Consider the following 56,847-nt stretch of genomic DNA (forward strand, 5'->3'; position numbering starts at 1 on the left):
CGAGAAACTGCTGCCGTTCTGTAGACACCTGCTGATCACCGGCGGTCACGGTGACGAGAGCGAAATCCACAACCGCCTGTACAGCCGCGACGGCCAGTCGCACACCTGGACCTGCCAGCGCCTGCCGGGCAGCTACCACGGCTCGGGTTGCACCCTGGCCAGCGCCCTGGCCGGTCGCCTGGCCCTCGGCGAGCAGCTGCAAAGCGCCGTGCGCAGTGCCCTGGACTACACCTGGCGCACCCTGCGTGACGCCGAGCAACTGGGCAAGGGCCAGTACGTGCCGCGCCGCCTGCCCCTGGATTTCTGCTCCTGACACGAGGCCACCCGATGACGCTCCGCGGTCTGTATGCCATCACCGACAGCCAGCTGCTCGCCGGCCGTTTCCTCAGCCATGTCGAGGCGGCGCTCGAAGGCGGCGTCTGCCTGCTGCAGTACCGCGACAAGAGCGACGACGCCGGTCGCCGCCTGCGTGAAGCCGAAGGCCTGAAGAAGCTCTGCGAGCGCTATGGCACGCAGCTGATCATCAACGATGACGCCGAACTGGCCGCACGCCTGGGCGTTGGCGTGCACCTGGGCCAGACCGACGGCCCACTGACGCCGGCCCGCGCCCTGCTCGGCCGCCAGGCGATCATCGGTTCCACCTGCCACGCCAGCCTCGAGCTCGCCGAGCAGGCCGCCAGCGAAGGCGCCAGCTATGTCGCCTTCGGCCGCTTCTTCAATTCCGTCACCAAGCCGGGCGCCCCGGCCGCCAGCCTCGAACTGCTGGAGCAGGCCCGTGCCCGCGTGAAACTGCCGATCGCGGTGATCGGCGGCATCACCCTCGACAACGCCGCCCCGCTGGTCGCCCATGGCGCCGACCTGCTGGCGGTGATCCACGGCTTGTTCGGTGCCGACAGCGCGCAGGAAGTCACCCGCCGCGCCCGCGCCTTCAACGCCCTGTTCGCCTCCTGATTTCGAGAGAAGATCCCATGTCCCGTTCCGAAGCACTGTTCGCCCAAGCCCAGAAGCACATCCCCGGTGGCGTCAACTCGCCCGTGCGCGCCTTCAAGAGCGTTGGCGGCACCCCATTGTTCTTCAAGCACGCCGAAGGCGCCTACGTCATCGACGAGGATGACAAGCGCTACGTCGACTACGTCGGTTCCTGGGGCCCGATGATCCTCGGCCACGGCCACCCGGAGGTGCTCGACGCGGTACGCAACCAGTTGCAACACGGCCTGTCGTACGGCGCGCCGACCGCCATGGAAACCGAGATGGCCGACCTGGTCTGCTCGATCGTGCCGTCGATGGAAATGGTGCGCATGGTCAGCTCCGGTACCGAAGCGACCATGAGCGCCATCCGCCTGGCCCGTGGCTACACCGGCCGCGACGCGATCATCAAGTTCGAGGGCTGCTACCACGGCCACTCCGACAGCCTGCTGGTCAAGGCCGGTTCCGGCCTGCTGACACAAGGCGTACCAAGCTCGGCCGGCGTGCCAGCGGACTTCGCCAAGCACACCCTGACGCTGCCGTTCAACGACATCGCCGCGGTCGAGAAAACCCTCGCCGAAGTCGGCCAGACCGTGGCCTGCATCATCGTCGAGCCGGTGGCCGGCAACATGAACTGCGTGCCTCCGGCGCCGGGCTTCCTCGAAGGCCTGCGCGAGCAGTGCGACAAGCATGGCGTGGTACTGATCTTCGATGAAGTGATGACCGGTTTCCGCGTGTCGCTGGGCGGTGCCCAGGGCTACTACGGCATCACCCCGGACCTGTCGACCTTCGGCAAGATCGTCGGTGGCGGCATGCCCGTTGGCTGCTTCGGTGGCAAGCGCGAGATCATGGGCTGCATTGCCCCGCTCGGCCCGGTCTACCAGGCCGGCACCCTGTCGGGCAACCCGCTGGCGATGGCCGCCGGCCTGACCACCCTGAAGCTGATCAGCCGCCCCGGCTTCCATGACGAACTGACAGCCTTCACCAGCCGCATGCTCGACGGCCTGCAGCAACGCGCTGATGCCGCAGGCGTACCGTTCGTCACCACACAGGCAGGCGCCATGTTCGGCCTGTACTTCAGCGGCGCCGACGACATCGTCACCTTCGACGATGTGATGGCCAGCGACGCGGAACGCTTCAAGCGCTTCTTCCACCTGATGCTCGAAGGTGGCGTGTACCTGGCCCCGAGCGCCTTCGAGGCCGGCTTCACCTCCATCGCCCATGGCGACAAGGAGCTGCAGATCACCCTGGATGCGGCCGAGCGCGCCTTCGCCAAGCTCAAATGATCCGAGCCAGTTCGCCGGCAAGCCGGCTCCTACAGCGACCGTAGGAGCCGGCTTGCCGGCGAACAACTCTCTACGCGTAACCCCGTTCACAAACCCACGCTGAAGCCTCTTCTTCTTTCAAGAGGCAGAAATTCGAGTAAATCTTTGTAAGGTTGGCGCTGCTTATCCCATAATGTGCCACCAGAGACATTGGCCGCAGCTTTGCAGAGGTAAGTCGATCCCCATGAACCGCACCGGCCGCGCCCTGACCCTGGGCTGCCTGTTGCTACTTCAGCCCCTGCTGGCCCTGGCGGAGGGCGGTAACTCGTTGCTGATTCCGGCAACGGGCCGCTGCACCCTCAATACCGCGCCCGAGGAGCTTGAGAGCGCCCTGAAGGCCTGCGAGCGGACGGCGGAATCCGGGGATGCCGAAGCGCAGTACGAACTGGGCGAGTTCTACTACAGCGGCACGCCACGCCACCTCGACTTCGCCCTCAAATGGTTCGAAAAAGCCTCGCTGCAAGGCCAGGCCCAGGCGCAGTACCGTCTCGGTTCGATGTTCTTCCATGGCGAAGGCGTCAAGGCCAACAACGTGCAGGCCTACATCCTGCTGAAAATGGCCGCGGTCAACGGGGCGGAGGACGCCCTGGACATGGCCGACGAAGTCACCGAGCAAATGCCCCGCGACGAACTCGAGCACGCCACCCAGGTGCTCGGCCAGATCTTCCGCAAGTACCTGCTCGAATTGCAGAACGCCGAAGGGCGCACGCCCTTTTCGCCGTTGCCCTGAGCCCTCGCCTTCACCCTATCGTCAACTTCCACTGCCACGATACATTGCAGGCGGGCAAACGCCGTTGGTGTCATCGGCCGCCTTGCGACGCAAGGCCCCCTTGACGTGGCACGACCTCTGTAGGAGCGGCTTCAGCCGCGATCACCCGCGAAGCGGGTGCCAGCCCCCGCGGCGCCTGCATCGCGGCTAAAGCCGCTCCTACAAAGGGCGGCGCAAGCAGGCCTGAATGCGAAGGCGCCCGCGCAGGACCACACCCCTTGATCGTTTCAGTGCTTTCGCCACTGCCATTCAAGGGTTATTCTTGAGTTCACATCCATCGCCGTCGAGCGGCTAAAAACGACCTTGAACGCACCCATACAACCCCATCGTTTCATCCTCGAACCCTTCGAGGCCCACCGTTTCGCCAACCTGTGCGGCCAGTTCGACGAGCACCTGCGCCTGATCGAACAACGCCTGGCCATCGAGATCCGCAACCGCGGCAATCAATTCGAGCTGATCGGCGAACCCAAGACCACTTCCGCAGCTGAACAGCTGTTGCGCCGTCTCTACCGCGAGACCAAGGCCAACGATCTGTCGCCGGAAACCGTCCACCTCTATCTCCAGGAGTCGGCCGTCGAACACATCGACAACCCGGCCGTCAACGAGGTCGGCGTCACGCTGCGCACGCGCAAGGGCAACATTCGCCCGCGCGGGCTCAACCAGCAGCGCTACGTCAAGGAAATCCTGGCCAACGACATCAACTTCGGCATCGGCCCGGCCGGTACCGGCAAGACGTACCTGGCGGTCGCCTGCGCCGTCGACGCCCTGGAGCGCGAACAGGTGCGCCGCATCCTGCTGGTGCGTCCGGCGGTCGAGGCCGGCGAGAAGCTCGGTTTCCTGCCCGGCGACCTGGCACAGAAAATCGACCCGTATCTGCGCCCGCTCTACGACGCACTCTACGAAATGCTCGGCTTCGAACACGTGGCCAAGCTGATCGAGCGCCAGGTGATCGAGATCGCGCCGCTGGCGTACATGCGCGGCCGCACGCTCAACAACAGCTTCATCATTCTCGACGAAAGCCAGAACACCACCCTCGAGCAGATGAAGATGTTCCTCACCCGCATCGGCTTCGGCTCGACCGCGGTGATCACTGGCGACATCACCCAGGTCGACCTGCCACGCGGCACCAAATCGGGCCTGGCCCACGTGATCGAGGTGCTCAAGGACGTGCCGGGCATCAGCTTCACCCATTTCCAACCCAAGGACGTGGTGCGCCACCCATTGGTGCAGCGTATCGTCGAAGCCTACGACCGCTTCGAAGCCCGTCAGTCGAAGCCCGAGGCCACCGGCAAAGATGCTTGAACTCGACCTGCAACGGGCCACGGACGCCGCTGCCCCCGATGACGCCGCCTTCCGCCGCTGGTGCGAGCTGGCCCTGCGCCAGCGCACAGCCGACTCGGAGATGACCATCCGCCTGGTCGACGAAGCCGAAGGCCGCGAGCTGAACCACACTTACCGGCACAAGGACTACGCGACGAACGTGCTGTCCTTCCCCGCCGACGTCCCCGACGACCTGCTCGACATCCCGCTGCTGGGTGACCTGGTGATCTGCGTGCCGGTGGTCGAGCGCGAAGCCCGGGAACAGGGCAAGGCGCTCGAGGCGCACTGGGCGCACCTGGTCATCCACGGTTGCCTGCACCTGCTCGGCTACGACCACATCGAAGACGATGAGGCCGAGGAGATGGAAGCGCTGGAACGAGAATTGCTGGCGGAACTGGGTCACCCGGACCCCTACGCCGACGACGAAACCGATTCAATCACACACTGAACACTGCAAGGATCACGAGTAACCGCCATGAGCGAAGATCGATCGAGCAACGGGCAAAAGTCCTGGCTGGGTAAGCTGACCCAGGCTTTTGCCCATGAGCCGAAAAACCGCCAGGAGCTCCTCGAGCTGCTGCGCGAAGCCCATCAGAACAAGCTGCTCGACAGCGAAGCGCTGACCATCGTCGAAGGCGCCATCCAGGTCGCCGACCTGCAGGTACGCGACATCATGGTGCCGCGCTCGCAGATGATCAGCATCAAGGCCAGCCAGTCGCCACGCGAATTCCTGCCGGCGGTGATCGACGCCGCGCACTCGCGCTACCCGGTGATCGGCGAGAGCCACGACGATGTGCTCGGCATCCTGCTCGCCAAGGACCTGCTGCCACTCATCCTCAAAGAGAACGGTGACAGCTTCAACATCAAGGACCTGCTGCGCCCAGCCACCTTCGTGCCCGAGTCGAAGCGCCTGAACGTGCTGCTGCGCGAGTTCCGCGCCAACCACAACCACATGGCCATCGTCATCGACGAATACGGCGGCGTGGCGGGCCTGGTCACCATCGAAGACGTGCTCGAGCAGATCGTCGGCGACATCGAGGACGAACACGATGTCGAGGAAGACAGCTACATCAAGCCACTGCCCAGCGGCGACTTCCTGATCAAGGCGCTCACGCCCATCGAGAATTTCAACGCGTTCTTCGACAGCACCTTCTCCGATGACGAGTTCGACACCGTCGGCGGCTTGGTCATGAGTGCCTTTGGCCACCTGCCCAAGCGTAACGAAACCACCGAGATCGGCAGCTACCGTTTCCGTGTTCTCAACGCCGACAGTCGCCGGATACACTTGCTGCGCCTGACACCGATCACCCGCTAAGGAACGACATGCGCTGGATCACCCGCCCCGGCTGGCCCGGTAACCTGCTGGCCCTGGCGGCCGGCGCCTCCACCCTCCTGGCCCTGGCGCCTTTCGACATCTGGCCGCTGGCCCTGCTGTCCCTGGCCCTGTTCTACGCAGGCCTGCGCGAGCTGAGCCCGCGTCAGGCCCTGGGCCGTGGCTGGTGCTTCGGCTTCGGCCTGTACGGCGCCGGCACCTGGTGGATCTACGTCAGCATGAACACTTACGGCGGCGCCTCGCCGCTGTTGGCGATCGCCTTGCTGGTAGCGTTCTTCGCCTGCCTGGCGTTCTTCTTCGCCCTGCCCGCCTGGCTCTGGGCGCGCTGGCTGCGCCGCGACGAAGCACCATTGGCCGACGCCTTGTGCTTCGCCGCCCTGTGGCTGTTGCAAGAGGCCTTCCGCGGCTGGTTCCTCACCGGCTTTCCCTGGCTCTACGCCGGCTACAGCCAGCTCGACGGCCCACTTGCCGGCCTCGCCCCGCTGGGCGGTGTATGGCTGATTTCCTTCGCCCTGGCGCTGACCGCCGCCCTGCTGTGCAACCTCCATCGCCTGCGCGAACGCCGTTCGTTCCTGGCTGTGGGTGTGCTGTTGCTGGCGACGCCCTGGATTATCGGCCTGGCCCTCAAGGACCACGCCTGGACCAAGCCAGCGGGCGACCCGCTGAAGGTCGCCGCCCTGCAAGGCAATGTGGAACAGGACCTGAAATGGGACCCCGCCCACGTCAACGCGCAACTGGCGCTGTACCGCGACATGAGCTTCAGCTCGAAACCCGTCGATTTGCTGGTCTGGCCGGAAACCGCGGTGCCCGTGCTCAAGGACCAGGCCCAGGGCTACATCGACATGATGGGTGGCTTTGCCGCCGACCGGCATTCGGCGCTGATCACCGGTGTGCCGGTGCGCCAGGAAGTGCGCCACCAGCGCCGCTACTTCAACGGCGTCACCGTAACCGGTGAAGGCGACGGCACCTACCTCAAGCAGAAGCTGGTGCCGTTTGGTGAGTACGTGCCATTGCAAGACATGCTGCGCGGGCTGATCGAGTTCTTCAACCTGCCGATGTCGGACTTCGCTCGCGGCCCTGAGGACCAGCCACTGCTGCAGGCCAAGGGCTACCAGATCGCCCCGTACATCTGCTACGAAGTGGTCTACCCGGAATTCGCCGCCAGCCTGGCGGCGCGCAGCGACCTGCTGCTGACCATCAGCAACGACACTTGGTTCGGCACGTCGATCGGCCCGCTGCAGCACTTGCAGATGGCCCAGATGCGCGCGCTTGAGGCCGGTCGCTGGATGATCCGCGCCACCAACAACGGCGTGACCGCGCTGATCGACCCATTCGGCCGGATCACCGCGCAAGTGCCGCAGTTTCAGCGGGCGGTGCTGTATGGCGAGGTGGTGCCGATGCAGCAACTGACGCCCTACCTGCAATGGCGTTCGTGGCCGCTGGCGATCGTCTGCACCTTGTTGCTGGGTTGGGCCTTGCTGGCCGGGCGAATCGCTAAAACAGTCTGAACGGCGAAGCCCTTGTAGGAGCGGCTTTAGCCGCGATGCAGGCACCACGGTGCCTGGCACCCGCTTAGCGGGTGATCGCGGCTGAAGCCGCTCCTACAGGGATCGCGTACGCCAGGCATCAGTAGAACACCCGATACCCCAGCAACCCCACCGCCTCGTTCAACAACTGCCCGCTCTGCCACATCGCCCGCCCTTCCGGCAGCAGCCCGCCAAACGGCCGCGCATGCTCCCGGCCGAGGAAGCCCACCGGCGCCGGCACCACTTCAAACCCGGCCCGCTCGAAGCTCCAGCGCGAACGCTGCATATGCCAGGCCTGGGTCACCACCACCACACGACGAATACCCAGCGGTTGCAACAGCTTCGCCGTGAAGTCGGCATTCTCCCAGGTGGTACGGCTGGCCTCTTCCTTCCAGGTGACCCTCACCCCGAAATCGGCCTCCAGCCGATCCGCCATCAATTGCGCCTCACTGGGCGGCGTGCCGTAGTGCAGACCGCCACTGGTCAACACCGGCAGTCCGGAAGCCTTGGCCAACTGGGCGGCGAAACGCATGCGCTCCAGCGCGACGTAGGTCGGCTGGTCCGAGCCGCCCCAGGCCGGATCACCCCGCTCACGCCCGGCACCAAGGACCACAATGGCATCGGCCTTGGTCGCCAGGTCCTTCCAACTGGCCAGTTCAAGGGGCGGTTCGGTCTCCAGCGCCCGCGCAGCCTGCTCCACCACCAGCGGCAGGCTCATCAGCCACACCCCCCCCAATCCAACGGTGAAACAGAAAGCCGCCAGGCGCGGCCGCCGTCGTCGCCACCACCAAGCGGCCAGCAGCAGGAGCAGGAGCAGGCCCGGGGGCATCAACCATTGTTTGATGAAAAAGCGAATCGGCATGACATACCTCCATGGAAGGCATGCAGCCTAAGAGGATCGGCGCCGGGCCTCAAGGGCGACCGGCACCGATCGGAGCGTGTGTAACGAAGAACCGGCGCGTTGCCCTGCGCCTGCAACCCTGAACGGCTATCGGGACGGCAGCGTCCTGGATCTGGCTGGAGCGGTTGAACGCTTTCTATCCTTGAGCCAGATGATCCTGGCCGTGGACTGTTCCGGCTGCGTATACGCACCGGCGCTGGCATGACGGCTTTCCGGGAGGGATTCCAGGTAGGCCTTGATCACCTCGAACTCGGCGTGGCTCAGGCCGCGCAATTCCAGTTCGGTGGGCATCTCATCGCGCAATCGTACCGAAGTCCTGGCGATTTCCAGTGCCAGGCCCAGCCGGTCGATCAGGCGCTCGTACAGCTCCGGTTTGTTTGCAGGTAGTTGCGACTCTCCCATCCGTTCACCTCATTGAAGGTAAGAATATCTCCCCCCACAAAAGAGCTTAGCGTCGCTGGCAAAAGCGGCCGTCCGTCACGACCAACGGCCCGCGCGGCGCGCGATGCAAACTGGGTTTCCCACGACGCGCGGCGCTCATGTATGCTACGGCGTTCACTCTATTACGACACCGGAGTGCCGGACGCAGCGAGGTCGCGCTGCCTGGAACATGTCTCTTATCTCTCAATACAAAGTAGCCATGCACGAACAATACACACCCCGTGATGTAGAAGCCGCCGCCCAGAATGCCTGGGACGAGCAACAATCGTTCGCTGTTACCGAACAGCCAGGCAAAGAGACTTACTACTGCCTATCGATGTTCCCGTACCCGAGCGGCAAGCTACACATGGGCCACGTGCGCAACTACACCATCGGCGACGTGATTGCCCGCTACCAGCGCATGCTCGGCAAGAACGTCCTGCAACCGATGGGTTGGGACGCCTTCGGCATGCCGGCGGAAAACGCCGCGATGAAGAACAACGTCGCCCCGGCCAAGTGGACCTACGAAAACATCGACTACATGAAGACCCAGCTCAAGAGCCTGGGCCTGGCCATCGATTGGTCCCGTGAGGTCACCACCTGCAAGCCGGACTACTACCGCTGGGAACAGTGGCTGTTCACCCGCCTGTTCGAAAAAGGCGTCATCTACCGCAAGAACGGCACCGTCAACTGGGACCCTGCCGACCAGACCGTGCTGGCCAACGAGCAAGTCATCGACGGCCGTGGCTGGCGCTCGGGCGCGCTGATCGAGAAGCGCGAGATCCCGATGTACTACTTCCGCATCACCGACTACGCCGACGAGCTGCTGGAAAGCCTCGACGAGCTGCCGGGCTGGCCCGAGCAGGTCAAGACGATGCAGCGCAACTGGATCGGCAAGTCGCGCGGCATGGAAGTGCAGTTCCCGTACGACCAGGCCAGCATTGGCCATGAAGGCACCCTGAAGGTCTTCACCACCCGTCCAGACACGCTGATGGGCGCTACCTACGTGGCCGTCGCCGCCGAGCACCCGCTGGCCACCCAGGCCGCCCAGGGCAACGCGGCGCTGCAGGCGTTCATCGACGAGTGCAAGAGCGGCAGCGTCGCCGAGGCCGACATGGCCACGCAGGAGAAGAAGGGCATGGCCACTTCCCTGTTCGTCGAGCACCCGCTGACCGGTGAGAAGCTGCCGGTGTGGGTCGCCAACTACGTGCTGATGCACTACGGCGATGGCGCCGTAATGGCCGTACCGGCCCACGACGAGCGCGACTTCGAGTTCGCCCACAAGTACAACCTGCCGGTCAAGGCCGTGGTGCGCACCAGCGCCGGTGACGACGTTGGCAGCGAATGGCTGGCCGCCTACGGCGAGCATGGCCAACTGATCAACTCCGGCGAGTTCGACGGCCTGGACTTCCAGGGCGCCTTCGACGCCATCGAAGCCGCGCTGATCCGCAAGGACCTCGGCAAGTCGCGCACTCAGTTCCGCCTGCGCGACTGGGGCATCAGCCGCCAGCGCTACTGGGGCTGCCCGATCCCGATTATCCACTGCCCGTCCTGCGGCGACGTGCCGGTGCCGGAAGACCAACTGCCGGTGACGCTGCCAGAGAACGTGGTGCCGGACGGCGCCGGTTCGCCACTGGCGCGCATGCCTGAGTTCTACGAATGCACCTGCCCGAAATGCGGCACGGCGGCCAAGCGCGAAACCGACACCATGGACACCTTCGTCGAGTCGTCCTGGTACTTCGCCCGCTACGCCTCCCCTAACTATGACAAGGGCCTGGTCGACCCGAAAGCCGCCAACCACTGGCTGCCCGTAGACCAGTACATCGGCGGTATCGAGCACGCCATCCTGCACCTGCTGTACGCGCGCTTCTTCCACAAGCTGATGCGTGACGAAGGCCTGGTCACCTCGAACGAGCCGTTCAAGAACCTGCTCACCCAAGGCATGGTCGTCGCCGAAACGTACTACCGTGTCGCCAGCAACGGCGGCAAGGACTGGTTCAACCCGGCCGACGTCGAGATCGAGCGCGACGCGAAAGCCAAGATCATTGGCGCGCGCCTGAAGACCGACGGCCTGCCGGTGGAAATCGGCGGCACCGAAAAGATGTCGAAGTCGAAGAACAACGGCGTCGATCCGCAATCGATGATCGAGCAATACGGCGCTGATACCTGCCGCCTGTTCATGATGTTCGCCTCGCCGCCCGACATGAGCCTGGAGTGGTCCGACTCTGGCGTCGAGGGTGCCAGCCGCTTCCTGCGTCGCGTCTGGCGCCTGGCCCAGGCCCACGTGGCACAGGGCCTGCCGGGCCAGCTGGACATCGCCGCCCTGAGCGACGAGCAGAAAGTCATCCGCCGCGCCATCCACGCCGCGATCAAGCAAGCCAGCACCGACGTGGGCCAGTTCCATAAGTTCAACACCGCCATCGCCCAGGTGATGACCGTGATGAACGTGCTGGAGAAGGCCCCGCAGGTCACCGCCCAGGATCGCGCCCTGCTGCAGGAAGGCCTTGAGGCCGTCACCCTGCTGCTGGCGCCGATCACCCCGCACATTTCGCACGAACTGTGGAAGCAGTTGGGCCATGAGCAGGCAGTGATCGACGCGACCTGGCCGAGCGTCGACGAAAGCGCCCTGGTGCAGGACACCGTGACGCTGGTGGTGCAGGTCAACGGCAAGCTGCGTGGCCAGGTGGAAATGCCTGCCGCCGCCAGCCGTGAAGAGATTGAAGCCGCCGCCCGCAACAACGAGAACGTCCTGCGATTCACCGATGGCCTGACCATCCGCAAGGTCATCGTGGTACCGGGCAAGCTGGTCAACATCGTCGCCAATTGATGGCAACGCCCACCCGCACGGGTGGGCGTATTCGGCCCACGAGGGAGCTACAACATGATCAAACGCAATCTGCTGGTAATGGGCCTGGCCGTACTGCTCAGCGCCTGCGGTTTCCAGCTGCGCGGCACTGGCACCACCGAACTGACCATCAAGGAACTGGACCTCGGCGCCCGTAACGCTTACGGCGACACGGTCAAGCAACTGCGCACCACGCTGCAGAACAGCGGCGTGAAGGTCTACAGCGGCGCGCCTTACAAGCTCGTGCTCACCAACGAGCAGGAAACCCAGCGCGCGGCAACCTACACCGGCGGCTCCCGCTCGGCGGAATACGAGCTGACCACCGTGCTCAACTACACGATCCAAGGTCAGAACGACAGCGTTCTGCTGGAAGACAAGCTGCAAGTGCAGAAGTACTACGTGTACGACGGCAACAACATCACCGGCTCCGGCCAGGAAGCCACCCAAGTTCGCAGCGAAATCCGCCGCGACCTGGTCCAGGGCATGATGGTACGCCTGCAGCAACTGACCCCGGCCCGCCTCGACGACCTGCAACGCAAGGCCGACGAGCGCGCCCAGGCCGAAGCACGCGCCCTGCAGGAAGCGCAACGCATCCAGGACGAGACACCCCAGCAATCGCCGCTGGAAATCCCGGCCAACTGAGCCTGAACGGGGCACCTGAGGTGCCCCGCCTCTTTCTATGAAACTGTCCCCCGCCCAACTCAACAAGCACCTGCAAGGCCAGCTTGCGCCTGTATACATCGTCAGCGGTGACGACCCGCTGCTGTGCCAGGAAGCCGCCGACGCCATTCGTGGCGCAGCACGCCAGCAGGGCTTCGATGAACGCCAGGTGTTCAGCGCCGACGCCAACTTCGACTGGGGCAACCTGCTTCAGGCCGGTGCCAGCCTGTCGTTGTTCGCCCAGCGTCGCCTGCTGGAGCTGCGCCTGCCCTCCGGCAAACCCGGTGACAAAGGCGCCGCCGCGCTGATGGAATATTGCGCCAGGCCTGCCGAGGACACGCTATTACTGATCAGCCTGCCCAAGCTCGATGGCAGCGCGCAGAAAACCAAGTGGGGCAAGGCGCTGATAGAAGGCGAGCACTGCCAGTTCGTGCAGATCTGGCCGGTGGATGCGCAACAACTGCCGCAGTGGATCAACCAGCGCCTGTCGCAGGCCGGCCTGTCGGCCCAACGTGATGCGGTCGACCTGATCGCCGCACGGGTGGAGGGCAACCTGCTGGCTGCCGCCCAGGAAATCGAGAAGCTCAAGCTGCTCGCCGAAGGCAACCAGATCACCGTCGAGACCGTCCAGGCCGCCGTCGCCGACAGCGCCCGCTTCGATGTCTTCGGCTTGGTCGATGCCATTCTCAACGGTGAAGCGGCCCACGCCCTGCGCATGCTCGAAGGCCTGCGTGGCGAGGGGGTCGAGCCGCCGGTCATACTCTGGGCGTTGGCCCGTGAGTTGCGCCTGCTGGCTGGGCTGGCCCTGCAATTCAGCCAAGGTGTACCGCTGGACAAAGCCTTCAGCCAGGCCCGGCCACCCGTGTGGGACAAACGTCGCCCACTGGTGAGCAAAGCCCTGCAACGCCTTTCGGCACAGCGCTGGGCCATGCTGCTGCAGGATGCCCAGCGCATCGATGCGCAGATCAAGGGGCAAGCCGAAGGGTCACCCTGGACCGGCCTGACCCGGCTGTCGCTGCTGATGGCAGGGCAACGCCTGACCCTCCCGTCCGAGTAGGAGCGGCTTCAGCCGCGATCACCCGCAAAGCGGGTGCCAGATGCCGCGTCGCCTGCATCGCGGCTGAAGCCGCTCCTACAGAGACCGCGCCGCCCTCAAGATCATCGCCGCCGGCTTTGCCGGCGAACAGCTTTCAAACCATAAACACAATCAATTGGCTCTCCTCTGCCCAAACGCCTAAAGTCCACCACGAAATCCACCCTGACCGGGAACCCACCATGAGCAAGAAACCCAAGAAGCACGGTCCCAACAAAGCCAAGTCGATCATCGCCCAACCGCTGTTCCGCTGCCGACAGGAACAACCGAACAAGGGCAAAGGCAGCTACCGCCGCGAAGCCTTCCAATCGAGAGATTGGGAGGCTTCTTGCTTTATGGCCGCCTGAAAGGGCATGAAAGGCGCAGGCATGGTATGGTCGGCACCTGACCTGCAATTCTGGATCTGTGCATGCCCTCTCGTCTCACTCTACGCTGGCAACCACGCCAGCTGATCGCTGCCACCAGCTTCATCCTGCTCGTCGCCTGCGCGGAGAAACCCACCGCCGCGGACGCCCTGCCGCTGGCACCTGCCCAGCCCGCCCCGGTCGTCACCCTGCCCAGCACCACCCCTGAAGTCAGCACCGAAATCCAGCCGTTGCAGACCTTCGCCCAATGGCAGGCAGGCTTCCGCCAGCAAGCCCTGCAGGCAGGCATCAGCCCCAGCCTGTTCGACCGCGCCTTCCTCGGCGTCACGCCAGACATGGATGTGATCAAGGCCGACCGCAGCCAACCCGAGTTCACCCGCCCGGTCTGGGAGTATCTCGACGGTGCCTTGTCGCCCCTGCGCGTGCGCAACGGCAAGAAGCTGCTGGAGCAGAACAGCGAACTGCTGAGCCGTATCGAACAGCGCTACGGCGTCGACCGCCAGGTGCTGGTCTCGGTCTGGGGCATGGAGAGCAACTTCGGCCAGTTCCAGGGCAGCAAGTCGGTGATCCGCTCGCTGGCCACCCTCGCCTACGAAGGCCGTCGCCCGCAGTTCGCCCAGGACCAGCTGATCGCCGCCCTGCAGATCCTGCAGAACGGCGATATCCAGCCCGACGCCATGCGTGGCTCCTGGGCCGGCGCCATGGGCCAGACCCAGTTCATCCCGACCACCTACCTGACTCACGCCGTGGACTTCGACGGCGATGGTCGCCGCGACATCTGGAACAGCACCGCCGACGCCCTGGCGTCCACCGCCCACTACCTTCAAGCTTCCGGCTGGAAGCGTGGCCAGCCTTGGGGCTTCGAGGTGCAGGTGCCGGCCGGCTTCGACTTCTGGCTGGCCGACGGCAGCCAGCGCAAGAGCGTCAGCGAGTGGCTGCAACTGGGCGTGACCTTGCCAGCTGGCACCCAACTGCCCGCAGGCAGCAGCCAGCTCTCCGCCGCGCTGCTGTTGCCGGCTGGCGCCCGCGGCCCGGCCTTCCTGGTGCTGGACAACTTCCGCGCCATCCTCAAGTACAACAACTCGTCGTCGTATGCGTTGGCGGTGAGCCTGCTGGGGGATCGTTTCTACGGTTGGGGCTTTATCGCAGGCAGCTGGCCCAAGGACGACCTGCCCCTGAGCCGTAGCGAGCGTATCGAGCTGCAGACGCTGCTCAATGCCAATGGGCACGAGGCGGGCAATGCCGATGGCATCATCGGTGCCAATACCCGCAAGGCCATCCGCAACGCGCAGCAGGCGCAGGGCTGGCCGGCGGATGGGTATCCGACGCACAAGCTGCTCGATAGCCTGCGTCGTTGAGACCTGTTCGCCGGCAAGCCGGCTCCTACAGGCCTGCGCCGATCTAAGGACTTGCGCTGTACCTGTAGGAGCCGGCCTTGCCGGCGATGGGCCGCAACGCGGCCCCGACCACTTCAAGCCTTGAACAATCCCTGCTCCAGCACCACCCTCTGCTGGCCGGCATCCAGCTGCACCCTCGCCCCCAGCGGCAGGCACACGTTCGGATTGCAATGCCCACTGCGCCACCCCGCCAACACCGGCACCCCAAGCGGCCCGAAGATATCCAGCAGCAGCGGCGTCAATGAAGCGACCGTAATCCCCGCAAAATCCCCCACCAGCACACCTCGCACGCCCTCCAGCTTGCCCGCCAGGCGCAGCTGGGTCAGCAGGCGGTCCACCCGATAAAGCGGCTCGTTGACATCCTCGATGAACAGAATGCTGTCGCGGGTATCAATCTCCGCCAGCGAGCCCATCGTGGCGCCCAGCATCGACAGGTTGCCCCCCATCAGGCGCCCGGAGGCCACTCCAGGTACCACAGTGGTAAGCGGGAAGGCGGCAGGATGGCCAATCTCATCCCCCTTCCCCAACTGCCCGCCCAACTGTTCGAACAGCGAACCCACGGTTGGCTCGAGCTTGTCACCCAGCAGGTCGGCATTGAGCATCGCCCCGTGGAACGTGACCAGGCCTGAATACCGGTTGATGGCCGTGTGCAAGGCGGTGATATCGCTGTAGCCGATCAACGGCTTGGGATGGCGGCGAATCAGCTCGAGATCGAGGGCATCAAGCAGACGCATGCTGCCATAGCCACCCCGCATGCAGAGGATCGCGTCGATGCCGGGGTCGCGAAAGGCATCGTGCAGGTCCTGGAGACGCTGCTGGTCGCTGCCCGCCAGGTAACCATCCGCCTGGCTTACCCCGGGATAGAGACGGCAACGGTATCCCCGCCGCTCGAACCACTGACGGGCCTTGTCAGCATCCACCCTGGCCGGCCCCGCCGGCGCGACGATGGCGAAGCAGGCATTGTCGGGCAATGCCTTGGGCAACAGGGATTCAACAGTCTCCACACAATTCATCGCGCCACTCCTTGCAGCTTGTCGCTTGAAACTTGCAGCTAAAAAAAAGCCGATGCCGCCTTACGGCGTGCATCGGCATCGTTCGCTCAAGCTCGTATCAGAGCTTGATCTTGGCTTCGTGGGCCTGCTGGTCGGCGTGGTACGACGAGCGTACCAGCGGGCCGGAGGCAACGTTCTTGAAGCCCATCTTGTAGCCTTCCTCGGCGAACCAGGCGAAGGTGTCAGGGTGCACGAAGCGCTGCACCGGCAGGTGGTTGCGCGACGGTTGCAGGTACTGGCCCAGGGTCAGCATGTCGATGTCGTGCTCACGCATGCGGTGCATGACCTCGATGACTTCCTCGTCGGTCTCGCCCAGGCCCAGCATCAGGCCAGACTTGGTCGGTACGTGCGGAACCATCTGCTTGAACTTCTGCAGCAGGTCCAGCGACCAGTCGTAGTCCGAGCCCGGACGCGCGGCCTTGTACAGGCGGGGCACGGTTTCGAGGTTGTGGTTGAACACGTCCGGCGGGGTCTGCGCAGTGATCTCCAGCGCCACATCCATACGCCCACGGTAGTCCGGGACCAGGGTCTCCAGCTGTACGCCCGGCGACAGCGCGCGGATTTCGCGGATGCAGTCGGCGAAGTGCTGGGCGCCGCCGTCTCGCAGGTCGTCGCGGTCCACCGAAGTGATCACCACGTACTTCAGGCGCAGGTCGGCGATAGCGATGGCCAGGTTCTTCGGTTCGTCCAGGTCCAGTGGCTTCGGACGGCCGTGGCCGACGTCGCAGAACGGGCAGCGACGGGTGCAGATGTCGCCCATGATCATGAACGTGGCGGTACCGCCGGAGAAGCACTCGCCCAGGTTCGGGCAGGAGGCCTCCTCGCAGACGCTGTGCAGCTTGTGCTTGCGCAACAGTTGCTTGATACGGTCGACTTCCGGCGAAACCGGGATGCGCACGCGAATCCAGTCAGGCTTCTTCGGGAGCTCTTCGGTGGGGATGATTTTCACCGGGATGCGCGCCACCTTCTCGGCGCCGCGCAGCTTCACACCGGCCTCGACTTTCTTCGGGGCAGGGCGTGGGGTGACGTCTTGCGTCGGGATCAGGTTCGGCACGGCTTCTTGCACAGTTGTCATAATCAGTCGATTCCGCCCGTCAGGGTCGTCTGCTCAGCATAGTCGAGGTGCCTGACCAGCTGTCCGCGCAGCCTTGTCCTGACCTCGTCGAGTTCGATCGGGCCTGCCAGGTCACGCAGCTGGGTCATGGCCAGCCCCGCATACCCACAGGGGTTGATTCGGCGGAATGGCGCGAGGTCCATGTCCACGTTCAGGGCAAGGCCGTGGAAGGAACGGCCATTGCGGATTCGAAGGCCAAGGGACGCGATCTTCGCGCCATCGACATAGACGCCAGGGGCATCGGGCTTGGCCACGGCCTGTACGCCATAGCTGGCGAGCAGGTCGATCAGGGTCTGCTCGATGCGGCTGACCAGTTCGCGCACGCCAATGCTCAGGCGGCGCACGTCCAGCAGCAAGTAAGCCACCAGCTGGCCGGGGCCATGATAAGTGACCTGGCCGCCGCGGTCGGTCTGCACCACCGGGATCTCGCCCGGGATCAGCAGGTGCTCGGCCTTGCCGGCCTGCCCCTGGGTGAACACCGGCGGGTGCTCCACCAGCCAGACTTCGTCCTGGCTTTCGGGGCCACGTTGCTCGGTAAAGCGACGCATGGCCTCCAGCACCGGTTCATAGGGCTGCAGGCCAAGATCGCGAATACCGAGAACGCCGGACATCACAGCACCATTTTCACGATGCCGGTCGCACGCAGGGCACTGTTGATGTCGTGCAGCTGGTTCTCGCTCTCGGCAACGATATGCAGTTGCACCGTGGTGTACTTGCCTTCCTTGCTCTGGCGCTCGGCCAGGGTCGACAGGTCGACCTTGGCGTGCTTGCTGAGGATCTCGATCACGGTGTCACGGAAACCGACAACGGTGTCGCCGATCACCTTGATCGGGTAGTCCTCGCAGGGGAATTCGATTTTGTGCGACTTGACGTCTTCTTCGCTCATGGCGGAAACGGCCTCGTAAGCCGTGACAACAGCATCGCCCCCGCCTGGTTCACGGGGGCGTGCAGGTCACGTATCAGTTGAACAAACCGTAGAAGAACAGGCGGATGCTATCCCACACACGGCCGAAGAAACCAGCTTCCTCCACGCCGTCGAGGGCGATGAGGTCGGCGCTGTGAACAACTTTCTCGTCCAGTTTGACTTCCACTTTACCGATCACGTCACCTTTGGCGATCGGGGCGGTCAGTTGCGGGTTCATGGTCATCGAAGCCTGGAGGCGTTTCAATTGGCCTTTAGGCATGGTCATGGTCAGGTCGTTGGCCAGGCCGGCTTTCACCTGGTTGGTCGCGCCTTTCCACACCGGAGCCTGAGTCAGCTCGGTACCTTTCTGGTAGAAGGTCTGGGTTTCGAAGAAGCGGAAACCGTAGGTCAGCAGTTTTTGCGTCTCGGCGGCGCGGGACTGCTCGCTGTTGGTGCCGAACACCACGGCGATCAGGCGCTGGCCGTCGCGAACGGCCGAGGCGACCATGCAGTAGCCGGCTTCGTCGGTGTGGCCGGTCTTCAGGCCGTCAACGGTCTTGTCGCGCCACAGCAGCAGGTTGCGGTTAGGCTGCTTGATGTTGTTCCAGTAGAACTCTTTCTGCGAGTAGATGGCGTAGTGCGCGGGGTCTTCGTTGATGATCGCGCGCGCCAGCAGGGCCATGTCGTGGGCCGAGGAGTAGTGCTCCGGGTTCGGCAGGCCGGTCGGGTTCATGAAGTGGCTGTTGGCCATCCCCAGGTCGCCGGCGGTCTTGTTCATCATGTCGGCGAAGGCGTCTTCGCTGCCGGCGATGTGCTCGGACAGGGCAACAGAGGCATCGTTGCCCGACTGGATGATGATGCCGTGCAGCAGATCGCTGACGGTGACCTGGCTACCGACCTTGATGAACATGCGCGAACCACCGGTGCGCCAGGCGTTCTCGCTGACGGTGACCGGGTCGTTCTCGCCGATCTGGCCGCGACGGATGTCCAGGGTGGCGATGTAGGCGGTCATCAGCTTGGTCAGGCTGGCGGGTGGCAGGCGCTCGTCACCGTTGTTCTCGACCAGCACGTTGCCGCTGGACGCGTCCATGAGTACGTAGGACTTGGCGGCCAGTTGCGGAGGTGCCGGCATCATCTGCTCCGCCGCGAAGGCAGCAGGCGTGATCAGCAGCAGAACGGGCAGGCAGAGTCGTTTGGCAAGGTTGGTGATGTTCATCCGTCTCTCGTAAATCGCTAATGGTCTGATGTTTCGTGGGCAGGTTCGGTTGCCCAGCGCCCCGTCAGTCTAGTTTTATGGCCTGAGGCCTGGCCCGAATGTGCGGCGTAATGCCGCTGCGGGCAAAAACGGGCATTGTACATGCCATTGCCCGGCAATTCATGAACAAACCGACAGGTCGGCGTTGCCTGTTTTGGGACCTTTGGTTCAGGCACGCCCCTGTAGGAGCGGCCTTGTGCCGCGAAAGGGCTGCAAAGCAGCCCCGGCGATATCGGCAGAATCGCTGAAGTCTGGGGCCGCGTTGCGCCTCTTTCGCGGCACAAGGCCGCTCCTACAGAGTGCATAGCGCCCTCAGGGTCTAATCAGTGACCACCTTCGCCTGCCCCAGATTCGCCAGGCGAATGCTGTCCTGGGCCTGCTGGATCTCGCCCTGGCTGTTGATCGGCCCCAGGCGCACCCGGTGAAGCGTTTGCTGGTTGCGCACGATGGAGCTGATGAACACCGGCGCGCTGACCATGGTGCTCAGCTTCGAGCGCAGCAGCTCGGCGGCGTCCGGGTTGGCGAACGCACCCACCTGCAGGAAGCTGCCACCGTTGCCGTTCGGTACGTTGTTACCCCCCACCTGCACCGGCACCACGGGCGCCGCGTGCTGCTGTGGCGGCGGCGTCCATTGCTCGATCCGCCCGGTACTGGCCGGAATCGGCTGGGCCTGGGCCACCTGTGGTTCCTTGAGCATCAGCGGAGGCTGCTGGCCACGCTGGGCCCACCATTGCTGTGGATCGATTCCCTCGACGCGCACATGCGCGGTGCCGATCTCGGCATAACCGAGCTTCTTCGCTGCCGCATAAGACAAGTCGATGATGCGATCGGAGTAGAACGGGCCACGATCGTTGACCCGCAGGATCACGGTGCGGCCGTTGGCCAGGTTGGTCACCCGCACGTAGGCCGGCAGCGGCAGGGTCTTGTGCGCCGCGCTCATGCCGTAAAGGTCATAGAGCTCACCGTTGGCGGTGTTCTGGCCGTGGAACTTGGTGCCGTACCACGAGGCGGTACCCTCGGCGCGGTAGCTGCGCGAGTCCTGCATCGGATAGTAGGTCTTGCCCATCACTGTGTACGGGTTGGCCTTGTAGTTGCCGGTGTGCACGGTCGGGGTGGCGTCGGGGATCTTGTTGACGTCGACGTCCCACCAGGGCGCGCCATCCTTGTGGGCGCGGTTGATGTCCAGGCCCGGCTGCGCGCGGACGGTGTTGCCACCCGTCTGCGGTGCGGGGCGGCTGGAGGAGCAACTGGCCAGGACCAGGCCCACGGCGAGGCAGGTCAACAGTTTGGCGGTGTTCACTGTGAAGAATTCGCGCATTACTTGACGCCCCGTGCCAGAACCAGCTGTTCCGAAAGCTGATGCACCGCCATGGCGTACATCACGCTGCGGTTGTAGCGAGTGATCGCATAGAAGTTCTTCAGGCCCATCCAGTACTCAGGGCCGTTTTCGCCCTCCAGGCGGAAGGCGGTGACCGGCAGATCATCGCGCAACGCATCATGGCTCGACCAGCCCAGCGCTCGCAACTCCCCGACCGTCTTCACCGGCTCGATGCCCGTGGTCAGGCCCTCGTCGACGCGCTCGCCGCGCACCTGAGCACGGCTGACAACGGCCTCGCCGGCCACCCAGCCATGGCGCTTGAAGTAGCTGGCGACGCTGCCGATGGCATCGTCCGGGTTGTTCCAGATATTGATGTGGCCGTCACCGTCGAAGTCCACCGCATAGTTGCGGAAGCTGCTGGGCATGAACTGCGGCAGGCCCATGGCACCGGCATAGGAGCCCTTGAGCGTCAGTGGGTCGAGCTGTTCCTCGCGGGCCAGCAGGAGGAACTCGCGCAGCTCCTTGCGGAAGAATTCGGCACGCGGCGGGTAGTCGAAGCCCAGCGTGGACAGGGCATCGATGACGCGATAGTTGCCGGTATTGCGACCGAAGAAGGTCTCCACGCCAATGATCGAGACGATATATTGCGCCGGCACGCCATATTCCTGCTCGGCGCGGGCCAGGGCGGCCTCGTGCTGGCGCCAGAAGTCCACACCGCGGGCAATGCGCGCATCGGTGAGGAACATCGGGCGGTATTCTTTCCAGGGTTTGACCCGCTCGGCCGGCCGCGAGATCGCGTCGAGGATCGCCTGCTTGCGCTGTACCTCGCGGAACACGCCCATCAGTTGCTCGCCGGCAAAGCCGTAGTCGCGGGTCATCTCACCGACGAACTCGGCCACCTGGGGCGAGTTGTCGTAATCGCCGGCAACAGCCTGCTGGACAGCGCCGAACAGGCCCACCGCGCCGATCCACGGCACACAACGGGCAGCCCAGTTACGCACTGCTTGCATTGAATTCTTCACCTTTTTCAAACTTGCGCGATCCATTTGCGGTGCGTGTGGATCGACATCAGAACGCCAAACGCTGACAGCAGCGTCACCAACGAAGTTCCGCCATAGCTGATGAAGGGCAGCGGCACGCCCACCACGGGCAGAAGGCCGCTGACCATACCGATATTGACGAACACATAAACAAAGAAGGTCATGGTCAGGCTGCCCGCGAGCAGCTTGCCGAACAGCGTCTGCGCCTGGGCAGTGATCATCAGCCCGCGGCCGATCAGCAGCAGGTAGACGATCAGCAGCAGGCAGATGCCGACCAGGCCGAACTCCTCACCCAGCACGGCGATGATGAAGTCGGTATGGCTCTCGGGCAGGAAGTCCAGGTGCGACTGGGTGCCCAGCAGCCAGCCCTTGCCGAACACCCCGCCCGAGCCGATCGCCGCCTTGGACTGGATGATGTTCCAGCCGGTGCCCAACGGGTCGCTTTCCGGGTCGAGGAAGGTCAGCACGCGCTGCTTCTGATAGTCGTGCATGACGAAGAACCACATGGCCACCGCCACCGGCACCGCCGCGGCGATCACGCTGATGATCCAGCGCCAGCGCAGGCCGCCCATGAACAACACGAAGGCGCCGGAGGCGAGGATCAGCAACGCCGTGCCCAGGTCAGGCTGGCGCACGATGAGGATGAACGGCACACCGATCATCACCAGGCTGATCGCCACATGTTTGAGGTGCGGTGGCAAGGTGCGCTTGGACAGGTACCAGGCGATGGTCGCCGGCATGATGATCTTCATGAACTCCGAGGGCTGGAAACGGATCACCCCCGGGATGTTGATCCAGCGCGTGGCGCCCATGGCGTTGTGGCCCATCACGTCCACCACCACCAGCAGGAACACCCCGGCCAGGTAGGCCAGGGGTACCCAGCGCGCCATGAAGCGCGGCTCGAGCTGGGCGATGACGAACATCGACACCAGGCCGATGCCGAACGAGCTGGCCTGCTTCATCAGCAGGTCCCAGTTCTTGCCGCTGGCCGAATAGAGCACGAACAGGCTGCCGGCGGCCAGCGTCAGCAGGATGAGCAGCAAGGGGCCGTCGACATGGATGCGCTGCAGGAAGCTGGCGCGCCTGCGCATCACGTCCTCGCTGGAGAGCATGCGATCGAAATTGTTCTTCACGGGGCCGGTTCCTGGGCGACTGTGGCAGGGCCGAACTCAGGCTTGAGGCGGCCGTTCTCGTCGAGCAGCCAGGCATCCATGACCTGACGCACCACGGGGGCGGCGACGCCGGAGCCGGACTCGCCGTTCTCGACCATCACCGAGACCACGATCTTCGGGTCCTCGGCGGGGGCGAAGGCAACGAACAGCGCATGGTCGCGGTGCCGTTCCTGGAGTTTGTTGCGGTCGTACTTCTCGCCCTGCTTGATCGCCACGACCTGAGCCGTGCCGCTCTTGCCGGCGATGCGGTAGATCGAGCCAAGAGCGGCCTTGCGCGCGGTACCGCGGGCGCCGTGCATCACCTGCTCCATGCCGTGGGTAACCTTGGCCCAGTCGGACTTGTCACGCAGGACGATGTTCTCCATGGGGTTCTCGTCCACCGGCGGCTGGCCTTCGATGGTCTTGGCCAAGTGCGGGCGGTTCCACACGCCCTTGTTGGCGATCAGCGCAGTGGCCTGGGCCAGTTGCAGGGGCGTGGCCTGCATGTAGCCCTGGCCGATGCCGAGGATCAGGGTTTCGCCCGGGAACCAGGCCTGGCGGCGAGTGGCGCGCTTCCACTCGCGCGATGGCATGAGGCCGGGGGATTCTTCGAACATGTCCAGCGACACTTTCTGGCCGATGCCGAACTTGTTCATGTAGCTGGACAGTCGATCGATGCCCATCTTGTGCGCAAGATCGTAGAAGTACGTATCGTTTGAACGCATGATCGCCACATCCAGATCCACCCAGCCATCGCCGGTACGGTTCCAGTTGCGGTACTTGTGATCGTAGTTGGGCAGTTGGTAGTAGCCAGGGTCGAACACCCGGCTACCGGCCGTGACCACACCACTGTCGAGACCGGCGATGGCCACCGCCGGCTTGATGGTCGAGCCGGGCGGGTACAAGCCGCGCAACACGCGGTTGAACAGCGGCCGGTCGATCGAGTCGCGCAGCTCGGCGTAGGCCTTGAAACTGATGCCGGTGACGAACAGATTGGGGTCGAAGCTCGGTTGGCTGACCATCGCCAGCACCTCGCCGGTGCGCGGGTCGAGGGCCACGATGGCGCCACGGCGCCCGCCCAGGGCCTGCTCGGCAGCTTCCTGCAGCTTGATGTCGAGGCTCAGGACAATATCCTTGCCCGGCTTGGGGTCGGTGCGCTTGAGCACCCGCAGCACACGGCCGCGGGCGTTGGTCTCGACTTCCTCGTAACCCACCTGGCCGTGCAACTCGGGTTCGTAAAAACGCTCGATACCAGTCTTGCCGATATGGTGGGTGCCGCTGTAGTTCACCGGATCGAGGGTCTTGAGTTCCTTCTCGTTGATCCGCCCCACATACCCCACGGAATGAGCAAAATGCGCACCCTGCGGGTAGTGGCGCACCAACTGCGCGGCCACTTCCACGCCAGGCAGGCGGAACTGGTTCACGGCGATGCGGGCGATCTGTTCTTCGTTGAGCTCGAACAGGATGGGTACCGGCTCGAAGGGCCGGCGCCCCTGTTTCATGCGCTTCTCGAACAGGGCGCGATCGTCCGGCGTCAGCTCCAGCACTTCGACGATCACATCCAGCACGTCCTGCCACTTGCCGGGGTTGCCGGCGCGCTCGCGGGTCATGACCAGGCTGAAGCTGGGACGGTTGTCGGCGACCACCACGCCGTTGCGGTCGAAGATCAGCCCGCGGGTCGGTGGAATCGGCTGCACATGCACCCGGTTGTTCTCCGACAGCGTCGAGTGGTAGTCGTACTGGATGACCTGCAGGAAGTACAGCCGGGCGATCAACACGCAGACGAGCGCCACCACCGCCACGGCGCCCACGACGACGCGGTTGCGCACCAGGCGGGCGTCTTTCTCGTGGTCCTTGAGGCGGATCTGCTGCGGCATCGGGCGGGCTTACAGGTTCATTTGTGGTAGGGATGCCCGGACAACACCGTCCAGGCGCGGTAGATCTGCTCGCCGATGAGTATCCTTACCAACGGGTGCGGCAGCGTCAGTGGCGACAGCGACCAGCGCTGCTCGCTGCGTGCACAGACCTCCGGTGCCAGCCCTTCCGGGCCACCCACCATCAGGTTGACCGTGCGCGCATCCAGGCGCCAGCGGTCCAGTTCGCCCGCCAGTTGCTCGGTACTCCAGGGCTTGCCATGGACCTCGAGGGTGACAATGCGTTCCCCGGGCTGCACCTTGCTCAGCATCGCCTCGCCCTCCTGACGGATCAGGCGGGCGACATCGGCGTTCTTGCCGCGGGTGTTCAGCGGGATTTCCACCAGCTCCAGCGCAAGCTCGGAGGGCAGGCGCTTGGCATATTCATGCCAGCCTTCCTCGACCCATTTCGGCATGCGCGAGCCGACCGCGATCAGACGCAGACGCACGGCGCGACCTTATTCCCGATCCTTGAGCTTATCGGAATAGTCGTGGGTGTTTTCCGGGCTGTGGTGCTTGCCATCGGCGGCACGGCTCTGCTCGGCACCCAGCCACAGGCGCTCCAGGTCGTAGAACTGGCGGGCGGCGGCGGTCATCATGTGCACGATGACGTCGTTCAGGTCGAGCAGCACCCAGTCGCTGTCTCCCTTGCCTTCTTCGCCCAGTGGCTGCGCGCCCTTGGCCTTGACCGCTTCGCGGACCTTTTCCAGCATCGCGTTGATCTGGCGGTTGGAGGTACCGGTGGCGATGATCATGTAGTCGGTCAGGCTGTGCTTGTCACGCACGTCGATGACTTGAATGTCCTGGGCCTTGACGTCTTCCAGCGCGGCCTTGGTCAGTTCGACCAGTTCTTCGCCACTGATGCCATTGATTTTCTGCTTGGTCATATAAAACTCGTTCAACTCATTGAATGAGGCGCTCGCTGGCGCCGTCAGTTGGACGCACGATACAGGTCGTGCGCCTCGATATAGGCCAGTACTGCGTCCGGCACCAGGAACCGCGCCGACTTGCCGCTGGCCAGCAGCTGTCGGATTTGCGTGGCGGACACCGCGAGCGGGGTCTGCCAGACGAACGAAATGTGCCCCGCCGGGCCGGACATGGCGGTGGGATCGCTCTCCGAGCGCGCCGCCAGCAGGTTGCGCAACTCGTCAGGGGGTTCGACATCGGCATCCGGGCGCTGCAGCACCAGGATGTGACAGTGTTGCAACAGTTCTTCCCAACGGTGCCAGCTGGGCAGGCCACAGAAGGCATCCCAGCCCAGCACCAGGAACAACTGGTCATGCGTGTTCAGTTCAGCACGAATCGATTCGAGCGTGTCGATGGTGTACGACGGCTTGTCGCGGGCCAGCTCACGATCATCGACACTCAGGCCGCCGACACCTGCCACCGCGTCGCGCACCATGGCCAGGCGGTCTTGTGCCGACACCTGTGGCGTGTCGCGGTGTGGCGGGCGGGCGTTGGGCAGCAGGCGCAGCTCGTCCAGGCGCATGAACTCGGCCACTTCCAGCGCACTGCGCAGGTGGCCGATATGCACCGGGTCGAAGGTACCGCCGAGAATGCCGACGCGCCGGACTGCCAAGGCACTGCTCAACTCAGCACGGCTCCTGGCCGCGCAGCTGGCCGTCGCCGATCACCACGTACTTCTCGCAGGTCAGGCCTTCCAGGCCGACCGGGCCGCGGGCGTGCAGCTTGTCGGTGGAGATACCGATCTCCGCGCCCAGGCCATATTCGAAGCCGTCGGCGAAGCAGGTCGGGGTGTTGAGCATGACCGACGCCGAGTCGACTTCGGCCATGAAGCGCCGGGCCTGACCCTGGTGTTCGGTGATGATCGAATCGGTGTGGTGCGAGCCGTAGTGATTGATGTGCTCGATGGCCTGCTCCAGGCCGTCGACGATGCGGATCGACAGGATCGCGTCGAGATACTCGGTGTGCCAGTCATCTTCGCTGGCCGGTTTGCTGTCGATGATCGCTCGGGTGCGCTCGCAACCGCGCAGCTCGACGCCCTTCTCCTGGAAGCGGCGGGCCATCTCCGGCAGGAAGCGCTCGGCCACGCGCTGGTCGACCAGCAGCGTTTCCATGGCGCCGCAGATGCCGTAGCGGTAGGTCTTGGCGTTGAAGGCGACGCGCCAGGCCTTGTCCAGGTCGGCGTGTTCATCGACGAAGATGTGGCAGATGCCGTCAAGGTGCTTGATCACCGGCACCCGGGCGTCGCGGCTGATGCGCTCGATCAGGCCACGGCCGCCGCGCGGGACGATGACGTCGACGTATTCCGGCATGCTGATCAGCGCGCCGACCGCCTCACGGTCGGTGGTCTCGACCACCTGCACCACCGCTGGTGGCAGGCCGGCCTCGGCCAGGCCACGCTGGATGCAGGTGGCAATGGCGCGGTTGGAGTGGATGGCTTCGGAGCCGCCGCGCAGGATGGTGGCGTTGCCCGACTTCAGGCACAGGCTGGCGGCATCGATGGTCACGTTGGGGCGCGACTCGTAGATGATCCCGATCACCCCCAGCGGCACGCGCATCTTGCCGACCTGGATGCCCGACGGGCGGTAGCTCATGTCGCGGATGGCGCCGACCGGGTCCGGCAGGCTGGCCACCTGGCGCAGGCCGGTGATCATGCCGTCGATGCGCGCCGGAGTGAGCGCCAGGCGATCGAGCAGCGCCGGCTCCAGGCCGTTCTTGCGACCGTTGGCCAAGTCTTGCTCGTTGGCTGCGGTGAGCGCGTCGCGGGCCGCGTCGAGGGCGGCGGCGGCGGCCTGCAGGGCGCGGTTCTTCTGCGCGGTGCTGGCACGGCCGATCACCCGCGAGGCCTCACGGGCGGCGCGACCCAGGCGGGTCATGTAGTCAAGAACGGACTCGGTCATGGGCTCGGTGTCTTGGCAAAGGGGAAATCGGCTGATTATAACTGGAGCGCTCGGGTACGCCCAGCGGCGGGTGGCGGATGGTAGAAAATGGCTGGGGGGAATGGGTAGGAAAGATGTAACCGCTCATATCGAGAAATCCCGGGTTGGATTCAGCTTTTTCGCGGGCAAACCCACGCCCACAGGGGACGAAAGCGCCTTGCTCAGCCGGAGCGGGCTTGCCCGCGAAAAGGTCAACACCAATGTCATTCAGCCTCGATTAAGCCATTCATTGCTATCATCCCAGCCTCGACAGCCATGAACCGCCTGTATGTCCGCCCCAGCCCCCTGCCCGGCCCGCGCGCTGCCCGACAGCTTCTTCGACCGCGACGCCCAGACCCTCGCCCGCGAACTGCTGGGCAAGGTCATCCGCCACCGCCACGGCGATCTCTGGTTGGCCGCGCGGATCATCGAGACCGAGGCTTACTACCTGACCGACAAGGGCAGCCACGCCTCTTTGGGCTACACCGAGAAGCGCAAGGCGCTGTTCCTCGACGGCGGCCACATCTACATGTACTACGCCCGGGGCGGCGACTCGCTGAATTTCAGCGCCCAGGGCCCGGGCAACGCCGTGCTGATCAAGTCCGCCTACCCCTGGGTCGACGCCCTCTCGGACGAGAACAGCCTGGCGCAGATGCAACTGAACAACCCGGACGCCAGCGGCAACCTGCGCCCACCCGAGCGCCTGTGCAATGGCCAGACCCTGCTATGCCGCGCCATGGGCCTGAAAGTGCCGCACTGGGACGCGCAACGGTTCGACCCCGAGCGCCTGTACGTCGAAGACTGCGGCATCGCCGTGAATCGGGTGATCCAGGCGGCGCGCCTGGGCATCCCCCACGGCCGCGACGAACACCTGCCCTACCGCTTCGTCGACGCCGAGTACGCCCGCTATTGCACCCGCAACCCGTTGCGCCGCGGCCAGCACGAAGGCCACGACTTCTTCATTCTCGAACAAGGAAACTGACCCATGGGCCAATGGCTCGACAGCCTGACCGCCTGGCTCGGCGCCAACCCGCAGTGGCTTGGCCTGGCGATTTTCGTGATCGCTTGCGTGGAATGCCTCGCCATTGCCGGCATCATCGTGCCCGGCACTGTGCTGCTGTTCGCCGTCGCCGTACTGGCCGGCAGCGGTGCCTTCACGCTTGGGGAAACCCTGCTGCTGGGCTTCCTCGGCGGCGTGCTCGGGGACGCGATCTCTTATGGTGTGGGCAAGTACTTCCACCAGAACATCCGCCGCCTGCCGCTGCTGCGCGGCCACCCGGAGTGGATCGGCAGCGCCGAGGCGTACTTCCAGCGCTATGGCATCGCCAGCCTGCTGGTCGGCCGCTTCATCGGCCCGTTGCGCCCAATGCTGCCGATGGTCGCCGGCATGTTCGACATGCCACTACCGCGTTTCATCGCCGTCAGCCTGGTGGCCGGCGCCGGTTGGTCGGTCGCCTACCTGCTGCCCGGCTGGGCCACCGGCGCGGCGATGCGCCTGCCGTTGCCGGAAGGCTTCTGGCTGGATGCCGGCATCGTCTTCGGTACCCTCGCGGTGCTGATCGGCCTGAGCCTGAACAGCAGCCTGCGCGACCAGCGTTATGGCACCCGGCTGATTGCCGGGCTGAGCGGCCTGGCGGTAGCGGCACTGTTCATCGGCTGGCCCTATCTCAACGAGTTCGACCAGGGCCTGATGACCCTGGTGCAAGAGCATCGCAGCCAGGCCATCGATGGCGCCGTGGTGATGATCACCCGGCTGGGTGACTTCCGCACTCAATTCTTCCTGGGTGGCCTGCTGACCGGCCTGCTGTTGCTGGCCCGGCAATGGCGCCATGCCCTGTTCGCCGGGGCGACGTTGATCGGCACCGCGCTGGCCAATGGCTCGTTGAAATGGCTGTTTGCCCGCGCACGCCCGGAAGTGCTGGCCGACCCGCTGACCAGCTACAGCATGCCCAGCGGGCACAGTTCGGCGTCGTTCGCGTTCTTCCTGGTGCTGGCGGTGCTGGCCGGCCGTGGCCAACCGCCGCGCATGCGCCTGACCTGGGTGATGCTGGGCTGCCTGCCGGCGCTGGCCATCGCCCTGTCGCGGGTATACCTGGGGGCGCATTGGCCGACCGATATCCTGGCCGGGGCGTTGCTGGCGTGCTGTGTGTGCGCGGCGAGCCTGACGCTGGTGCAGCATCGCCAGCCGCTCATGGCCTTGTCGCAACGGGTGTGGTGGCTGGTGCTGCCGGCCTGTGTCGCGCTGCTGGCGTTCTTCATGCTGCATGCCCTGCCCAAGGCACTGCTGCGTTACCAGTACTAAAAAGCTTCGCCGGCAAGCCGGCTCCTACGAAAAGCGGCCGGCGCCCAACCTGTAGGAGCCGGCTTGCCGGCGAACAGGAGGTCAGGCGAACAACTCACCCTGGATCCGCTCCAGCAGCGCCTGGATCGCCTCCAGCCGCCGCTGCGGCGAGTCGATCGCCAGCAGGTCCAGCTTGTCCTCCTCCATGAACGGCAGCAGGTACGCCAGCTGGTTGCCCAGCGCCTGGCGCCCATCGACATCCCGGGGCATGTCCAGTGCCTCCACCATCGGGTGCTCGCCCAGGGCCAGCAGCAACGCCAGCAGGTCATCGTCCTGCTCCACCAGCGGGCTGTCCGCCTGATCAGGCAACCACTGCACCTCGGCGAGCATGAGCTGGTCCTTCTGCACCTCGGTCTGCTCGACAGTGAACCGCCGGACACCTTCGACCCGAATACCCAGCAAGCCATTGTCCTGCTGCACGAAGTCGCGGATCAGCGCCTCGCAACCAATCGAGGCCACCACCGGCGGGGCCTTGCCCACCTGCTCGCCTTCGAGGATGCACACCACACCAAAGCCCGCGCCCTGCTTCATGCAACGGCCGATCATGTCCAGGTAGCGTGCCTCGAAGATCTGCAGATCGAGCAGGCAACCGGGAAACAACACGGTATTGAGGGGAAAAAGCGGTAGCGTCATGGGTTTTCCTCAAGCCACCAGGCTGACCGCCAACGGCAGGAACACTGCCGTGGCCACGCCCATCAGGCTCATCGCCAGCGCGGCGAAGGCGCCGCATTCATCACTTTCCTGCAAGGCCACCGAAGTGCCCACCGCATGGGCTGTCACCCCCAGCGCCATGCCCCGTGCCTCGGGGCTGAGCACGCCGAAACGGGTCAGCAGCGCCGGGCCGAAGATCGCCCCGATCACCCCGGTGATCAGCACGAACACCGCCGCCAGGGCCGCTACGCCGCCAATCTGCTCGGCCACCAGCATGGCGATGGGCGAAGTCACCGACTTCGGCGCCATGGTCATCAGGATCATGTGCTCGGCGCCGAACCACAACCCCAACGCCAGGCACGCCACGGTGGCGAACAGCCCTCCGACTACCAGCGTAGTAAATGTCGGCCAGAACAGTTGGCGGATGCGCCGCAGGTTGAGGTACAGCGGCACCGCCAGGGCCACGGTGGCCGGGCCGAGAAGAATGTTCATGATCTCGGTGCTCTTGCGGTATTCGCTGTAGTCGATACCGCACAGCAGCAGTACGCCGATCACCACCAGCATCGACACCAGCACTGGCTGCAGGAAGATCCAGCGGGTCTTTTCGTAGGCCGCCAGCACCAGCTGGTAGGCGGCCAGCGTGATACCGATGCCGAACAGCGGGTGGTGGATGACCGCATCGAGCGCGCCCTGCCAGTCGAGGGTCATGGCCGCTCCTCGCGCTGGCCCTGGCGATGGATGAGTTTCTGCATCAGCACGCCGACGAACACCAGGGTCAGCAGGCAGGAGATCAGCAGCGCGCCGACGATGGCCCAGAAGTCCGCGGCGATATCCTTGGCGTAGACCATCACCCCCACCGCTGGGGGCACCAGCAGCAATGGCAGGTAGCGCAACAGGCTGCTGGCGGCATCATTGAGTGGCTTGCCCACTTCTCCACGGATCATCAGGAAGGCCAGCAGCAACAGCAGGCCGATGATCGGCCCGGGCAGGATCGCCAGGAACAGGTGATTGATCGCCGTCCCCAGCAACTGGAACAGCACCAGCCAGGTCAAACCACGCAACAGCATAAGGACCTCCCGAGAGCATGGCGGCCATTATAAGCACGCTAAGCAAGTGTCTATAAGGCGATATTCGGCGAAAAGCAGGCAACTTGACTGAAACGGTTCGTCGTGCTGATCTTGCACATTCGTACCAAATGACAATCTGGAGAGTCGCGATGCCCTATGTACCCGTTACAGAGCTTTCGCAGTACGTTGGAAAGGAACTGGGACGTTCCGCCTGGCTGAAGATCGACCAGCAACGCATCAACCTGTTCGCCGAGGCCACCGGCGATTTCCAGTTCATCCATGTGGACCCGGCGAAAGCGGCCAAGACCCCCTTCGGCACCACCATCGCCCATGGTTTCCTCACCCTGTCGCTGATCCCCAAGCTGATGGAAGACATCCTGGTGCTGCCCGAAGGGCTGAAGATGGTGGTCAACTACGGGCTCGACAGCGTGCGCTTCATCCAGCCGGTGAAGGTCGACAGCAATGTGCGATTGAAGGTCGAGCTGGTCGACGCCATTGAGAAGAAGCCTGGGCAGTGGTTGCTCAAGGCGACCGTCACCCTCGAGATCGAAGGTGAGGAGAAACCGGCCTATATCGCCGAACCGCTGTCGCTCTGTTTCGTCTGAGATCCCTGACACGATTTGTTGGGAATCCCCCAGCCCTGTGGGAGCCGCTGCCTTGTGCTGACTGCACTGGCCCATTTGCCGGCAAGGCCGGCTCCTACAGGCAAGGTGCTGATACCGGCCACATCCCCCTCGCATTCTGCGGCATACTCGGCGCATCGTTCGTCCGGACTCCACCATGCGCCCATTGCTCCCCCTCACCCTGATCCTGTTGCTCACTGCCTGTGGCGAAGGCGAACCCCTGTCGCCACCGGACGCACGCCTGCCCGATGGCGGTCGCTACCGTGGCCAGGTGGTCAATGGCCTGCTGCAGGGCGAAGGGCGCATCGACTACCCCAACGGCAGCTGGTACGCCGGCACCTTCAAGGATGGCCAGTGGCACGGCCAGGGCGAATGGCACGGCAGCAACGGCGAGGTGTACCGCGGCCAGTTCAGCGAAGGCCTGTTCCAGGGCCTGGGCGACCTCAGCACCCCTGGCAGCCACTATGCCGGCACCTTCAAACATGGCCGACGCGATGGCGAGGGCGCGCTCAAGCAGCACGACCAGACCTACCGTGGCCAATTCAAGGATGACCAGTACGATGGCGCCGGCCAGCTCGAACTGGCCGACGGCAGCCGCTACCAGGGCCTGTTCGCCAAGGGCAAGCCCAATGGCGCGGGTGTTCGCAGCGACGCCAGCGGCAACCAGTTCAGCGGCCACTTCATCGACGGCCAGCTACAAGGCGCCGGCACCTACGACAGCGCCGACGGCGAGCAATACATCGGTGAGTTCAAGGACAACCGCCTGGAAGGTCGCGGCCGCTACGAGAACGCCGATGGCGACGTGTGGATCGGCGACTTCAAGGACGGCGTGCTGGTCGGTGAAGGCGAGCTGCTGGGCAGCGATGGCAGCCGCTACAAGGGCGGCTTCCGCGACTGGCGCTTCAACGGCATGGGCACCCTGCAACTGGCTGATGGCAGCCAGTATGCCGGCGGCTTTGCCGACGACGCCTACCAGGGGCACGGCCAGCTGACCCGCGCCGACGGCAAGGCCGAGGGCGGCACCTGGGTCAATGGTGTGCGTGTGCGCGACGAGAAGGGCAAGCTGCTCCCCGACCCCCTCGACCTTGCCCTGCTCAACCAGGGCAAGCTGCTGGACGACGCACTGGCCAAGTTGCCTCGTTCGGCCGCACCGCTGCAGCTTTACAGCCTGGTGGTGGCCGGGGATGGCCAGCAGAGCGTGTTCCTGCGCGAAGCCGACTACGTCAGCAACATGCTCAAGGTGCGCTTCGGCGCCCAGGGCCAGGTCACCCTGGTCAACCACCGCGACCACCTGGCCGACCGCCCCATGGCCACCCGCGAGAACCTCACCCGCGCCGCCCGCACCCTGGCCGAACGCAGCGGCCCGGAAGACCTGGTGTTCATCTACCTGACCAGCCACGGCAGCCACGACCACCAGTTGGTGCTGGACCAGCCGCGCCTGCAACTGGCCGACCTGAGCGCCGGTGAACTGGCAAGCGCCCTGGCGCCGCTCAAGGAGCGTGACAAGGTGATTGTCATCTCGGCCTGCTATTCCGGGGGCTACATCGCCCCGCTCAAGGACGACCGGACCCTGATCATGACCGCCGCGCGCCCCGACCGGGTGTCTTTCGGCTGTTCGGAAGAAGCCGACTTCACCTACTTCGGCGATGCCCTGTTCGCCCAGGCGCTGAACCAGACCGACGACCTGAAACAGGCGTTTGAACTGGCGCGCAAGACCGTTGCCGAAAGAGAACGACGGGACGGTTTCGACGCCTCCGAGCCGCAACTGTGGGCGCCGCCAGCGGTAATCGCGCACTGGCAGCGCCTGCGCCGGCAGCAGGCCGAGCAAGCCTTGGGCACTGACGCCCGCCCCGCGGCGGGTGACCGCGCAAAAACACCGGGCACCCACTAAGCTTTGAAGTAACAAGGGAGAGACATCATGTACTTGACGCCTCAGCATGTCCTGCTTGCCGGTGCCACGGGTCTGACGGGTGAACACCTGCTCGACCGCCTGCTCAACGAACCCACCATCAGCCGTGTGCTGGCGCCAACCCGCCGGCCACTGGCCGAGCACCCGCACCTGGAAAACCCGGTGGGTGACCCGGCTGTGTTTCTCCCGCAACTGGCTGGCCGCGTCGATATCGCCTTCTGCTGCCTGGGCACCACGCTCAAGCAGGCCGGTTCCGAATCCGCCTTCCGCGCCGTCGACCTGGACATGGTCGTGGCCTTCAGCAAACGTGCCCGGGAGATGGGCGCGCGCCACCTGCTGGTGATCAGCGCCCTGGGCGCAGACCCGAAATCCACGATCTTCTACAACCGGGTCAAGGGTGAAATGGAGGAGGCGCTCAAGCAACAGGATTGGCCGCAGCTGACCATCGTGCGACCGTCGCTGCTGCTGGGTGAACGCACCCAACCGCGGCTGGGCGAACGCCTGGCCGCGCCGCTGATGCGCCTGGTACCAGGCAAGTACCGGGGCATCGAGGTTTGTGCCTTGGCCCGGGCGTTGTGGCGCCTGGCGCTGGAGGAGGAGGACGGCATACGCGTCGTCGAGTCCGACGAGTTGCGCAAGCTGGGCAAGCGCTGATCATCTGACCTGACGCGACCTCTGTAGGAGAGGCTTCAGCCGCGATGTGGACAACGCGGTGCCCGGCATTCGCTTCGCGAATGATCGCGGCTGAAGCCGCTCCTACAGGCTTCACTCGCTGACCTGGAACTCCACCCGCGCCGTTTCACCACTTTCATCCAGCGCACTCAACTCGGTCCGCCCAACCTGCTCGAAACGCACCAGCAAGCTGTCCTGGCCACGGGTCTCGCCCAGCGGCTGACCATTGAGGAACCACCAGCGCTGCCCGCCGCCTCCCAACGCCGAGACACGCAACTGCAACGCCTCGCTGCTGGTGGCAGGCCTTCGCAGGTTGTCGCCCGGGCGCACGCCGACGATCGACAGGGGCGGCGCGCTGGCTCCCACTAGCGGCGGGCAGGTCGGATCCACGGCCGGCAACCGGACCAACCGTCGTTCGGCCCGGGGCAACCAAGGCTCCAGGGGGGCCGGCCACAACGCGATGTCACGGGCCGTGGCGCCAGGACAACCGCTGCCCACCCGCAACCCCTGCTCATTCACCCAGACGGACTCATGCAACCCAAGCCCCAACGGCTGGTCGGCCGCCTGCAAGGTCGGCGGAGTGGTGCCGTCGAGGGTCCAGGCAAAGCGCTGGCGGCGGCAGTTGGGGTCCTGGCGGTTCATCGGCTGGCCCAACGGCCAGCAGATCGCCGCGACTCCCACCGACTCCGGCACCGGCTCCACCGGCACGTTGATGCCACGCTGGGCATCGCGATTGCTGAGCAGGTCGTGCACCTGGAGCATCAACGGCGCCGCCGAGGCCAGGCCGAACTGCCCTGGAACCGGGGTACCATCGGGGCGGCCGATCCACACGCCGATCAGGTAGCGCGGACCGACGCCGACCGACCAGGCATCGCGAAAACCATAGCTGGTGCCTGTCTTCCAGGCCAACTGTGGCCGCTGCACCAGTTCGGCGTGAGGGTCGCGGTCCGGACGGGCCAGGCCGCTGAGAATACGCCGGGTGATCCAGGCCGAGCCCGGCGACAACAGCCGCCGCTCCAGCAACGGGTCCTGGGGTTGCAGGCGGATCTGCGCGCTGCGCCCCTCACGGGCGAACGCGGCATAGCCACCGACCAGATCCTCCAACCGGCTGCCCGCGCCCCCCAGGATCAGCGACAAGTTCGGCTCAGCCAACGGCGGCAGAATCAACGGCACGCCGCCCATGCGCATCTGCGCGGCGAAACGCTTCGGGCCATAGGCCTCGAGCAACTGCACCGCCGGCAGGTTGAGCGACAGCGCCAACGCGGAGCTGGCCGACACCGGGCCACTGAAGCCCATGGAGAAATTGCCCGGGCGATAGTCACCATAACGCCGCGGTACATCCTGCAGCAGCGACTCGGAATGGATCAGGCCCTCGTCCATGGCCATGGCATAGAGGAAGGGTTTGAGCGTCGAGCCGGGCGAACGCAGGGCGTGGATCATGTCGACATGGCCGAAGCGACGCTCATCGGCCAGGTCGATCGACCCCAGATAGGCGCGCACCGCCATGCTTTGCGTCTCCACCACCAGCAGCGCGGCCGAGGTGCGTTCAGGCAGTCGGGCGCGCCAGCCCAGCAACAGGTCTTCCAGACGCCGCTGCAGGGCGGCGTCGATCGTCGTACGGATCAGTGGCGGGCTGTCGGGGCTGTTCAGGCGTCGAGCCAGCAGCGGTGCCAGCGCCGGCTCCTGGCGAGGGGCGAGCAGCAACGGTTCCTCGCGTGCTTCGTCGATGCGCTGGGCCGGCCACACCTGGTACTCGGCCAGGCGTTGCAGGACCTTGTCACGGGCGCGCTGGGCGCGCTCGGGGTGACGGTCGGGGCGCAAGCGGCTGGGGGCCTGGGGCAATACGGCGAGCAACGCCGCCTCGGCGGGCGTCAAGTGCTTCGGCGACTTGCCCAGGTAGGCCCAGCTGGCCGCCGCCACCCCTTGCAGGGTGCCGCCGAAGGGCGCGCGGTTCAGGTAGAGCTGCAGGATCTCCTGTTTCGACAGGTGCCACTCCAGCTGTGCCGTGCGCCACAACTGGCGCAGCTTGCCCGCCAGGGTGCGGTCGTGCGGGTCGAGCAGACGCGCCACCTGCATCGACAGGGTGCTGCCCCCCGACACCACGCGCCCGCCACGCACGTTGAGCCAGGCCGCCCGGGCCAGGGCCATGGGGTTGACCCCGGGGTGCTGATAGAACCAGCGATCCTCATAGGCCAGCAATGCCTCGAGGTACAGCGGCGACACCTCGTCCGGGCTGACCGGGTAACGCCATACGCCATCGGCGTCGGCGAAGCGCCACAACGGCGTGCCGTCCTCGGCCAGCACCACCCGCGCCAGATCGTCGCCGGGCATCGGCAATGGCCAGATTCGATCGGCCAGCCATAGCAAGGCAAAGGTCGACAGGATCGTCACGCAGACTCGGCGTAGCCCCCTGGCAAGGCGCGGGCGCGCTAAGCTTGGCATCGGGAACCGACCGGGCCGGAGGATGGCCAAAGGCGGGGAACCGCCGATTCGTTCATCAGGAAGCGACTATGCATGTAGAAGGTTTTTTCGAGTGGCTGGGCCAGGTACTGGGTTCGGTGATCCGTTTCATCGTCGACGGCCTGGGCGGGTTGTTCAACCTGCTGGCCAACGCCGGCGGCAATTTCATCGACGGCCTGGCGCGCACGCTGGGGATGGACACCTCGCTGGTCAGCATCCTGGCACTCATCGTTGGCCTGATGTTGCTGTACTCGGCGATCCGCGCGTTCCTGCGGGCGTCGATCGTCCTCGGGATCATCTGGACGATGCTGGGGTTGTGGGTGTTGAGCTGGGTGGTGCATTGAGCACTTGTCACAGCACTGGCGTGGGAGCGGCCTTGCGTCGCGAAAGGGCTGCATAGCAGCCCCAGCGACCTTTGCCGAACCGTCTGGATCCTGGGGCCGCTCTGCGGCCCTTTCGCGACGCAAGGCCGCTCCTACAGGAGGCGCGTTGGTTCAGCGGGCGCGCACCACCATCTCTCCCTGGCTCTCGCCAATCGCCTGCAAGTTCGGCCGGTACATCGACTCCACCTGCGGTGGCGGAATGCGGTAGCTGCCCGGCGTCACCGCACGGGCCAGGTACAGCAGGTGGGTGGTGCCGTAGCTGTCCAGCTTGAGCGCCGCCACATAGCGATCGTCACGGTACTCCTGGTGCACCACGCTGGCGTTCTGCATCGACTCGCGCCACTGCTTCACCGCACTGCTGGCGTTATCCAGGCTGGCAGCGCTCTGGGCGAGGTTCTGGTTTTCCAGCTCCAGGCCCGCCGGCAGCAGGTCCACCACCAACGCGTCAAGCACCTGGCTTTGCGCTTTGAGCGCCAGGTGCACCAGCACCAGGTCGCCACTGCGCAGGCTGCGCACATCCAGCTGCTGGCCATTCATGCCCAGGTACTCGCGACGGATCTCCAGGCCGTTGCCACTGGCAGCCGGGGCCTGGCGCGGGTAGCCGGACAAGGTCAGTTGCTGGTACAGCGTGTCGCCACCCTCGTTCTGCACGGTCAGCGGCGAGGCCAGCAATGGGCCTTCGAGCTTCATCCCCGAGTCGTTGTTACTGAACTCGCGGATTTCACCGGCGCTGTTCAGGCGCGCCTTCCAGTTGCCCTCGGGCTTGCCCAACAGGCCGCGGCCGGCGAGGAACAGCGCGTTGCGCTCCTGGGTGGACAGCCAGCGGTTGGCGGCCAGTTCGTCGGACAGCGCGAACAGGCGCTGGTCAACTTGATTGCCCGCCAGGTTGTTCTCCTGCAGCAGCGCCAGGATCAGCGCCTGGTCACGCACGGCACTGCCGTAGTCGGCCATCCAGCCCTTGCCGCGGCCAACCGCCAGGCCGGCCTTGAGCACGTCCTGCGAACGCTGCTTGTCGCCCATCTTGTCCAGCGCCACCGCCAGTTGCACCAGCGGCAGCCCGGAACGGGCATCGGCGCGGCGATCGTACAGGCTGCGCAGGGCACCCAGCGGCGCCTGTTGACTGCGCGCCAGCACCAGGCCGGCGTAGGCCTGCACGGCGAAGCGGATGTGGTCGGCGTCCTGGCTGTAATCGACTTCGATCAGGTTGCGCTCCTGCACATAACGCAGCAGGCGTTCGGTGGCCTTCTTCAGCACTTCGGCCGGCACACCGTAGCCTTGCTCGCGGGCCCGCAGCAGGAAGTCGGTGACATAGGCGGTCAACCAGTACTCTTCCTCGCTGTCGGAACTCCACAGGCCGAAGCTGCCGTTGTAGCGCTGCATCCCCAGCAGGTGCTCGATGCCCATCTCGATCTTGCGCTTGCGCACATCGGCCGGCTCGCCCTTGATGCCCAGGCGCTTGAGGCTGTCGGCGTCGGCGTACAGCGACGGGTACAGGCCACTGGTGGTCTGCTCCAGGCAACCGTAGGGGTAGGCCTCGAGGGCGCGGATCTGCTCGGCCAGGTTCAGCGGTGGGCGGCTCGACAGCGCCAGGGTGGCTTCCAGGCCGGCCGCTTCGAACTCGGCCAGATCGCTCTCAGGCAGATTCCAGGGTTGGTCCTTCAACGCCACACGGTAATGCTTGAGCATCGCCGGGTAGGCCGGGCGAACACCCAGGGTCCACTCGCGCTCGAAGGCATTGGCCGGTTCGCCCGGTAGCTGCAGGCCATTGACCTGCACGCGCACCTTGCCCTGGCCCAGGCCACCCTGGGCCTGCACCGGTATCATCAATGTGATGCGCTGGCCTTCGCCGAGTGCGACGTTCTGCTGGGCGCCACCGACCAGGCTCAGTTGGCCTTCGGCGACCAGTTGCACGGTCAGTTGCTGGGCACGGCCGGAGAGGTTGGCCAGGTCCAGCGCCAGGCTGGTGCGGTCGCCACCGGCGAGGAAGCGTGGTGCCGACAGCTCGGCGATCAGCGGCGCGGCAACCACGGTCTTGCCTTCGGCCACACCGAAGTGCTCTTCGGTCCAGGCCTGGGCCATCAAGCGCAGTTCGCCGTTGAAGTCGGGGATGTCGACCGTGGCCTGTCCCTCACCCTTGTCATCGAGTGTCACCGGCACACTCTGCTGGGCGACGATGGTCACCGTGGTGTTCGGGCGCTTGCCGCCCTTGGCCATGGCGGCGTCACCGCCGAAGGCGAGGCTGGCCAGGCGGCCCTGGCCGGCTTCGATCAGCTGGCCGTAGATGTCCAGCTGGTCGGCGCCGTAGGCCTTGCGCCCGAATAGGCTGGCGAACGGATCGGGGGTCTTGAAGTCGGTGATGTTGAGGATGCCTACGTCCACCGCGGACAGCAGTACGTGGATCTGCTTCGGCACACTGCCGTCGGCATTGGCGGCCTTGAACTTGACCGTCAGCGGTTGCTTGGGTCGCATCTTCTCCGGCGCCTGCAAGCTGACCGCGAGCTTGCGCTCGGCGCGGTCCAACGGCAGGTGCAGCACACCCACGGCGCGTTTGGGGGTGGCGTTGGCCTTGCGCTCGCCCGGGCGGATCACCAGGGCGCTGATGTACAGGTCGTGGCGGGCCCATTTCTTGTCCAGCTCGACGTCGAAGGTCTTGCCCTCGGCCGGTACGTCGATTTCCTGCCACCACAGCGGGCCATCGGCGGACTCGATCATCAGGTAGCCACTGCCGGCGGCCGGCGGGGTGACGGTGACCTTGGCCGTGGCACCGTCCTTATAGGCCGGTTTGTCCAGGGCGATTTTCACCTGGTCGGGGCGCACGGCACCGCCTTCGGCGTTGTCCTGGGCACGGTAGCCGGCCCAGAAGCGCTCGCTGGAGACCAGGCCGGTCTGCGGGTCTTCCACTTCGACACGGTACGGGCCCCACTCCACCTGGAAGTTCAGCTTGGCGGTGGAACCGGCCTTCACACTGACGGTTTCCTCGGCCTGGGTGAGGAATTTCTCGTTGTAGTTGTAGCTCCAGCCGTCGCTCTGCGAGTAGTTCCAGTAGTAGTCGCGGCGTTCGCGAATCAGGCGCACCTTCAGGTTGTTGGCGGCGAGTTTCTTGCCGTCGCGGTCGGCGACCAGGAACTCGAACTCCACCGGGCCATCGCCGTCGGTCTCTTCGCCATCGAACAGGCCACGCAGGCCCGGCAGGCGCTCGGCGGGCCAGATCGGTTGCTCCAGGCGGCGGGTGATCGGCCGGCCACCGGACTCCTGCAGGCTGGCCTGTACGGTCAGCAACAGCGGCGAGCGGGCTTCGGCCCAGCGGCTGTCGATGTCGATTCGCGACTTGCCGTTCTGGTCGAGGGTGACTTCGTCCAGCTCCAGGTCCTGGCTCAGGTCGGTCTCGGTGATCGCGCCGAACTGGTAGCCCGGCAGCGCCTTCACCGCTTCACGCAGCGGGCGCACGTAGGCCTGGCCGCTCAGGCGATTGCCGGCGGCGGGCGCGCCATAGAGGTAGCGGCCATTGACCTGAATCGACGCGGTCTCGTCCGGCGACAGCGGCGTGCTGCTGCCCTTGAGCTCCAGCGCCAGGCGCTCGGGGAGGAAGTCCTCGACGAGGAATTCATAGACCTGCTTGCGGCCACCGCCCAGGTCCAGCAGCAGTTGCCAGCGGCCGGTCGGTGCCTCGGTGGCGAGTTGCAGCTGGTACTGGAACAGGCCGTTCTGGTCGGCCTCCCAGACGAACTTGCGGCTGACCTGTTCGTCGGGGCGGCGCACTTCGACGCTCACCGGCTGGGCTTTGACCGGCTTGCCGTCCTGGTCACGCAGCAGGCCGTTGAGCAGTACGGTCTCGCCCGGACGATAGAGGTCACGCGGGCCGAAGATGAAGAATTGCAGCGGGTTGGCCTGGGGGCCGGTGATATCGAACTCGGCCAGGTCCAGCGCGGCAGTATTCAGCCGCAACAAGGTGGTGTGCACGCCCTGGGTGGCGATCAGGGTGTCGGCCTTCGTGGTGATGGGTAGCTGGGCATGGCCATCGCCATCGGTCTTGGCCTGGGCCAGCAGCTTGCCCTTGTCGTCGTGCAGTTCGAGGGTGACGTCCTTGAGCGCCTTGCCGCCTTCCAGGGCCTGGGTGAACACGTCCAGGCGATCACGGTAGCGGTGGGCGGACACGCCGATATCACTCAAGGTGAACAGGGTGGCCGGTTGCGAGTAGTCGTAGGTGCCCGAGGCGCGCATCACTGCCAGGTACACGCCCGGCTCCTGCAGTGGTTTGATCCCGGCGATCGGCAACAGCACGGTTTCGCGGGTGTTGCGCGCGGGGTTGAGGTCGAAGCGGCCACTGTAGACCAGCTCGGCCATGTCCAGGGTTTCCTTGGACTGGTAGTAGTACAGGCTGGAGTTGCGGCCCCAGTTGACCAGGAAGGTCGAGAGCATGTCCGGCTTGATGCGGAAGAACTCGACATCGACCTTGTCGACGTTCAGGGCGATCACCGGCAGGCCTTCGGCCAGGCGCGTGGGCAGCAGCGAGCCACGGCTGGCGAAGCCCACGGTGGGCTGCATGTCGCGGGTTTCGAAGCGGCTGACCGACTCGGCCTGCAGCGCGTTGCCGTTGACCGAAAGCAGGCCCTTGTCGATGGTCAAGACCATCTTGCGCTGCGGCTCCAGGTGGCGCAGGCGCAGCTCCATCTGGTTGTCGGAGAGTTCCCAGGCACCGTCGACCTTGCCTTTGACGGTGTCCACCAGGTGCAGCTTGGCGGCAAAGTCCTGGTTGGCGTCCAGCGGCGCGGAAAGGCTGACCGACAGGGTGCTGGCGCCGTCGAGCTGCACTTCCGAGACGTCCAGCACGGTCAGCTCGCGGCCGGCGTAGCGCTTGGCGAGCGCGGCCGGGTCTTCGCGCGTGGCCGTCTTCGTCTCGACGGGCGCGACGGCGGTGGCCGCTTCGGTAGGCGCCGATGGCTTGTCCGGCGTGGAGGAATCACAGGCACTGAGCAGGGCCAGCGCGCAGGCCAGCAACAATCCTTTGTTGAGCATTTGAGAGAGAACTCTTCGGCAGCGTGTACGTGAGGGCAGCAACTATAGCGTAACGGCGGCTGGCTTACCTGCTGAAGAGTGGCAAGTGCGACGCGGTTCGCGCGCAAGGGTTGTCCGGCCGCTACAATGCGGCCACATCGTTTGCACGGTCCTTGTAGGAGCCGGCCTTGCCGGCGAATGGCCGCGAAGCGGCCCCACTGTTACCAGGACCCCAAATGCCCTCACTGTCCACCGCCTGGCGCGACCAGCCCACCCACCGCAAGGTCTGGGGCCTGGCCGTGCCGATGATCCTCTCCAACATCTCATTGTCCCTGGTGGCCCTGGTCGACACCGCGGTGATCGGCCACTTGCCACACGCCCACCAGCTGGGCGCGGTGGCGGTCGGCGCCACCCTGTTCGCCTTCATCGTCGGGCCGATGGGCTTCCTGCGCATGGGCTCCACCGGTTTCGCCGCCCAGGCCGCCGGTCGCGCCGATGGTGCCGCGCTGCGCCAGGTGCTGGTACAGGGGCTGCTGCTCGCGCTCGGCTTCGCCCTGTTGATCGGTCTACTGGCCCTGCCCTTCAGTCAGCTGGCTCTCAAGGGCATGCAACCCAGCGAAGCCCTGCTCGCCTCCACCGAAACCTTCTTCCACACCCGCCTGCTCGGCCTGCCGGCAGCACTGGCCTGCTATGCCCTGGTAGGTTGGTTCCTGGGCACACAGAACGCCCGGGCGCCCTTGGCGATCATGCTGACTACCACCGTGCTCAACATCGCCCTGAACCTGTGGTTCGTGCTCGGCCTGGATTGGGGCGTGATCGGCTCGGCACGAGCCTCGGTGATAGCCGAGTGGAGCGCCGCCCTGCTCGGCCTGGCCCTCACCCGCCCGGCGCTGCGCGCTCATCCCGGACGCATCGTCTGGGCCGCCTTGAAACGCTGGCAAGCCTGGCGTCCCTTGCTGGCAGTGAATCGCGACATCTTCTTGCGCAGCCTTGCGTTGCAGCTGGTGTTCCTGTTGCTGACCGTGCAGGGCGCGCGGCTGGGCGAGGCCACCGTGGCCGCCAATGCGCTGTTGCTCAATGGCCTGCTGCTGACCGCCTATGCCCTCGATGGCTTGGCCCACGCGGTCGAAGCCTTGTGCGGCCACGCCATCGGCGCCCGTGACCGTGCGGCCTTGCAGCACACGCTGGTGGTCGCAGGTGGCTGGTCGTTGATTGCCAGCCTGGGCTTCGCGGTGCTGTTCATGCTGGGCGGGCACTTGTTCGTCGATTTGCAGACCGATATCGCCAGCGTGCGCGAGGCCGCGTATCCGTACCTGCCCTACCTGGCGGTGCTGCCGTTGATCGCGGTGTGGAGCTATCTGCTCGATGGGCTGTTCATTGGTGCGACGCGGGCGCGGGAAATGCGCAATGGGATGTTGCTGTCGGTGTTGATTGCGCTGCCCGTGGCGTTTGTCCTGCGCGGGTTCGGCAACCATGGGTTGTGGTTGGCGTTTCTGCTGTTCATGGCGTTGCGGGGGGGGACGCTCGGGTGGGTGGGGTGGCGGTTGCAACGGCGGGACCGTTGGATTCGATGACGCCAGGGGCCGCTGTGCGGCCCTTTCGCGACACAAGGCCGCTCCCACAGGTACAGCGATTTCCATAAGGCATGTGAAGTGCCTGTGGGAGCGGCCTTGTGTCGCGAAATGAGGGCAAAGCCCTCACCAGCTTGGTCACAGCCACACGCAATCCCAATGTGAATATTCACCAACTCGCTTGGCCAACCCCGCACGAATGGGATTGGCAACGATGTACCGGGCGACCGCTTTGACGTCCTCCTCCCGGTGTAATGCCCGGTCATGAAATCCGGCCTGCCAGATGTGCCGCCGTTCAACACCCTCGCGATATAGCGCATTGCTGCTTCGAGATTTGAACGCGCACATCAGCGTGCTCAACCGGGCATGGCCAAGCTCGACAAGCCAATGGACATGGTCAGGCATCAAAACCCAAGCCAAAGTACGACATGCATGCTTCTGATCACAAAGGCGCATCTGCTTGACCACGACTCTGGCCAGGTTGAAGTCAGCAAACAGCGGTTTGCGGTCGCGGGTAGTGGTTGTCAGCAAATAGAGGCGCCCGGGCTCGGAAAACCGGCCTCGACGTAATAAGTGGGAGCATGGGCTGTCCATGACGCCCTCCTTTGAACATTGCATTCAAAGTTAGCCGTGGTGGCAGGGTCGTCAGCGACTGGACTATTTCTCGATGTGAATTCGGTGAGGGCTTCGCCCTCATTTCGCGACACAAGGCCGCTCCCACAACGGACGGCGCCATCCTGTGGGAGCGGCCTTGTGTCGCGAAAGGCCCGCAACGCGGGCCCCTGCTTATGAAGACAGGTACGAAGACCGGGTCAACCCAAGACGCAACGCATCCAGGAACTGCGTCCGCTCCCGCGCGCTGATCCGTGCGCTGGCCACCTTGTCGCGGTAGTGGGTCATCAACTCCTCCGGCGACAGGTGCACGTAGCGCAGCATGTCCTCGATGGTGTCGTGGGTCTCGATACCGGCGTGGTACACGCTGCCGTCGGCGTTCTGGTAGATGTTCACCGAGTCGGTGTCACCGAACAGGTTGTGCATGTCGCCCAGGATCTCCTGGTACGCGCCCACCAGGAACACACCCAGCAGGTAGTCCTCGCCCACCTTGACCGCATGCACCGGCATGCTGGTCTCGATGCTCTGCTCGTCGACGTACTGGTTGATCTTGCCGTCGGAGTCACAGGTCAGGTCCTGCAGCACGGCGCGGCGCAGCGGCTCTTCGTCCAGGCGGTGCAGCGGGATGATCGGCAGTACCTGGCCGATGGCCCAGGTGTCCGGCAGGCTCTGGAACACCGAGAAGTTGCAGATGTACTTGTCGGCCAGCTTGTCGTTCAGCTCGTCCAGCACCTGGCGGTGCGAGCGCTGGCGGGCCTTGAGCGAGTTGTGCAGGCGACGGCACACGGCGAAGTAGCACTGTTCGGCCAGGGCTTTTTCGGCCAGGGTCAGCTTGCCATCGGCATACTGCGCGGCCACGTCACCCATGTAGTGGGTGGCGCGCCAGTACGTCTCGGTGACCATCTCGATGTCGGTCGGGCCCAGCAGGTCGGCCAGCCACTGCACGGTCTCGGGCAGGCTTTCCTTGTTCTCGATCACCGGCATTTCGTCGTTGTGGCTCTCGACGTCGGTCACCTGGATCACCAGCATGGCGTGGTGCGCGGTCAGCGAGCGGCCGCTCTCGGAGAAGATGTGCGGGTGCGGAAGGCCCTGCGCGTCGCAGAACTCCTTGAGCATTCCGACCACCACGCCGGCGTAGTCGTCCATGTCGTAGTTAATCGAGCTGGCGTTGCGCGAGTGGGTGCCGTCGTAGTCGACGCCCAGGCCACCACCGACGTCGATGTGATCGACCGGCAGGCCCAGGGCACGCAGCTCGCCGTAGTAACGGATGGCTTCCTTGAAACCGTGCTGGTAGTCCGCCAGGTTGGCGATCTGCGAGCCCATGTGGAAGTGCAGCAGGCGGATGCCCTGGTCGAGGCCGGCGTCACGGAAGCGCTGCACCACCGAGATCAGCTGGGCGGCGGACAGGCCGAACTTGGACTTCTCGCCCCCGGTGTCGGCCCACTTGCTCGAAGCCAGCGACGACAGGCGCACGCGCAGGCCGACCTGCGGCTTGACCTTCAGCTCCGCGGCTTCCTCGATCACCAGGGCGACCTCGGATTCCTTTTCGATCACGATGAACACGTTGTGGCCGAGCTTCTGGCCCATCAGCGCCAGGCGGATGAACTCGCGGTCCTTGTAACCGTTGCAGACGATGGTGCCGCCTTTCGGAGCCAGCGCCAGCACCGCCAGCAGCTCGGGCTTGGAACCGGCCTCCAGGCCGATGGAGACGTTCTGGGTGGCGATGATGTTCTCGACCACCGCTTCCTGTTGGTTGACCTTGATCGGGTACAGCGCGGTGTACTGGCTCTGGTATTCGAGGCGCGCGATGTTGGCGTCGAAGGCACCGGTTAGTTGGCGCACGCGGTCCTGCAGGATGTCCGGGAAACGGACCAGCAGCGGCAGCGACAAACCGCTCTGGCGCAGCTCCTGGACCTGCTCGAACAGGTCGATCGGTGCGCTGTCCGGGCCGTTGGGGCGCACTTCGACGCGCCCGGCTTCATTGATGGCGAAATAACCAGCGCCCCAATGGCGGATGCCATAAACACTGCGGCTGTCGGCCACGGTCCACTGGCTACCATCGTCTTTGCGTGTGCGTCGTACGGACATTCAAGTCCCCTATAGATAAGTCCAAGACACTGCCCCGTCAGGTGGCGGGCGCAGTGTAGAAGCTGAAAATGACGAATCGTCCGTGCCCCCGGATAGACCCTGGCCACGGCATCGAGTTTAGAAAGCGCTGGGCGAAAAGTCGCGCGGAGGCCTCAGCCGCCGGATTTCTTCGCCTTGAAGCCCTGTTTGATCAGCTCGCCGAGCAACAGTTCGACATGGTCGCCCTGAATCTCGATGACCCCGTCCTTGAGCGCGCCGCCGGTGCCGCAGCGCCGCTTGAGCGTGCTGGCGAGCTCCTTGAGCTGGTCGAGGGGCAAGGGCACGCCGGTGATCGTGGTCACGGTCTTGCCGCCACGCCCTTTGCTTTCACGGCGCACACGGGCGATGCCATCCCCTTCGGGGATGACCAATTGGCTGCAGATGCAGGCGTCCACCGGCTTGCCACAGTCTGGGCAATGCCGACCGGCATCGGTGGAATATACGAGACCGCCTAGGGCGGCGAAGGAAGAAGCTTTCTTGGCCACTTTTGTTCCTCTGTGCTGAGGACAAAAACTGGTCGACGGTTGCCGACCGCGAAGCCCCACTCTGGCAGGGGCGGCGCTACTGCCGCAAGGTCCTGCGACAGCCCGAAAAGGGCGCGCAGTGTAACGATAAATCCGGCGATTGCTAAGTACAGGATTGCGCCATTTTACGAATGTTTTGCGACCTGACTCAGTGCGACGCGAAAACCTTGCCTGGGAGCTCGATGCTAGAGCCTGCATCGAAGGCGCCTTACCCCAACACCCGGAAACGATTCGTTTATGGCAATGGCCGCAGCAGCCGCCATAGTACGGTCTTCGCCAACCATCACGCAGGAGAGCGTCCGATGAAGGTTCCCACTGTCAGCAAGTTCATCGCCCATTGGCACAAACTGCGCCTGAACCTGCCCATGGCCTGGCAGGTGACCCACGACAGCCACCATCAGGTCATGGCATTACTGGGCAGGCTCCCGCCAGGCTACCGACGCCAGGGCGATTGCGCGGTCCATGAGACCGCGACAGTCGAAACGGGCGCAGTCCTGAAAGGTCCGATCATCATCGGCGCGGGTTGTTTCGTTGCCGCCGGGGCCTACCTGCGGGGCGGGGTCTACCTGGGCCGCCAGTGCATCGTTGGCCCAAGCTGCGAGGTGAAAAGCAGCTTCATGCTCGATGGCAGCAAACTGGCACACTTCAACTTCGTCGGCGACTCGTTGATCGGGGCGAATGTCAACGTCGAAGCCGGTGCCATCATCGCCAACTATCGCAATGAGCTGGATGGCGCGCCCATCAGGATTCGCCACGGCGACAAGGTGATAGAAACAGCGGTCAGCAAATTCGGCGCGCTGATCGGCGACGGCTGCAAGATCGGAGCAAACGCCGTCATCGCGCCCGGCGCCTTGCTTCTACCGGGTACCCAGGTACCGCGTCTTGGGCTGATCGACCAGTTCGCCTATGACTAAGCACGGGCCTTGTAGCGCCCCAGCGCCACCAGCGAGTCCGGGCAATACGGTCGCTGCGTGCTTTCCGCCTGGGCCTGCTCGACGCTGATGAACCGCGCCTCGATGACCTCCTCGGGCTGCAAGCACAGCGGCCCGTCCCAGACCGCCGAATACACCGCGCACCACAAACGGTTGCCCGGCTGCTCGAAGTAGAACGTCTCGTGAAAACGCAGCTCGACGCCGCTCACCCCCAGCTCCTCGGCAAGCTCCCGGGCCGCCGAGTTGGCGTAGGACTCCTGCACCCCGACCATGCCTCCGGCCGCCACATCCCAGTAACCGGGATACAGCGCCTTGCTCAGGGTGCGCCGGTGCACGCACAGCTCGCCCGCGCCGTTGAACAGCAGGATGAAGGTGCAACGCCCGATCAGGCCGCGCTCGCGCAGCTCGGCCCGTGGCAGGGCGCCAAGCAGCTGGTCATGCTCATCGACCCAAGCCACCAGCTCGGCGTCGGAGGCCGCGCGGTGCGCGACCTCGGCAGGGTTGATAGGCATCTCAGCCCTGCGACAGCAACTGGCGCAGGTCGATGACCGCGGCGTTGGCCCGGGAAATGTAGTTGGCCATCACCAGCGAGTGGTTGGCCCACATGCCGAAGCCGCTGCCGTTGAGCACCATCGGGCTCCACAGCGCCTCCTGCGAAGCTTCCAGCTCACGGATGATCTGCCGCACGCTGACCGTGGCATTCTTTTTCGCCAGCACGTCCGCGAAGTCCACCTCAATGGCGCGCAGCAAGTGCGACAAAGCCCAGGCCTGGCCACGGGCCTCGTAGAACACGTTGTCGATCTGCAGCCAAGGCGTCTCGACCACCTCCTCGTCAACCTGCGGCGCCTGGCCGGGGGCCACGGATTCAGTCTTCAGGGTGTTGTTCAGCTTGACCCGGCCAACACTGGCCGACAGCCGTTGCGACAGCGAGCCCAGGCGGGTGGCCACATCACCCAGCCAGTTGTTCAGGTTGTCGGCGCGAGTGTAGAAGATCGCGCCCTGGTCACCCTTTGCCAGGCGGGTCTGGTAGCGGCTCAGCGACTTGATGCCTTCTTCGAACTCCGACTCGCTCGATGGCAGGATCCAGCTCTTGTTGTCGAAGTTGAAGCGCGGCTCGGCCTTGGCCAGGTCGGCGTCTTCGGTCGACTGCGATTGAGAGCGGGCGAAGTCCTTGCGCAGGGCCCGGGACAGGTCGCGTACCTGGACCAGCACGCCGTATTCCCAGCTCGGCATGTTGTCCATCCACAGCCCTGGCGGGAAGCGGTCGTTGGAGATGTAGCCGCCCGGCTTGTCGAGCAGGGTGCCGGCGACGGTCTTGAGGGTTTCGACGGTGGTGTAGCCGACCACCATTTGCTGGCCGTTGCGCTCGGCGGCGGCCTGGGCGTTCTGCTGCACCGGGAACAGCGCCGGCTCCTGGCTCCAGTACCAGCCCAGGCCGATGCACACCAGCAGGTACAAGCCGACCAGGGTCCCCAGGGCCCGGCTCCAGAGGCCGCCCAGGTAGCTGCGGGTGGCGGCGCGGCGGGTATCGACCCGCTCACGGGGCTCGGCCTTGGCCTCGCGGTTTTTCCAATCCAGCATGGCAGTGTCCTTAATCAGTCTCGACAGTTCAGGGCTTGGACCACAGGCCGCAGCCAGGGTGCCACGACAAGCCCGCGTGGCAGCACTATAAAGCAGACGCCGCCATTCGTATAAGCGACCAGCGGGTCAGCAACTGAATATTCGTCCCGTGAACACTTTGTTGACCTTGGGCACTCGCTTGTCGGAAAGCAGTGCTAGCATAGAGCCATCATCGAACCTGAACCCCTCCCCTTATAAGTAGTCAGGACATGACCCAGTCAGCCGAGCCCAGCCACGAGCGCCTCAAGCAGCATTTCGCCCAACGGGTCATCCACCAGGCCCGGCAGATCCTCGAGATCTGGCAACGCCTGCAGCGTGGCGAATGGTCCAACGGCGACCTTGGCGAACTGTGCGAGGCCAACCTGCGCCTGCAGCGTTATGCCGAACGCTTCGAACAACCCGAGCACGGCACCCTGTCGGCGGCCATCGGCCAGACCCTGCGCGCCATCGAGGCCAACAGCGCACGGCTGAACTCCGAGCTGATCGGCGAGCTCAACCGCCTGATGCAACGCCTGTCGCGCACCGGCCTGCGCAAGGGCGACCAGCTCGACAATGTGCCCCTGCCGCCACTGCGCAAGCCGGTGTATATCGTCCTGCAGGACCATGACCGTGCCGAGCGCCTGGCTCAGCAGCTGGAGTTCTTCGGCCTGACCGTACAGGCCCTGTACAGCGCCGAGGCGTTCCAGGCGTCGATGAGCGAGCGCCTACCGTCGGCGATCATCATGGACGTGGACTTCACCGGCCCTGGCATTGGCCTGCAACTGGCCGCCCAGGCCCAGCAGGGGCTGGAGCAGCACATCCCGTTGCTGTTCTTCAGCCTGCACGAGACCGATACCCCCACCCGCCTGGCCGCCGTGCGCGCCGGCGGCCAGGAGTTCCTGACCGGCACCCTGGAGGCCTCCAGCCTGCTGGAAAAAGTCGAGCTGCTGACCAGCGCCACCCAGTACGACCCGTTCCGCGTGCTGGTGATCGACGATTCCCGCGCCCAGGCCATGCATACCGAGCGCCTGCTCAACAGCGCCGGCATCATCACTCGCACGCTCACCGAGCCGATCCGCACCATGAGCGAACTGGCCGATTTCCAGCCTGACCTGATCATTCTCGACATGTACATGCCCGAGTGCAGCGGCACGGAACTGGCCAAGGTGATCCGCCACAACGACCGCTATGTCAGCGTGCCGATCATCTATCTGTCGGCCGAGGACGACCTGGACAAACAGCTCGACGCCATGAGCGAAGGGGGTGATGACTTCCTCACCAAGCCGATCCGCTCGCGCCACCTGATCACCACGGTGCGCAACCGCGCCGCCCGCGCCCGCCACCTCAAGGCTCGAATGGTGCGTGACAGCCTGACCGGGCTGTACAACCACACCCATATCCTGCAACTGCTCGAGGATTGCAGCTTCCGCGCACGCCGCGAGGAACAGCCGTTGAGCTTCGCCATGCTCGACATCGACCATTTCAAGAAGATCAACGACCGCCATGGCCACCCCATGGGCGACCGGGTGATCAAGAGCCTGGCGCTGTTCCTCAAGCAACGCCTGCGCAAGACCGACTACATCGGCCGCTACGGTGGCGAAGAGTTCGCCATCGTCATGCCCAACACCGCGCTTGAGGCCGCGCACAAGGTGCTGGACGAAATCCGCCGGCGCTTCGCCGAGATCCACTACCCCGCGCAGCCCCACGACCTGCAGTGCACGTTCAGCGCCGGGGTCGTCCAACTGGACGACAATCTGGATGCGCTGACCATGGCCAGCGCCGCGGACGAAGCGCTGTACCGGGCCAAGCATGCCGGCCGCAACTGCGTCGTAAGAGTCGACCCATAACCTCGGAATCCACACCGACCTTGTAGGAGCGGCTTCAGCCGCGATCACCAGCAAAGCTGGTGCCACACGCTGCGGCGCCTGGATCGCGGCTGAAGCCGCTCCTACAGGAATAGCGGCACTGTGCCACTTTTTTATGGCGCCAACCCGCCGCCGTCATCACCCCGTCACAAAACAGCAATAACTTCAGGCGCCTCCCCCCGCAGGAAGTTCGCGGCTATGCGCCTGAAGTGGCTGACCAATTTCAACACCCTGTTGCTGGTGACCGTGTGTATCGCCCTGGGCGCGACCCTGTGGTGGTCGCAGCGCGCGCTGGAACGCCCCTATCAATTGATGGAGCGCTACCTGGGCCTGTCGCAGCAGTTCCAGAACGACGCCGCGCGCAACACGCAAGCCTACCTGGCCAGCGGCGACGCGCTGCGCCATGCCGCGGCCATGGAGGCCAACAAGCAGTTGCAGGCAGCCCTGGCGGACTGGCCGGAAAACCTGTCGGCCAAGCTGCGGCCCAGCCTGGACAGCCTGCAGGCCTTCACCGCCAACGAACTGCTCGCCGCCGGCAAGCTGGCCGGCGACCCCCAGGCCCTGTTGCTGCAAGCCGAGCGGGAACTGGGGGCGAATCTCGAGCAACTGGCCGGCTACGCCCGCGACAGCGCCAGCCCTGACGCCGGCCGTTACCTGGCGCCCTTGTTCGAAGCCTCGCTGCACCTCGGCCGCCTGTCCCTGGCCCGCGACAAGCTGGTCAGCAGTGGCCGCGCCGAGCTGGCCGACGAGGTGGAGCGCGAGCTGCAACTGATCGTCGCCCAGGCACAGGCTATCGACGGCCTGCCACTGCTCGGTGTGACCCGCGCCGCCGAATCCAATGCCGACGACTTCGCCGCGATGATGGGCCTGGAAGCCCAGGCCAGCACCGAACAGGAAGACATCGCCGTAGGCCTGAAGCGCGAGCTGCACAGCTTGCTCGGCCGCTACCCCGCCGAACTGCAACGCACCCGCGAACAGATCGAGCGCCGCGCCGCCCTGGCCGCCAGCACCGGCGAGCGCCTGGAGGCGGTGCAGCAGGCCATTGCCGGCCTCGAGCCCGAAGTGCGCGGCCTGCACGCCATGATCGCTGGCGAAGTGCGTCTGATACAGGGCTTGATGATCGGCCTGATCCTGCTGATCGCCCTGTTGATCGACACCCTGCAGCGCCGCCTGGCCCGCACCCTGACCGGCCTGGCCCCGGCCCTGTCGCGCTGGGCCGAGGGCGATTTCGCCCAGGCCATCGCGCTGGGCAGGACCAACCGAGAACTGCACGACATCCAGGCATCGCTCAACCGCCTGCGCCAGTACCTGGTGGAACTGGTCGGCACCATCCGCCACAACGCCGAGCAGGTTGCCGGCAGCAGCCACGCCCTGGCGGGCATGAGCAGCGCCCTGCACGACGGCGCCGAGCGCCAGGCCGGCGACACCGCGCAGATCCGCGATGCCCTGGGCGAGCTGGAGGCGACCATCCAGCAGGTGGCCGGGGATGCCAGTTCGGCTGCCGACGCCAGCCGCGATGCCGGGCGCGCCGTGGAACAGGGCCAGGCGGTGATCGGCCAGAGCCTGTCCGGCCTGCGTTCACTGGTGGACGAGGTGCAAGGCAACGCGCGCATGATCGAGCAACTGGCCGAAGAGTCGGCGACCATCGGTGGCGTGCTTACGGTGATCCGCGCAATCGCCGAGCAGACCAACCTGCTGGCCTTGAACGCGGCCATCGAAGCGGCCCGGGCCGGCGAGATGGGCCGTGGTTTCGCGGTGGTGGCCGATGAGGTGCGCTCGCTGGCCCAGCGCACCACCGGCGCCACCGGCGAGATCCAGGCGCTGATCGACCGGCTGCAACAGGCGGCCCGCGAGTCCGTGGTCGGCATGCGTGCGCAGTTGGAGCACGCAGAGGCCACCGCCAGCCAGGCGCAGTCGGCCGATGGCGCGCTGGATGCGATCGTCAGCGCCATTCGCACCATCTCCGACACCGCGGTGCGGATTGCCGATGTGACTGCGCAGCAGACCGGAGCTGTGAGCGAGATTCGCGATCACAGCGAAAGGATTCATGAATTGGGCGAGGACAACCTGCAGCGCATTGGTGAAGGGCGTGAGCAGGGCGAACAGTTGCTCAAGCTGGGGGGTGAGCTGAACACGGCGGTGCGGGCGTTCCGCCTTTGAGAAGATTGCCAGCAGTACCGGCCCTTTCGCCGGCAAGGCCGGCTCCTACAGGTACCCTGCCAGCTTCAAGATCGACACCCTACCTGTAGGAGCCGGCCTTGCCGGCGAAAGGGCCTGCACAGACACCGCCAAGCCAGCGGCCATGTGTCGCCCCCGCAGGCAACGTGGCCCCAACTGCAGCCAACTCCGCTATCATGCCCGCCACGTTCCACCTCGCGAGTCCGCCATGCGCCGCCTGTTTTTCCTGCTGTTCCTGCTGCTGGCCAGCCCCGCCTTCGCCACGGGCCTGCTCGACAACCGCCCCAGCGCCACCCTCGGCGCCGCCTCCAACAGCGCCGATTTCCTGCCGGTGCACGAGGCCTTCAAGCTCAGCCTGGTCCAGGCCGACGCGCACAGCATCAAGCTGCGCTTCGTCGCCACCGACGGCTACTACCTTTACCGCCACCGCTTCCAGTTCCGCAGCGAACCCGCGGACATCAAGCTGGGCACGCCGGACATCCCCAAGGGCGAGGCCAAGCACGACGAATTCTTCGGTGACGTCGAGGTATACCACGGCGTGCTCGACATCGAGGTGCCGCGCAACGACCCGCGTGCCTTCACCCTGCTGGTGGGCTACCAGGGCTGCGCCGACAAGGGCCTGTGCTACCCACCGGAAACCGAACGGCTGAGCATCGACGGCGAGGGCGCCCCGCAGCCAGTGACCGATGAACAGGGCTGGACCTGGAAATCCCTGCTGCTGTTCTTCCTCGCCGGGGTCGGCCTGACCTTCACCCCGTGCGTGCTGCCCATGCTGCCGATCCTCTCCGGCGTGGTGTTGCGCGGCCAGGTCGGCGGCCTGCGCGGGCTGTCGCTGTCGCTGGCCTACGTATTGCCGATGGCGGCCAGCTTTGCCGTGCTGGGCGCGCTGATGGGCCTGTTCGGTGCCGGGCTGAACCTGCAGGCGCGCCTGCAATCGGCCTGGGTGCTGGTGCCGTTCGCGGCGTTCTTCGTGTTGTTCGCCCTGGCCATGTTCGGGTTGTTCGACCTCAAGCTGCCGCACGCCCTGAGCAGCCGCCTGGACAACCTTGCCCATCGCACGAAGGGCGGCTCGCTGCTGGGGGCCGCGGTGCTGGGCGTGCTGTCCAGCCTGCTGGTTTCTCCTTGCGTCTCCGCGCCCCTGGCAGGGGCTCTGCTGTACATCAGTGCCAGCGGCGATGCCCTTGGCGGTGCACTCAAGCTGTTCGCCCTGGGCTTGGGCATGGGCGCCCCGCTGTTGCTGATAGCCACCGGTGGCGCGGCTTGGCTGCCGAAGAGCGGCCCCTGGATGAACACAGTGAAGAACGCCATTGGCGTACTGCTGCTGGGCCTGACAATCGGCCTGCTCAGCCGCGTGCTGCCGGGGCCGATGACGCTGCTGCTGGTTGGCCTGCTGGCCGGCGGCGTGGCGCTGTTCCTCGGCGCCCTGGAGTTCGTGGTCAAGACCCCGCGCCAACGCTTGGCGCAACTGCTCGGCCTGGCCCTGCTGGTGTACGCCCTGGCGTGCGGATACGGCGCCTTGAGCGGCCAGGGCGATCCGCTGCGACCACTCCCGAAACCGGTCGCCGCCGGCACGCCAGCGGCGGCCAAGGCCGAGGCCTGGCAGACAGTCACGACACCCGCGGCCCTCGACGCCGCCCTGGCCGAGGCCAAGGCCGCCGGCCAGGCGGTGCTGCTGGACTGGTACGCCGACTGGTGCATCAGTTGCAAGGTGATCGAGCACGAAGTGCTCAACGCCGAGCCGGTAAGGGCGCAACTGGGCACCTTCCGCCTGCTGCGCTTCGACATCACCGAAAGCAACGCCGAGCAGCGCGCCCTGCTCGACCGCCACCGCCTGTTCGGCCCGCCCGCGCTGATGTTCTTTGCACCGAACGGCAGCGAACTGACCACTGATCGGGTCATTGGCGAGATAAACGCCGGCGATTTCGCCCAGGTTCTGGCGCGCGTGCGCGGCCAACTCGGTCTATAACTCCCTGCGGGCTGTGAAAAATCTCGCTACAAGTGACCAGAGTTAATCATCTGGTCACATACTTTGCGCGAACCTCGGACATCGTGCCGGCTATTGCCGGGAACTGGACACCCACCGCCGGTTACGGCATAGTCGCCGCGCTATGTCGAATTGCCCTACAAAACCAAGGAATCGCAGATGGCAACCCTACTGGTGCTGCACGGCCCCAACCTGAACCTGCTCGGGACCCGCGAACCGGGTCACTACGGCGCCGCCACCCTGGCGCAGATCAATCAGGACCTGGAGCAGCGCGCCCGCGCCGCCGGCCACCATCTGCAATACCTGCAGAGCAATGCCGAGTACGAATTGATCGACCGTATCCATGCCGCGCGCAACGAAGGCGTGGACTTCATCCTGATCAATCCGGCCGCTTTCACCCACACCAGCGTCGCATTACGTGACGCATTGCTTGCGGTGAGCATCCCATTCATCGAAGTGCACCTCTCCAACGTGCACAAGCGTGAACCGTTCCGTCACCACTCCTACTTCTCCGATGTCGCGGTAGGCGTGATCTGCGGCCTCGGCGCCACCGGTTACCGGTTGGCCCTGGAGTCGGCGCTGGAACACCTGGCTGCCAACGCACAGCCCTGATGACACAAGGTCTTGGCCCACGGGCCGAGGCTCAGAAGAAACGTTTTCGACACGTTTTCAAATTAAGTCCCCGACCGAACCTTGGGAGTTGATGATTAATGGATATCCGTAAAGTCAAGAAGCTGATCGAACTGCTGGAAGAATCTGGCATCGACGAACTGGAGATCAAGGAAGGCGAAGAGTCCGTTCGCAT

General features: G+C 65.1%; 51 protein-coding genes (2 of these 51 cut by a window edge). 26 read left to right on the forward strand and 25 right to left on the reverse strand.

The features are described from left to right. The 8 genes from PSEEN_RS22215 to lnt all read left to right on the forward strand — a co-directional run. On the forward strand, positions 1-313 hold the 3' end of the coding sequence (locus tag PSEEN_RS22215; protein ID WP_011535821.1) for a hydroxymethylpyrimidine/phosphomethylpyrimidine kinase. The gene continues 485 nt to the left of window position 1, outside the view; the window shows 313 of its 798 coding nt (coding positions 486-798); its start codon lies beyond the left edge, outside the window; its stop codon occupies positions 311-313. Between the two features lie 14 nt (positions 314-327). Next, positions 328-951: a thiamine phosphate synthase gene (gene thiE / locus PSEEN_RS22220; protein WP_011535822.1), complete on the forward strand. Its 624-nt coding sequence runs from the start codon at positions 328-330 to the stop codon at positions 949-951. A 17-nt stretch (positions 952-968) separates the two neighbouring features. Then, positions 969-2,252, forward strand: coding sequence for a glutamate-1-semialdehyde 2,1-aminomutase (hemL, locus tag PSEEN_RS22225; protein WP_011535823.1), 1,284 nt, complete (start codon positions 969-971; stop codon positions 2,250-2,252). 223 nt (positions 2,253-2,475) lie between these two features. Continuing rightward, positions 2,476-3,021 (forward strand): tetratricopeptide repeat protein, encoded by a 546-nt coding sequence (locus PSEEN_RS22230; RefSeq protein ID WP_011535824.1) that lies wholly within the window; start codon positions 2,476-2,478, stop codon positions 3,019-3,021. 342 nt (positions 3,022-3,363) lie between these two features. Further along, positions 3,364-4,362 (forward strand): PhoH family protein, encoded by a 999-nt coding sequence (locus tag PSEEN_RS22235; RefSeq protein ID WP_011535825.1) that lies wholly within the window; start codon positions 3,364-3,366, stop codon positions 4,360-4,362. Further along, positions 4,355-4,828, forward strand: coding sequence for an rRNA maturation RNase YbeY (ybeY, locus tag PSEEN_RS22240; RefSeq protein ID WP_011535826.1), 474 nt, complete (start codon positions 4,355-4,357; stop codon positions 4,826-4,828). Before PSEEN_RS22235 ends, ybeY begins: the two co-directional genes overlap by 8 nt. 27 nt (positions 4,829-4,855) lie before the next feature. Beyond that, complete coding sequence (locus tag PSEEN_RS22245; protein WP_011535827.1) at positions 4,856-5,695, forward strand: HlyC/CorC family transporter; 840 nt, start codon at positions 4,856-4,858, stop codon at positions 5,693-5,695. Positions 5,696-5,703: 8 nt separating this feature from the next. Continuing rightward, entirely contained in the window at positions 5,704-7,221 is a 1,518-nt protein-coding gene (lnt, locus tag PSEEN_RS22250; protein WP_011535828.1) for an apolipoprotein N-acyltransferase, read from the forward strand. Between the two features lie 118 nt (positions 7,222-7,339). Here lnt and PSEEN_RS22255 read toward each other — a convergent pair whose 3' ends face one another. Further along, entirely contained in the window at positions 7,340-8,101 is a 762-nt protein-coding gene (locus PSEEN_RS22255) for a YdcF family protein (protein WP_011535829.1), read from the reverse strand. 126 nt (positions 8,102-8,227) lie between these two features. Further along, positions 8,228-8,542 (reverse strand): hypothetical protein, encoded by a 315-nt coding sequence (locus PSEEN_RS22260; protein WP_011535830.1) that lies wholly within the window; start codon positions 8,540-8,542, stop codon positions 8,228-8,230. A 238-nt stretch (positions 8,543-8,780) separates the two neighbouring features. Between PSEEN_RS22260 and leuS the strand changes: the two genes are divergently transcribed. From leuS to PSEEN_RS22285, 5 genes are all read left to right on the forward strand, one after another. Beyond that, positions 8,781-11,387: a leucine--tRNA ligase gene (leuS, locus tag PSEEN_RS22265; protein WP_011535831.1), complete on the forward strand. Its 2,607-nt coding sequence runs from the start codon at positions 8,781-8,783 to the stop codon at positions 11,385-11,387. Positions 11,388-11,441: 54 nt separating this feature from the next. After that, a complete protein-coding gene (locus PSEEN_RS22270; RefSeq protein WP_011535832.1) occupies positions 11,442-12,047 on the forward strand; it encodes an LPS-assembly lipoprotein LptE in 606 nt (201 codons plus the stop codon). Positions 12,048-12,084: 37 nt separating this feature from the next. Further along, positions 12,085-13,122, forward strand: coding sequence for a DNA polymerase III subunit delta (holA, locus tag PSEEN_RS22275; protein ID WP_011535833.1), 1,038 nt, complete (start codon positions 12,085-12,087; stop codon positions 13,120-13,122). 218 nt (positions 13,123-13,340) lie between these two features. Next, a complete protein-coding gene (gene arfA / locus PSEEN_RS22280; RefSeq protein ID WP_011535834.1) occupies positions 13,341-13,505 on the forward strand; it encodes an alternative ribosome rescue factor ArfA in 165 nt (54 codons plus the stop codon). A 62-nt stretch (positions 13,506-13,567) separates the two neighbouring features. Then, entirely contained in the window at positions 13,568-14,881 is a 1,314-nt protein-coding gene (locus tag PSEEN_RS22285; RefSeq protein WP_011535835.1) for a lytic murein transglycosylase, read from the forward strand. Positions 14,882-14,994: 113 nt separating this feature from the next. On the opposite strand, the gene PSEEN_RS22290 is transcribed toward PSEEN_RS22285, so the two are convergent. The 13 genes from PSEEN_RS22290 to PSEEN_RS22350 form a co-directional block, all read right to left on the reverse strand. Continuing rightward, on the reverse strand, positions 14,995-15,933 hold the full coding sequence (locus tag PSEEN_RS22290) for a S66 peptidase family protein (protein WP_011535836.1): 939 nt from the start codon (positions 15,931-15,933) through the stop codon (positions 14,995-14,997). A gap of 97 nt (positions 15,934-16,030) precedes the next feature. Next, the gene (gene lipA / locus PSEEN_RS22295) at positions 16,031-17,047 is read right to left on the reverse strand and encodes a lipoyl synthase (protein ID WP_011535837.1); all 1,017 of its coding nucleotides are present in this window, start codon (positions 17,045-17,047) and stop codon (positions 16,031-16,033) included. Positions 17,048-17,049: 2 nt separating this feature from the next. Then, complete coding sequence (gene lipB, locus PSEEN_RS22300) at positions 17,050-17,697, reverse strand: lipoyl(octanoyl) transferase LipB (protein ID WP_011535838.1); 648 nt, start codon at positions 17,695-17,697, stop codon at positions 17,050-17,052. Further along, on the reverse strand, positions 17,697-17,972 hold the full coding sequence (locus tag PSEEN_RS22305; protein WP_011535839.1) for a DUF493 domain-containing protein: 276 nt from the start codon (positions 17,970-17,972) through the stop codon (positions 17,697-17,699). Before PSEEN_RS22305 ends, lipB begins: the two co-directional genes overlap by 1 nt. A 73-nt stretch (positions 17,973-18,045) precedes the next feature. After that, positions 18,046-19,206, reverse strand: coding sequence for a D-alanyl-D-alanine carboxypeptidase family protein (locus PSEEN_RS22310; protein ID WP_011535840.1), 1,161 nt, complete (start codon positions 19,204-19,206; stop codon positions 18,046-18,048). A gap of 358 nt (positions 19,207-19,564) precedes the next feature. Then, positions 19,565-20,563 carry a septal ring lytic transglycosylase RlpA family protein gene (locus PSEEN_RS22315; RefSeq protein ID WP_011535841.1) on the reverse strand — a complete coding sequence of 333 codons (999 nt, stop codon included), beginning with the start codon at positions 20,561-20,563 and terminating at the stop codon, positions 19,565-19,567. Next, on the reverse strand, positions 20,563-21,573 hold the full coding sequence (mltB, locus tag PSEEN_RS22320) for a lytic murein transglycosylase B (protein ID WP_011535842.1): 1,011 nt from the start codon (positions 21,571-21,573) through the stop codon (positions 20,563-20,565). Before mltB ends, PSEEN_RS22315 begins: the two co-directional genes overlap by 1 nt. A gap of 17 nt (positions 21,574-21,590) precedes the next feature. Next, positions 21,591-22,694, reverse strand: a complete 1,104-nt coding sequence (gene rodA / locus PSEEN_RS22325) for a rod shape-determining protein RodA (RefSeq protein ID WP_011535843.1) — start codon at positions 22,692-22,694, stop codon at positions 21,591-21,593. A 38-nt stretch (positions 22,695-22,732) separates the two neighbouring features. Next, on the reverse strand, positions 22,733-24,631 hold the full coding sequence (gene mrdA / locus PSEEN_RS22330; RefSeq protein WP_011535844.1) for a penicillin-binding protein 2: 1,899 nt from the start codon (positions 24,629-24,631) through the stop codon (positions 22,733-22,735). A gap of 17 nt (positions 24,632-24,648) precedes the next feature. Beyond that, positions 24,649-25,116, reverse strand: coding sequence for a 23S rRNA (pseudouridine(1915)-N(3))-methyltransferase RlmH (gene rlmH / locus PSEEN_RS22335; protein ID WP_011535845.1), 468 nt, complete (start codon positions 25,114-25,116; stop codon positions 24,649-24,651). Between the two features lie 9 nt (positions 25,117-25,125). Next, positions 25,126-25,554: a ribosome silencing factor gene (rsfS, locus tag PSEEN_RS22340; RefSeq protein WP_011535846.1), complete on the reverse strand. Its 429-nt coding sequence runs from the start codon at positions 25,552-25,554 to the stop codon at positions 25,126-25,128. A 44-nt stretch (positions 25,555-25,598) separates the two neighbouring features. Continuing rightward, positions 25,599-26,258: a nicotinate-nucleotide adenylyltransferase gene (gene nadD, locus PSEEN_RS22345; protein WP_011535847.1), complete on the reverse strand. Its 660-nt coding sequence runs from the start codon at positions 26,256-26,258 to the stop codon at positions 25,599-25,601. A gap of 1 nt (position 26,259) precedes the next feature. After that, positions 26,260-27,531, reverse strand: coding sequence for a glutamate-5-semialdehyde dehydrogenase (locus tag PSEEN_RS22350; RefSeq protein ID WP_011535848.1), 1,272 nt, complete (start codon positions 27,529-27,531; stop codon positions 26,260-26,262). Positions 27,532-27,838: 307 nt separating this feature from the next. On the opposite strand from PSEEN_RS22350, the gene PSEEN_RS22355 reads away from it, so the two are divergent. Further along, the gene (locus PSEEN_RS22355; protein ID WP_011535849.1) at positions 27,839-28,531 is read left to right on the forward strand and encodes a DNA-3-methyladenine glycosylase; all 693 of its coding nucleotides are present in this window, start codon (positions 27,839-27,841) and stop codon (positions 28,529-28,531) included. Positions 28,532-28,534: 3 nt separating this feature from the next. After that, positions 28,535-29,851 carry a bifunctional DedA family/phosphatase PAP2 family protein gene (locus PSEEN_RS22360; RefSeq protein ID WP_011535850.1) on the forward strand — a complete coding sequence of 439 codons (1,317 nt, stop codon included), beginning with the start codon at positions 28,535-28,537 and terminating at the stop codon, positions 29,849-29,851. Between the two features lie 81 nt (positions 29,852-29,932). On the opposite strand, the gene PSEEN_RS22365 is transcribed toward PSEEN_RS22360, so the two are convergent. From PSEEN_RS22365 to PSEEN_RS22375, 3 genes are read right to left on the reverse strand one after another with little or no spacing between them, the layout of a single operon-like run. Continuing rightward, complete coding sequence (locus PSEEN_RS22365) at positions 29,933-30,523, reverse strand: LON peptidase substrate-binding domain-containing protein (RefSeq protein WP_011535851.1); 591 nt, start codon at positions 30,521-30,523, stop codon at positions 29,933-29,935. 9 nt (positions 30,524-30,532) lie between these two features. After that, positions 30,533-31,249 (reverse strand): LrgB family protein, encoded by a 717-nt coding sequence (locus tag PSEEN_RS22370; protein WP_011535852.1) that lies wholly within the window; start codon positions 31,247-31,249, stop codon positions 30,533-30,535. Next, positions 31,246-31,608 carry a CidA/LrgA family protein gene (locus PSEEN_RS22375; RefSeq protein WP_011535853.1) on the reverse strand — a complete coding sequence of 121 codons (363 nt, stop codon included), beginning with the start codon at positions 31,606-31,608 and terminating at the stop codon, positions 31,246-31,248. Before PSEEN_RS22375 ends, PSEEN_RS22370 begins: the two co-directional genes overlap by 4 nt. 149 nt (positions 31,609-31,757) lie before the next feature. Between PSEEN_RS22375 and PSEEN_RS22380 the strand changes: the two genes are divergently transcribed. From PSEEN_RS22380 to PSEEN_RS22390, 3 genes are all read left to right on the forward strand, one after another. After that, the gene (locus PSEEN_RS22380; RefSeq protein WP_011535854.1) at positions 31,758-32,213 is read left to right on the forward strand and encodes a MaoC family dehydratase; all 456 of its coding nucleotides are present in this window, start codon (positions 31,758-31,760) and stop codon (positions 32,211-32,213) included. A gap of 175 nt (positions 32,214-32,388) precedes the next feature. Then, on the forward strand, positions 32,389-34,122 hold the full coding sequence (locus PSEEN_RS22385) for a C13 family peptidase (protein WP_011535855.1): 1,734 nt from the start codon (positions 32,389-32,391) through the stop codon (positions 34,120-34,122). A 27-nt stretch (positions 34,123-34,149) separates the two neighbouring features. Further along, a complete protein-coding gene (locus PSEEN_RS22390; protein ID WP_011535856.1) occupies positions 34,150-34,794 on the forward strand; it encodes an oxidoreductase in 645 nt (214 codons plus the stop codon). A 111-nt stretch (positions 34,795-34,905) separates the two neighbouring features. Here PSEEN_RS22390 and pbpC read toward each other — a convergent pair whose 3' ends face one another. Beyond that, positions 34,906-37,254 carry a peptidoglycan glycosyltransferase PbpC gene (gene pbpC / locus PSEEN_RS22395; RefSeq protein ID WP_011535857.1) on the reverse strand — a complete coding sequence of 783 codons (2,349 nt, stop codon included), beginning with the start codon at positions 37,252-37,254 and terminating at the stop codon, positions 34,906-34,908. 68 nt (positions 37,255-37,322) lie between these two features. Between pbpC and PSEEN_RS22400 the strand changes: the two genes are divergently transcribed. Then, positions 37,323-37,616 carry a hypothetical protein gene (locus tag PSEEN_RS22400; RefSeq protein ID WP_011535858.1) on the forward strand — a complete coding sequence of 98 codons (294 nt, stop codon included), beginning with the start codon at positions 37,323-37,325 and terminating at the stop codon, positions 37,614-37,616. A 150-nt stretch (positions 37,617-37,766) separates the two neighbouring features. Here PSEEN_RS22400 and PSEEN_RS22405 read toward each other — a convergent pair whose 3' ends face one another. Next, on the reverse strand, positions 37,767-42,671 hold the full coding sequence (locus PSEEN_RS22405; RefSeq protein ID WP_011535859.1) for an alpha-2-macroglobulin family protein: 4,905 nt from the start codon (positions 42,669-42,671) through the stop codon (positions 37,767-37,769). A gap of 215 nt (positions 42,672-42,886) precedes the next feature. On the opposite strand from PSEEN_RS22405, the gene PSEEN_RS22410 reads away from it, so the two are divergent. Next, the gene (locus tag PSEEN_RS22410) at positions 42,887-44,224 is read left to right on the forward strand and encodes an MATE family efflux transporter (protein ID WP_011535860.1); all 1,338 of its coding nucleotides are present in this window, start codon (positions 42,887-42,889) and stop codon (positions 44,222-44,224) included. A gap of 135 nt (positions 44,225-44,359) precedes the next feature. Here the strand turns inward: PSEEN_RS22410 and PSEEN_RS22415 are convergent, their stop codons facing one another. From PSEEN_RS22415 to PSEEN_RS22425, 3 genes are all read right to left on the reverse strand, one after another. Next, positions 44,360-44,815: an REP-associated tyrosine transposase gene (locus tag PSEEN_RS22415; protein ID WP_011535861.1), complete on the reverse strand. Its 456-nt coding sequence runs from the start codon at positions 44,813-44,815 to the stop codon at positions 44,360-44,362. A gap of 192 nt (positions 44,816-45,007) precedes the next feature. Next, positions 45,008-46,921 (reverse strand): arginine decarboxylase, encoded by a 1,914-nt coding sequence (gene speA / locus PSEEN_RS22420; protein WP_011535862.1) that lies wholly within the window; start codon positions 46,919-46,921, stop codon positions 45,008-45,010. Positions 46,922-47,073: 152 nt separating this feature from the next. Beyond that, on the reverse strand, positions 47,074-47,445 hold the full coding sequence (locus PSEEN_RS22425) for a translation initiation factor Sui1 (protein WP_011535863.1): 372 nt from the start codon (positions 47,443-47,445) through the stop codon (positions 47,074-47,076). A 341-nt stretch (positions 47,446-47,786) separates the two neighbouring features. Between PSEEN_RS22425 and PSEEN_RS22430 the strand changes: the two genes are divergently transcribed. Then, positions 47,787-48,398, forward strand: coding sequence for an acyltransferase (locus tag PSEEN_RS22430; RefSeq protein ID WP_011535864.1), 612 nt, complete (start codon positions 47,787-47,789; stop codon positions 48,396-48,398). Here PSEEN_RS22430 and PSEEN_RS22435 read toward each other — a convergent pair. Together PSEEN_RS22435 and PSEEN_RS22440 are read right to left on the reverse strand one after the other, a co-directional pair. Further along, on the reverse strand, positions 48,395-48,928 hold the full coding sequence (locus tag PSEEN_RS22435) for an NUDIX hydrolase (protein WP_011535865.1): 534 nt from the start codon (positions 48,926-48,928) through the stop codon (positions 48,395-48,397). The genes PSEEN_RS22430 and PSEEN_RS22435 overlap by 4 nt on opposite strands. Before the next feature lies 1 nt (position 48,929). Beyond that, positions 48,930-49,997, reverse strand: a complete 1,068-nt coding sequence (locus tag PSEEN_RS22440) for a DUF2333 family protein (RefSeq protein ID WP_011535866.1) — start codon at positions 49,995-49,997, stop codon at positions 48,930-48,932. 248 nt (positions 49,998-50,245) lie between these two features. On the opposite strand from PSEEN_RS22440, the gene PSEEN_RS22445 reads away from it, so the two are divergent. The 5 genes from PSEEN_RS22445 to accB form a co-directional block, all read left to right on the forward strand. Then, complete coding sequence (locus tag PSEEN_RS22445; RefSeq protein WP_011535867.1) at positions 50,246-51,862, forward strand: response regulator; 1,617 nt, start codon at positions 50,246-50,248, stop codon at positions 51,860-51,862. Between the two features lie 432 nt (positions 51,863-52,294). Next, a complete protein-coding gene (locus PSEEN_RS22450) occupies positions 52,295-54,040 on the forward strand; it encodes a methyl-accepting chemotaxis protein (RefSeq protein WP_420806630.1) in 1,746 nt (581 codons plus the stop codon). A gap of 226 nt (positions 54,041-54,266) precedes the next feature. Continuing rightward, entirely contained in the window at positions 54,267-56,024 is a 1,758-nt protein-coding gene (locus tag PSEEN_RS22455) for a protein-disulfide reductase DsbD (RefSeq protein ID WP_011535869.1), read from the forward strand. Positions 56,025-56,201: 177 nt separating this feature from the next. Next, positions 56,202-56,654, forward strand: a complete 453-nt coding sequence (aroQ, locus tag PSEEN_RS22460) for a type II 3-dehydroquinate dehydratase (RefSeq protein WP_011535870.1) — start codon at positions 56,202-56,204, stop codon at positions 56,652-56,654. Between the two features lie 98 nt (positions 56,655-56,752). After that, a protein-coding gene (gene accB, locus PSEEN_RS22465; RefSeq protein ID WP_011535871.1) for an acetyl-CoA carboxylase biotin carboxyl carrier protein crosses the window boundary here: on the forward strand, positions 56,753-56,847 show its 5' end (the start). The gene runs 373 nt beyond the window's last position; the window shows 95 of its 468 coding nt (coding positions 1-95); the start codon lies at positions 56,753-56,755; its stop codon lies off the right edge, out of view.

Origin of the sequence: Pseudomonas entomophila L48, from assembly GCF_000026105.1 — a bacterium.
In the GTDB taxonomy this organism is placed as follows: domain Bacteria; phylum Pseudomonadota; class Gammaproteobacteria; order Pseudomonadales; family Pseudomonadaceae; genus Aquipseudomonas; species Aquipseudomonas entomophila.

Excerpts from the sequence above, each read along its gene's own strand:
- PSEEN_RS22230 (WP_011535824.1), top strand. The coding sequence starts at position 2,476 with ATGAACCGCACCGGCCGCGCCCTGACCCTGGGCTGCCTGTTGCTACTT.
- PSEEN_RS22360 (WP_011535850.1), top strand. The coding sequence starts at position 28,535 with ATGGGCCAATGGCTCGACAGCCTGACCGCCTGGCTCGGCGCCAACCCG.
- PSEEN_RS22245 (WP_011535827.1), top strand. The coding sequence starts at position 4,856 with ATGAGCGAAGATCGATCGAGCAACGGGCAAAAGTCCTGGCTGGGTAAG.
- holA (WP_011535833.1), top strand. The coding sequence starts at position 12,085 with ATGAAACTGTCCCCCGCCCAACTCAACAAGCACCTGCAAGGCCAGCTT.
- PSEEN_RS22415 (WP_011535861.1), bottom strand. The coding sequence starts at position 44,815 with ATGGACAGCCCATGCTCCCACTTATTACGTCGAGGCCGGTTTTCCGAG.
- PSEEN_RS22285 (WP_011535835.1), top strand. The coding sequence starts at position 13,568 with ATGCCCTCTCGTCTCACTCTACGCTGGCAACCACGCCAGCTGATCGCT.
- PSEEN_RS22380 (WP_011535854.1), top strand. The coding sequence starts at position 31,758 with ATGCCCTATGTACCCGTTACAGAGCTTTCGCAGTACGTTGGAAAGGAA.
- pbpC (WP_011535857.1), bottom strand. The coding sequence starts at position 37,254 with ATGCCAAGCTTAGCGCGCCCGCGCCTTGCCAGGGGGCTACGCCGAGTC.
- PSEEN_RS22430 (WP_011535864.1), top strand. The coding sequence starts at position 47,787 with ATGAAGGTTCCCACTGTCAGCAAGTTCATCGCCCATTGGCACAAACTG.
- mltB (WP_011535842.1), bottom strand. The coding sequence starts at position 21,573 with ATGCAAGCAGTGCGTAACTGGGCTGCCCGTTGTGTGCCGTGGATCGGC.
- PSEEN_RS22315 (WP_011535841.1), bottom strand. The coding sequence starts at position 20,563 with ATGCGCGAATTCTTCACAGTGAACACCGCCAAACTGTTGACCTGCCTC.
- rodA (WP_011535843.1), bottom strand. The coding sequence starts at position 22,694 with ATGCGCAGGCGCGCCAGCTTCCTGCAGCGCATCCATGTCGACGGCCCC.
- hemL (WP_011535823.1), top strand. The coding sequence starts at position 969 with ATGTCCCGTTCCGAAGCACTGTTCGCCCAAGCCCAGAAGCACATCCCC.
- PSEEN_RS22455 (WP_011535869.1), top strand. The coding sequence starts at position 54,267 with ATGCGCCGCCTGTTTTTCCTGCTGTTCCTGCTGCTGGCCAGCCCCGCC.
- aroQ (WP_011535870.1), top strand. The coding sequence starts at position 56,202 with ATGGCAACCCTACTGGTGCTGCACGGCCCCAACCTGAACCTGCTCGGG.
- PSEEN_RS22435 (WP_011535865.1), bottom strand. The coding sequence starts at position 48,928 with ATGCCTATCAACCCTGCCGAGGTCGCGCACCGCGCGGCCTCCGACGCC.
- lipA (WP_011535837.1), bottom strand. The coding sequence starts at position 17,047 with ATGACAACTGTGCAAGAAGCCGTGCCGAACCTGATCCCGACGCAAGAC.
- PSEEN_RS22270 (WP_011535832.1), top strand. The coding sequence starts at position 11,442 with ATGATCAAACGCAATCTGCTGGTAATGGGCCTGGCCGTACTGCTCAGC.
- PSEEN_RS22355 (WP_011535849.1), top strand. The coding sequence starts at position 27,839 with ATGTCCGCCCCAGCCCCCTGCCCGGCCCGCGCGCTGCCCGACAGCTTC.
- PSEEN_RS22375 (WP_011535853.1), bottom strand. The coding sequence starts at position 31,608 with ATGCTGTTGCGTGGTTTGACCTGGCTGGTGCTGTTCCAGTTGCTGGGG.
- PSEEN_RS22310 (WP_011535840.1), bottom strand. The coding sequence starts at position 19,206 with ATGAACATCACCAACCTTGCCAAACGACTCTGCCTGCCCGTTCTGCTG.
- mrdA (WP_011535844.1), bottom strand. The coding sequence starts at position 24,631 with ATGCCGCAGCAGATCCGCCTCAAGGACCACGAGAAAGACGCCCGCCTG.
- PSEEN_RS22440 (WP_011535866.1), bottom strand. The coding sequence starts at position 49,997 with ATGCTGGATTGGAAAAACCGCGAGGCCAAGGCCGAGCCCCGTGAGCGG.
- ybeY (WP_011535826.1), top strand. The coding sequence starts at position 4,355 with ATGCTTGAACTCGACCTGCAACGGGCCACGGACGCCGCTGCCCCCGAT.
- PSEEN_RS22405 (WP_011535859.1), bottom strand. The coding sequence starts at position 42,671 with ATGCTCAACAAAGGATTGTTGCTGGCCTGCGCGCTGGCCCTGCTCAGT.
- PSEEN_RS22385 (WP_011535855.1), top strand. The coding sequence starts at position 32,389 with ATGCGCCCATTGCTCCCCCTCACCCTGATCCTGTTGCTCACTGCCTGT.
- PSEEN_RS22365 (WP_011535851.1), bottom strand. The coding sequence starts at position 30,523 with ATGACGCTACCGCTTTTTCCCCTCAATACCGTGTTGTTTCCCGGTTGC.
- PSEEN_RS22410 (WP_011535860.1), top strand. The coding sequence starts at position 42,887 with ATGCCCTCACTGTCCACCGCCTGGCGCGACCAGCCCACCCACCGCAAG.
- arfA (WP_011535834.1), top strand. The coding sequence starts at position 13,341 with ATGAGCAAGAAACCCAAGAAGCACGGTCCCAACAAAGCCAAGTCGATC.
- lipB (WP_011535838.1), bottom strand. The coding sequence starts at position 17,697 with ATGTCCGGCGTTCTCGGTATTCGCGATCTTGGCCTGCAGCCCTATGAA.
- PSEEN_RS22370 (WP_011535852.1), bottom strand. The coding sequence starts at position 31,249 with ATGACCCTCGACTGGCAGGGCGCGCTCGATGCGGTCATCCACCACCCG.
- PSEEN_RS22350 (WP_011535848.1), bottom strand. The coding sequence starts at position 27,531 with ATGACCGAGTCCGTTCTTGACTACATGACCCGCCTGGGTCGCGCCGCC.
- speA (WP_011535862.1), bottom strand. The coding sequence starts at position 46,921 with ATGTCCGTACGACGCACACGCAAAGACGATGGTAGCCAGTGGACCGTG.
- PSEEN_RS22305 (WP_011535839.1), bottom strand. The coding sequence starts at position 17,972 with ATGAGCGAAGAAGACGTCAAGTCGCACAAAATCGAATTCCCCTGCGAG.
- PSEEN_RS22290 (WP_011535836.1), bottom strand. The coding sequence starts at position 15,933 with ATGAATTGTGTGGAGACTGTTGAATCCCTGTTGCCCAAGGCATTGCCC.
- rsfS (WP_011535846.1), bottom strand. The coding sequence starts at position 25,554 with ATGACCAAGCAGAAAATCAATGGCATCAGTGGCGAAGAACTGGTCGAA.
- PSEEN_RS22255 (WP_011535829.1), bottom strand. The coding sequence starts at position 8,101 with ATGCCGATTCGCTTTTTCATCAAACAATGGTTGATGCCCCCGGGCCTG.
- PSEEN_RS22390 (WP_011535856.1), top strand. The coding sequence starts at position 34,150 with ATGTACTTGACGCCTCAGCATGTCCTGCTTGCCGGTGCCACGGGTCTG.
- lnt (WP_011535828.1), top strand. The coding sequence starts at position 5,704 with ATGCGCTGGATCACCCGCCCCGGCTGGCCCGGTAACCTGCTGGCCCTG.
- thiE (WP_011535822.1), top strand. The coding sequence starts at position 328 with ATGACGCTCCGCGGTCTGTATGCCATCACCGACAGCCAGCTGCTCGCC.
- PSEEN_RS22400 (WP_011535858.1), top strand. The coding sequence starts at position 37,323 with ATGCATGTAGAAGGTTTTTTCGAGTGGCTGGGCCAGGTACTGGGTTCG.
- PSEEN_RS22450 (WP_420806630.1), top strand. The coding sequence starts at position 52,295 with ATGGAGGCCAACAAGCAGTTGCAGGCAGCCCTGGCGGACTGGCCGGAA.
- leuS (WP_011535831.1), top strand. The coding sequence starts at position 8,781 with ATGCACGAACAATACACACCCCGTGATGTAGAAGCCGCCGCCCAGAAT.
- PSEEN_RS22445 (WP_011535867.1), top strand. The coding sequence starts at position 50,246 with ATGACCCAGTCAGCCGAGCCCAGCCACGAGCGCCTCAAGCAGCATTTC.
- PSEEN_RS22260 (WP_011535830.1), bottom strand. The coding sequence starts at position 8,542 with ATGGGAGAGTCGCAACTACCTGCAAACAAACCGGAGCTGTACGAGCGC.